The following is a 56,084-nucleotide window of genomic DNA, read 5'->3' on the forward strand; positions in this document are numbered from 1 at the left end:
TCAGTCCGTCATAGCCCCCACCCGAACGGGGGTCGTACATGACGACCTCGCCGTCGTTCTCGCCGAGGAACCAGGCCACGCACGCGCCGAGCGCGTTCTCGAAGAAGTCGTCGCCGGTGATCTCGGCGGCGGTGGCGCAGGCGTCGGCCAGGTGGGCGACCTCGATGGGCTGCTGGTCGAACAGGCCGCGCGGGGTGCCCTGCCGCCAGCCGGCGACCGGGATCATCGACAGCCGGCCGTCGGCGCGGGTCTGCGCCCCGATGAGCCAGCGCAGCATCCGCAGGCCCGAGCCCAGCAGCAGCGGGTCGCCGAGCAGGTCGCCGGCGGCGACGACGACCTCGGCCAGGGCGGCGTTGGCGTACGTCAGGACGGGGTCGGGCCACTCCCACGACGGGTCGGGCCCGGGCGTGCCGACGGCGGCGGCCGCGTCGGCGAGCAGGGCGGCGGCCGCCGGGTGTCCCGGGTGCGCGCGCAGGATCTCGGCCGCGCCGAGCCCGGCCACGGCCATGGCGCGCGGCCACTCGGAGCGCTGCCCGGCGCCCTGCTCGAACGCGGCCAGCGCCTCCTCGCGGATCCACGACGCCTCGCAGCAGGCCGCGGCGGTGCCGAGTCCCCACAGGGCGCGCCCCCACCAGTCGCCGGTGTCCGGCTCGCCGCTCCACACCCGGCCGTGGCTGAGCCGGTTGCGGAACCGGCCGTCGGGCGCCTGGGCGTGGTTGAGGTAGCCGAGGTAGACGTCGGCGAGGTGCAGCAGGCCGGGGTCGGGGGCGGGCTCGCGGCTGACGACGAGCAGGCCGCGGCCGACGTCGTCGACGCAGTAGCCGTGCTCGCGGCGCACGATGGAGTTGCGGGCGTGCTCGAACAGCCCGGTGTCGTCGCTGAGCCGGTGCAGGTGCGTCCACATCGGCGCCGGCGCGGATTCGATCCGCGCCGGCGCGATGGTGGACAGGCTCGCGGTCACGCCCCGACCGCGGCCACGGCGGGCGCGGAGGCGGCGATCAGGCGCTCCGCGACCGCGGCGTACCGGGCCGCGACGGCGGGCCAGCGCAGGGTCGGGGCGTCGGTGCGGGCGGTGAGCGTCTCGGCGAGCGACCGGTCGGTGAGCACCCGGCGGACGGCGTCGGCGAGCGCCTTCGGGTCGTGGTGCGGCACGAGCAGGCCCGGGCCGTCGGCCAGCAGCTCGACGGCGTGCGGGAACTCGGTCGCCACGACCGGCTTGCCGGCCCCGACGGCCTCGATGAGCACGCCGGAGGTGACCTGCTCGGTCGAGTCGTACGGCAGCACGACCACGTCGGCGGAGCGGATCACCCGGCTGAGGGTGGCCGCGTCCATGTAGGAGTCGAGGTGCACGACGCTGTCCGTGACGCCGAGGTCCGCCGCGAGCTTGTGCAGCGAGTCGCGGTAGACGTCGCCGTGCTGCTCCAGCACCTTCGGGTGGGTGCGCCCGGCGATGGTGTACATCGGCGCCGGGTCGAGGTCCTGCAGGTGCGCGAGGGCCTGCAGCGCCCACTCGATGCCCTTGCCGGGGCCGAGCAGGCCCCAGGTGAGCAGGTGCGGCCGGTCGGTGCGGGCGCTGGGCGCGCTCGTGTGGCTGCCGGCGCCGTGCGGGATGACTGTCACCTTGCGGGCGTCGACCCGGTAGCCCGTGGTGAGGCGGGTGCGGGCGGTGTCCGTCATCGTGACGACCGCGTCGGCGGCGGCCACGATCTGCTCCAGCACGGCCTGCTGGCGCGGGCTCGGCGTGGTGAGCACGGTGTGCAGCACGACGATGGTCGGCACGCTCACGTTGCGCAGGACCGGCAGCACGTCCTGGCCGTCCAGCCCGGGGTAGATGCCGTACTCGTGCTGCACGACGGCCACGTCGAAGCGGTCGAGCGCCGCGACGGCCCGGCGCCAGCCGTTCGGCTGGTCCGTCCGCCAGGTGTGCACCACGGGCGGGGTCGCCGCGGACACGACCGGCGCGGGCGCGCCCGAGTCGTCGCCGTCGGCGAGGCGGACCACTCCGCTGCCCGGGACGCCCGCGGTGAGCTGGGCGGCGAGGGCGGCGTTGAAGGTGGCCAACCCGCACTGCGTGGGCGGGTGGGTGCTCAGAAAACCGAACGTGACTGGCATACCTGGCCTTCCTGTCGGAGGCTGCCTCCCCGCAGCACGGTGTACCGTTAGGACGGATTTGACTGGTTTTCGTCTTTCAAAACTACCAACGAGTGACTCCTCAGCGGAGCAGATCGCCGTAGACCCGCAGGTAGTCGTCGACCATCCGGTCCGCGCCGAAGCGCTCGCGCGCCCGCGCGGAGCACGCCGCGCGGTCCAGCGCGCCGATGGACCGCACGGCCTCGGCCGCCGCGTCCACCCCGGTGACCAGGCGGCCGGTGACGCCCTCGTCGACCACCTCGCGCATCGAGCCCTTCGGGTACGCCACCACGGGCGTCCCGCAGATCATCGACTCGACCACGGACAGCCCGAACGGCTCGGCGAAGCCGATCGGGTGCAGCAGCGCCGCGTGCCGTCCCAGCACCTGCGCCCGCTTGTCCGGTCCCACCGAGCCCAGGTACACCACGGCGTCGCCGTCGATGTGCGGCTCCACCAGCTCGGTGAAGTAGCGCCGGTCCTGCACGATCCCGCAGAGCGTCAGCCGCCGGCCGGCCCGCCGCGCGATCTCGATCGCCTCGTGCGTGCCCTTGTCCGGGTGGATGCGCCCGAAGCAGACGAGGTCCTCGCCGGCGAACCGGGTGAACGGCAGCTGGTCCAGGTCCACGCCGTGGTGGACGGTGGCCAGGTACTCCAGCTCGGGCGCGCGGTCGGCGTCGGAGATGGACACGTACGCCGAGTTGGCCCGCTGGTACGCCGGCAGGATGTTGCGCCCGGAGAAGCCGTGGATGGTGGTGAGCATGGGCGCCGCGCAGTGCCGCGAGAACGCCAGCGGCAGCCAGTCCACGTTGTTGTGCACCAGGTCGAACTCGCCGCTGCGGCGCAGGGCGTGCGCGACGTGCAGCGCCTCGTACACGCGGCCGTCCAGGTCGGGGTCCTCCTCGTACCCGGCCGGCACGACCCCGTCGAGCCGGGCCGTGGTGACCGAGTCGAGCGTCGCGAACAGCGTCACGTCGACGCCGCGCGCGGTGAGCCCCTCGGCGAGCAGGCTGGTCACGAGCTCCCAGGGTCCGTAGTGCCGGGGCGGGGTGCGCCAGGCGACCGGGCCGAGAAGCGCGACCTTCATCGCGAAATCCTCGTCATTGGTTCATTATGAGACTTATGACACTTTCAGGGGCGGAAATGGCGGTCACGGGTCAGGACGCCCCCTGGTGGCGCGACGCGGTCGTCTACCAGATCTACCCGCGCAGCTTCGCCGACTCCGACGGCGACGGCGTCGGCGACCTGCGCGGCATCACCGCCCGCCTCGACCACCTCGCCGACCTGGGCGCCGACGTCCTCTGGCTGTCGCCGGTCTACCCGTCGCCGCAGGACGACAACGGCTACGACATCAGCGACTACCAGGACATCGACCCGGTCTTCGGCACCCTGGCCGACTTCGACGCCCTGCTCGCCGGCGTGCACTCCCGCGGCATGAAGCTCGTCATGGACCTCGTCGTCAACCACACCAGCGACGAGCACCCCTGGTTCGCCACCAGCCGGCTCGGGCCGGACTCACCCATGCGCGACTGGTACTGGTGGCGCCCCGGCCGGCCCGGCGGCGGCCCGCCCAACAACTGGGGCAGCGCCTTCGGCGGCTCCGCCTGGCAGTACGACGACATCAGCGGCGAGTACTACCTGCACCTGTTCTCCCGCAAGCAGCCCGAGCTCAACTGGGAGAACCCGAAGGTCCGCCAGGCCGTGCACGCCGTGATGCGCTGGTGGCTCGACCGGGGCGTCGACGGCTTCCGGATGGACGTCATCAACTACATCTCCAAGGACGTCACGCTGCCCGACGGCGTCACGTTCCCCGGGTCGGTGCACAACGGCGCCGAGCCGCACTTCGTCTCCGGCCCGCGGGTGCACGAGTTCCTCCAGGAGATGCACCGCGAGGTGTTCGCCGGCCGCGACGCGCAGCTGATCACCGTCGGCGAGACGCCCGGCGTCACCGTCGCCGACGCCCGGCTGTTCACCGACCCGGCCCGGCGCGAGGTCGACATGGTGTTCCAGTTCGAGCACATGGACCTCGACGCCGGCGCCGACCGCTGGCAGACGCGCCGGCTCGACCTGCGCGACCTCAAGCGCTGCCTGGGCAAGTGGCAGGACGGCCTCGCCGACGTCGGCTGGAACAGCCTCTACTGGAACAACCATGACCAGCCGCGGGTCGTCTCCCGGTTCGGCGACGACGGCCGGCACCGGGTCGCGTCGGCCACCGCGCTCGGCACGCTGCTGCACCTGCACCGCGGCACGCCGTACATCTACCAGGGCGAGGAACTGGGTATGACCAACGCCCCGTTCGCCGGCATCGAGGACTTCCGCGACATCTCCGCGCTGGGCAACTACGCCCACGCCGTCGAGGTCGAGGGCCGCCCCGCGGACGAGGTGCTGGCCGTGCTGCGGGCGCGCAGCCGCGACAACGCCCGCACCCCGATGCAGTGGGACGCCACGGCGCACGCCGGGTTCACCACCGGCACGCCGTGGATCGCGGTCAACCCCAACCACATCAGCATCAACGCCGCCGCCGCCCGGCACGACCCCGCGTCGGTGTACGGCTACTACCGGCGGCTGATCGCCACCCGGCGCGCCGAGCCCGCCCTGGTGCACGGCGACTTCACGATGCTGCTGCCCGACGACGAGCGGGTGTACGCCTACCTGCGCCGGTACGCGGGCACGGAGGTGCTGGTGGCGGTCAACGTCGGCGGCGCGCCGGCGCCGGCGCTCGTGGGCCCCGGCTGGGCGGGCGCCGAGGTGCTGCTGGCCAACACCGGCGCCCCCCGCTTCGACGGCGCGACGCTGCTGCTGGGCCCGTGGCAGGCGGTCGTGCTCAGGCGACCCTGAGCGCGGCGGCCGGCTCGGCGTCGGCCGCCCGCACGAACGGCGCGGCGGCGCGGGCCGCCAGCCGGGCGGCGCGGGCCGGGTCGATGCGGCCGGTGCGGCTCACCAGCGCGTCGAGCCGGACCACCAGCTCGTCGCGCGGGAACGGCTTGAGCAGGTAGTCGTCGGCGCCCGCCGCCAGCGCCTCGGCGATCCGCTCGTCGCGGGCCTCCGCGCTGACCAGCATGATCGGCAGGTCGGCGGTGCGCGGGTCGGCGCGCAGCTCGGCGCACAGGTCGATGCCGGACTCGCTGGGCATCCGCACGTCGAACAGCGCGGCGTCGATTCCGCCCGCGGCGAGCAGGTCCCGCGCCTCCCGGCCGTCGACGGCCTCCACGACGGTGTAGCCGCGCCGGTCGAGAGTCAGCCGGAGCAGCTCGCGGTGGTCGGCGTCGTCGTCGGTGATCAGAACGACGGGCATGGGGCTCCTCCAGACGGGTGCCGTGCGACGTGCTGGCAGGTCGTCCGTGACCCTTCGGGAGCAGGTTCGGCGTCTGCCGGGCCCGGCTGAGGGGATAGCGCGCGGGATTCGGCGGGTAACACCGGACACACCACCCAGGGAGGCAGCCATGCAACCGTTCGACGACCGTTCCGCGCTCGGCAGCGGCTACGACGCCGTGACCCCCGGCGCGGACCGCTCCGCCGGCCCGTCCGACGGCCCGGGCTTCTCCGCCGCCGAGTCCGACCGCGGCGAGCTCGACCTGTCCGGCTACGCCGCCGAGGCGTCCGACGGCGGCGTCGGCACCGTCGAGGGCGCCGCCCCCGGCGGCGGCTACCTGGTCGACACCGGCCCGTGGATCCTCGGCCGCACCGTGCGGGTGCCCGCCGACGCCGTCGGCCGCGTCGACCACACCGCGCGCGTCGTGCACATCGGCCTCACCCGCGACGAGGTGAAGGATCTCGGCTGAGCTACGGTGCCCGGGTGCGCATCGAGCGGGTGACCGAGCCCGCCGCGGTCGCGGCGGGCGCCGACCTCTACGACGACCTGCCCCGGCCGGACGCCGTCGCGCGCTTCCTCGCCGACCCGCACCACCACCTGCTGTACGCCTACGACGGCGACACCGACGGCGACACCGACGACACCGGCGGCGGCGCCCGCGTCGTCGGCATGATCTCCGGGGTCGAGACGACCCACCCGGACAAGGGCACGGAGATGTTCCTGTACGAGCTGTCGGTCGCCGAGGACGCCCGCCGCCGCGGCGTGGCCACCGCCCTGGTCGGCGCCCTGGCCGCGCTGGCCCGCGAGCGCGGCTGCTACGGCATGTGGGTGGGCACCGAACCGGACAACGTCGCGGCGCTGGCCACCTACCGGCGTGCGGGCGGGCAGGACGAGGCGCCCTTTGTCGCCCTCACCTGGGATCTTTCCGGTCCATAGACCGTCGGCAATGTATGGTGATGCTCCCCACACCGGTTGCCGACGGTCAGGAGTGCCCCATGTCGACGTTCTGGCGCAGGCGAACCGCGACCGGTCTCGGCGCCCTCCTGCTGGCCACCGCCGGGCTGCTCAGCCCCGCGCGGCCCGCCACCGCGGCCGCCGACGTCTGCAACCTGCACTGCGACGGGCGCGCGCCCGCCGCCACGAGCCGGGTCCCGGTGACCGCCGCCCTGTACGGCCGCACGTTCCGGCTGCACATCAGCGACGCCGACACCATGGGCTGGGGCTCCGTCGACGGCGGCCAGGCCGGCGACGAGGTGTGGGTCGACCGCTCCTTCGACGGCGGCCGCAGCTGGTCCACCGGCAGCGCCCTCGGCCGCACCGCCGTCCCCGCCGGCGCCACCGGCACGCGCACCACCATGGCCAACGTCGACGACTGGGTCGCCCGCGGCGTCGGCGTCCTGCGCGCCTGCGGCAAGGCCGGCGACCGGCCCGAGATCGCCTGCACCGCGTGGGCCCGCAGCACCTGGAACGCCGGCGACCGGCGCACCGCCGCCGCCACCGCGCTCATGATGCGCTTCGACCAGGGCAACGCCATGTTCGACAGCAACGGCTGGTGGACCGGCGCCAACGCGGTCACCGCGCTCATCGACAACATGCGCGTCACCGGCATGCGCAGCTACGAGTACGCCGTCACCGCCACCTACGACCGGCTCATCAACGAGCGGCAGGGCCAGTTCCGCAACGAGTACAGCGACGACACCGGCTGGTGGGCGCTGGCCTGGATCGCCGCGTACGACCTCACCGGCAACGCCCGCTACCTGAACACCGCGCGCGCCGGCGCCGACCACATGCACACCTTCTGGGACAGCCGGTGCGGCGGCGGCGTCTACTGGCGCACCGACCGCGCCGCCAAGGACGCCATCTCCAACAGCCTCTACATCCAGGTGAACGCCGCCCTCGCCCAGCGCCTGGCCGGCGACACCACCTACCGCGCCCGCGCCCAGGCCGGCTGGACCTGGTTCCAGGGCACCGGCATGATCACCGCCGACAACACGGTCATCAACCACATCGACCTGACCACCTGCCGGGGCGTCAGCGGCCCGCTGACCTACACCCAGGGCGTGCTCGTCAACGGCCTGGTGCAGCTCAACCGCCTGACCGGCGACGCCGGCGCCCTTGCCGCCGCCCGCCGCATCGCCGACGCCGCCACCGTCAACACCCACCTGCACCGCGACGGCATCGTGCGCGAGCCCGGCGAGACCGACTCCTGCTCCGGCGACGCGCCGTCGTGGAAGGGCGCGTACGTGCGCGGCATCGGCGTGCTGAACCAGGCCACCGGCGGCGCCTACACGGCCTACCTGAAGCGCCAGGTCGACACGATGTACGCGGCGAACCGCAACTCCTTCGACGCCTACGGCCCGCACTGGGCCGGGCCGTTCGTCGGCACCAGCCACCTCTGCCAGCAGAGCGCCCTCGACCTGCTGAACGCCGCCGGCTAGTCCAGGCTCCACCCGAGGCGGCCGTCCACGACCTCCGGGACGGCCCCGCGCACCTCGTCGCCCGTCTCGAGGGAGTGCGCCATCTCCTCCAGGAGCCCGGCCACCGAGGTCGGCCACCCGTCGAAGGAGGGGCCGCCGTTCTCCCACACGTAGTCGCCGATGTAGCCCTGGGTGCTCTGGTCGGCGAAGGCGAAGCCGAAGCCGGGGTCGGAGGCGATCGGCACGAAGCGGCGGTCGAGCATCATGTCGGGGTAGAACTCGGCCTCGGACCCGCACACGTCCTCCCACTCGCCGACGATCTCGTCGAGGGACAGCAGCGTGTACAGCGGCGGCACGGTCAGTCCCTGCCGGTTCGGGGCCGACCCGTCGTGCCGGCGCAGGGAGGCGACCAGGTCGGGCGGGAAGTCGACCGACATCCGCCGCTGGGCGTCCGCGATCGCCGACGCCGAGGCGGGCCGGCGCAGCTCCTCGCGGGTGCGGGGCGCGTGCCGGGCCAGCCACCGCTCGATGCGCGCCCAGGCCGCGTTCACCCGGGCGGTGGTGCGGGCGTCCGGTTCGGCGGGCGTCACGCCCGGCTCGTTGCGGGGGCAGACCTGCTCCGGCGTCACCGGCGCCAGGCTGGGCGCCGGCGGCTCCGGGTTGTCGTAGGCGCCCGGGGGCTGCGCCCAGGCGTCGCGGTGGTCGAGTTCGGTGTCCCAGCCGGTGATGAACCGCTGCTGCTCGCGGGCCACCGTGTGGGCGCGGACGAACGGCACCGTCCACAGCACCGCTGCCAGGACCACGAACAGTGACACCAGCGCGATCGCGAAGCGCCGCCCGGTGAGCAGCGGCCGGGCCGGGGCCGGCGCGTCGGCGGGGGGCGGGGCGGGGCGGGGCTGCGGCGGGCGGGAGCCGTCGGCGTGCAGGGCCGGGTCGAGCCAGCCGGCCGCGCCGGCGCGGATGAGGTCGGGTTCGGAGACGGCGCGGCGGGGGATGCGGCCCGCCACGTCGACCGGCAGCGGGTCGTCGCCGACCGCCAGCACGGTGGCGGGCACCTCGCGGCGGGTCAGGGCGTCCAGGACCAGGGCGGCGTGGCCGGCGGCGCCGGGGCTCGACCCGCTGACCACCACGACGGGGGCGCGCAGCGCCTTCGCCACGTCGACCAGGGTCCAGCCGTCGGCGCCCAGCGGCACGAGCAGGCCGTCCGGGGCGCCCACCAGCACCAGGCCGTGGGCGCGTTCCAGGGCCCGGACGATCGTGACGACGCCGTCGACGTGCGGCGGGTGGTGGCCGCCGGTGCGCACGTCGACCCGGGTGGCGAGGCCGCGCAGGCGGCCCAGCACGTCGCCGGCGGCGGTGGGCGGGCCGAGCACGCCGCGGCCGGGGCCGAAGACGCCCTGCCCTGGGGTGAACACGCCGCGCCGCGGGCCGAGCACGCCGTGGCCGGGGCCGCCGCGCACCAGGCGCAGCACCGCCACGGGAACCGCGGACGCAGCGGCCAGGGCCGCCAGCCCGGTCGCCCAGTCCGTCTGCGTCGAGGTGGTCACGACCACCCACGGCCCCCCGCCCGGCCAGGTCATGCCTCAACCCTAGGAGATCAGGTGAGCCGGGTCAGGCGTACCTCCATCCACGGCTCCCAGACGCCGTCCGGGGTGCGGCGTTCCCAGCCCGCCGTGGCGGCCGCGCCGTCCGGCGATACGACCAGGGTGGCGCGGGTGGTGTCGTCGGCGAAGCCGAACACTCCGTCCTCGCCGGCGGTCACCCGCATCTCGGCGACCGTGCCGTCGCCGTCGTACGACACCGCCGCGAACGTGCCCGACGCGTCGTCCCACGAGCCGATCAGCTCGACGGCGTCGACCTGCCGCCCGCCGATCGTCACGTCGACGGTGTGCACGACGAAGCCGGTGCCGACCCATTCGTACGTGTCGGTGCCGGCGATCTCGGCGCCCGGGTCGAGCAGCCGGCCCTCGGTGCGCCAGCGGCCGATGATCGGCGCCAGGGCGGTCAGCTCCACGCGTACCCCCTCAGGTGTTGTCCGCCATCCAGGCCGCGACCTGGGCGCGGGAGGTGAGGCCCAGCTTGCTCAGGATGTTCTCCACGTGGCCCTCGGCGGTGCGCTGCGCGACGACCAGCCGGGCGGCGATGTCCTTGTTGCTGAGGCCCTGGGCGAGCAGCTCGGCGACCTCGCGCTCGCGCCGGGTCAGCGGGTCGGCGGGGGAGCGCTGGGCGGGCGCGCCGGACGCGGGCTCGGCGGTGCGCTCCAGCGCCAGGTCGATCGCCTCGTCCGGGGTGAGCTGGGTGCCGCGCCGCACCGCCGCCTCGAACGCGGCCGGCCCCATCCGGGACCGCAGCTGCTCGACGCTCTGCCGGTGGTACTCCTGGATGCTGCGGAACACGGCCAGCGAGGTGCGCATGGCCCGCCACATGCGCTCGGAGGCCCCCAGCAGCTGGGCGGCCCGCCGGTCGCGGCCCTCGGCGGTGGCGATCCAGGCCATCGCCTCCAGCGTCATGCCGACGCTGAACTGCTCGTCCTCGACCTGCTCGCGCACGGCCAGGCTCTGCCGGGCGCTGGCGGTGGCGGCGCGCAGGTCGCCGGCGCGCCACTGGAGCACGCTCAGCGCCCACTGCGCGAACGAGCGCCACCAGATCTCGCCCGCCGCCTCCGCCGAGGCGATCGCGGCGCGCAGCTCGGGGTACCCGTCGGCCGGGTCGCCGGCCAGGCCGCGGCTGAGGCCCAGCACGACCAGCGACCACATCTCGCCACTGCGGGCGCCCGCCTCCTGGAAGCCCTCGATGGCCTCGCCGAACAGCGCCAGCGCGGCCGGGTGCTCGCCGGCGAACAGCCGGATGTTGCCGCGGATCAGCGGGATGTACGAGTTGCCGACGGACGGCGGCAGCGTCTCGGCCAGCGCCTGCGCCTCGTCCAGCAGCGCCTCGCCCCGGGCGGGCTCGCCGAGCATCGTGTTGATCCACGCGCTGACCCGCAGCGCCTTGACGCGGGTCCAGTGATCCGTGGAGCCCATCGCCAGGGCGCGTTCGAGCCAGTGCCGGCCCTCGGTGAGGTGGCCGCGCACGTACCAGTGGCTCTCCAGGTCGGCGGCGAAACGCTGCGCCGTCTCGGGCGGCCCCTCGGTGACGGCGAACTCCAGCGCCACCCGCAGGTTCGCCTGCTCCTGCTGGAACCGGCGCAGCACCTCGGCCTGGTCGTACACCCAGCGGGCGTCGCCGCGGGCGGCCAGGTGGGCGTAGAACTGGCAGTGCCGGCGGCGCAACGCCGCCTGCTCGCCGGCCGCCCGCAGCCGGTCCGCGCCGTAGTCGCGGATGACCTCCAGCAGCCGGAACCGCACGTGCGGGCCGTCCTCGGTGCGGATCAGCACGGACTTGTCGACCAGCGACGCCACCAGGTCGAGGATCGTCTCGCGGGTCAGCTCGCCGCCGCTGCAGACGTCCTCGGCGGCGTCCAGCTCCAGCCCGCCGGAGAACACCGACAGCCGCGACCACAGGGTGCGCTCGGCGTCCGAGCACAGGTCCCAGCTCCAGTCGATGAGCGCGCGCAGGGTCTGCTGGCGCGGTGGCGCGCTGCGCGGGCCGGTGGTGAGCAGGTGGTACCGGTCGGTCAGCCGGGCCAGGATCTGCTCCAGCGACAGCACCCGCAGCCGCGACGCCGCCAGCTCGATCGCCAGCGGCATGCCCTCCAGCGCCCGGCACAGCTCGGCCAGGGCGGGCGTGTTGGCCTCGGTGACCGTGAAGCCGGGCAGCACGGCGGCGGCCCGGTCGACGAACAGGCCGGCCGACTCGTACCGGGTGATGGTCTGCGGGGTGACCACGGCGTCGGGCTCGGGCACGGGCAGCGGCTGCACCGTCAGCAGGGCCTCGCCGGCGATCTGCAGCGGCTGCCGCGTGGTGGTGAGGATCCGCAGGTCGGGGCAGCTGCGCAGGAGCGACTCGGCGAGCCGGCCGACGGCGGGCACGAGCTGCTCGCAGTTGTCGAGCACGAGCAGCGCCTGCCGGTCGGCGAAGAAGCGGGTCAGGGCGCCGCTGCCGGCCCGGGCGGACTCCTCGGGCAGGCCGAGGGCCTCGGCGACGGTGACCTCGAGCAGCGCCGGGTCGGTGAGCTCGGCCAGCTCGGCCAGCCACACGCCGTCGGTGTACGCCCGCCGCAGCTCGGCGCTCACCCGGTACGCCAGCCGGGTCTTGCCGACGCCGCCCGGCCCGGTGAGGGTGACCAGCCGGGCCGTCGACAGCAGGCGGCGCACCCCGCCCACCTCGTGCCGGCGGCCGACGAAGCTCGTGACCTCGGCCGGCAGGTTGCCGGCGGGGCCACGGGCGGCGGTCGTGGCGGGGCTCATGACAGAGACGTTAGTGCGTGTGCGCTCTCCGCGTCCGCACGCGCGGCGCGTCGACCCGCGCCGATGTGCCCGGACGGCCACCCGGGGCACGGCCCCGGGGTCACCCCGGTATCGGCTACCCGGCCACGGCGAGCCGGCGCACGATGCCGGGGGAGTCGTCGCCGCCGAACCGGGCGACGAGCGCGGCGACGTCGAGCCGCACCCGGCGCGGCGCGGGCCGGCCGGGGGTGCGCGGCGGCCGCGGGGCGACGACCCGGCCGTCCGGCAGCAGCTCACCGGTGTCGTCGAAGATCACCACGCCGTTGCAGAGCAGGCTCCAGCCCTGGGCCGGGTGAGCGGCCACCACCTTGGCGGCGTCCCGGTCCGGTGCGTACGCCGGCGGGCAGACCGGCTCGTGATCGCACATGACGGTGTCCTTTCGTCGCCGCCGAGCGTGCGGCCGCGGCGCGGGGCGTCGCCAGGGGAGAACTACCCGGACGGGTACCCGGACGCCGGGAAAGCTACTGACGGGTAGCAAGACGGGTAGTTTCCCCGTGCCCGTGCGGGGCGCCGCCGCCGACCATGGGAACCAGCCCCCCTTGGTGGGCGTGCCCGGCGGACCCCCACCGGCCGGGCACGCCCCCTTCCCCCGACGGAGGGGCTCGCGACGGAAGGGACAGCCATGCGGCGTGACCGGCGCCGGCAGGGCGGGCGGCACGCCACCCGGCGGACGCCCGGCGGCCGGTCGGTACCCCAGCAGCGCGGCCCGGCGAACGCCGGACCGGCATTCGGACCCGCGGACCCCGAGACCGAGTTCGACACCCTCTACGGACAGCACCACGAGGCGGTGCTCGCCCACGTGCTCCGGCTGACCGCCGGCGACGAGGCGGCGGCGCGCGAGATCGTCAAGGAGACGTTCCACCGCGCGTGGCTCGACCCGCAGCGCCGCCGGCGCCGGGCCGGCGCCGTGCGGCCGTGGCTGCTGCTGCTCGCCCGGTCGATCTTCGCCGAGCGGCGCGGCGGCGGCGAGACCCCCGCGCCGGCGGCGGCCACCACCATCCGGGCGGCGATGGCCAGCCTGTCCGCCCCGCACCGGGCGGTCCTGGTCGACCTGTTCTACGGCGGGCTGTCGGTCGAGGAGGTCGCCGACCGGCTGGAGGTCGACCCGGCGACCGTGAAGGCCCGCCTGTTCTACGCGATGCGCGCGCTGCGGATGGTGCTGCAGCAGCAGGACCGGACGTGACGCGGCCGCCGCGACGGGAGCCCCCGCCGCGGCCGCCGGTGCGTCCCGTCAGCTGATCCGGGCGAACCCGTCGGCGATCACCAGCGGCCGGCCCGGCGTCTGCAGCACCGTCATCGCCACGGTGTGCTGCCCCGGCGAGGACCAGTAGCGGGTCCACGCCAGCTGCCGGTGCGCGGTGCGCGCCGACCGCAGGTCCACGATCACCGGCGCGCCGCCGTCGACGGAGATCGCCACCCGCCCGGCGGCCGTGCCGCGCGTCGCGATCAGGCCGATCGACCGGCCGGTGAACGTCCAGCGCAGCTGCGCCCCCGGCGAGCGCGACGCCAGCGCCGTGCCGTTGAGGTAGACCCCGTTCGTCCACGTCGCCCAGCCGGCGGTGCGGGTCGAGGCGGTCTGCGGCAGCAGGGTCACCGTGCGGCTGCTGGAGCGCGCCGTCGCGTTGCCCAGCCGGTCGGCGGCCGTCACCGTCCACGTGCGGGGCGCGCCGGTCGCCGCCCAGATGGGCAGCTTGCTCCCGCCGGGGCTCAGCGCCCTGGCGAACGGGCTGGTCAGCCGCGACGCCCGCACGCCCGCCGGGTCGGTGGTGCGCCAGCCCATCGTCGCCGGGACCGCGCCCGGGGTGACGGTGCCGGCGCGCAGCGCCAGGTCGGGCGCCGCGATCGCCGGGGCGGACCGGTCGCCGACGACGGTCATCGCGGCGGTGGTGGCGGTGCGCCCGGCCAGGTGCACGGCCTGCACCTGCACGGTGTGCCGGCCGGGGGTCACGCTCAGCGCCGCGGCGCGGGCGCCCGGGCCGGCGTAGCCGGCGAGCCGGCCGTCCACGTAGAGCGCGAAGTGCCGCAGCAGCCCGGTCGGGGTCGACACCCGCCACGTCGCGGTCATCGTCCCGGCGGTGTGCCAGGCGCCGCCCGCGGCGACCGAGCCGCCCGGGGCGCCCAGCCGCAGCCCGGCCGGCGCGGCGGCGGCCAGCACCCGGATCGAGCCCAGCTGGCTGTACAGGGCGTTGCCCGGGCACTCGGTGCCGACGGCGTTGCGGTGGCCCGAGACGCGGTTCATGGTGACCCGGGTGCCGGCCTTGAACTTGCCGTTGGACCGGGCGGTGAGCACGACCCGGCCGAGCGGGTCGACGCCGGTGCCGCTGAGCTTCCACGCGGTGATCCGGGCGATGGCGACCTTCACCGCGTTGGTGACGCCGACGCCGCCGTGGTTGCCCATCACCGCGATGCCGGCGGTGTCGCTGTTGAAGCCGAACGTGTGCGCGCCCAGCACCGGCAGCCCGACGCCGCCCGCGCGGCCCTCGTACAGGGTCCCGCACCGGTCGACGAGGAAGTTGTAGCCGATGTCGTTCCAGCCCCGGCTCTTGACGTGGTACGCCTGGATGCCGCGCAGCAGCCGCGGCGAGTCGGCGCACGAGTAGCTGTTGGTGCCGGCGGTGTGGTGCACGAACATGGCCTGCGGCAGCCCGGTGTACTCGGGCGCGTGCGGCATGAGCTTCTCGTTGGCGCCCCACTGGCTGCGCCGCACGATCGGCACGGCCGGCTTGGCGGGCGGGGTGGGGGCGGCGGCGCGCCCGGCCGGCGCCGCGGCCCGGGCGGAGGCGCCGCCCGCGGGCCGGGTCGTCCCGGGGTCCACCAGCTCCAGCCGCAGCCCGGCGGGCAGCGCGGCGGTGGCGCCGGTGACGCGGGCCTCGACGGCGTCGGAGTCGCCGACCCACAGCGGGTCGGTGCTGCCCCGGGAGCGGCGCGCCTCGGCGCCGGACTCGGGGCCGATCTCGCCCTCGGCCTCCAGGCTGCGCCACGGCGACCAGGCGCCGCCGACGGCCCGGGTGCGGACCTGCGCGGTGCCGGTGAGGCTCGCCTTCGGGTCGGTCCAGGTGACGCCGACCAGGCTGAACGGGGCGACGGCGCCCGCCGGCACGGCGGCGGCCGCCGCGGCGCGGGCGGCGGCGCCGGGGGTCGCGCCGGCCGGTCCGGCGACGCCGCCGGTCAGCGGGATCGTGCGCACGGTGGCGGGCTCGGTGAGGATCTGCTCGGGCAGGCCCGGCGCGTCGGTCGCCGCGTCGCCGGGCGGCGCGGCGGCGGGCGGCGCGGTGGCGGGTGTCTGCGCCGGGACCGGGGCGGGCCCGGGTTCGGCGTGGGCTTCGGCAGGGGTGCCGGCCGTCGTCACCGCGAGGAGCGCGATGCCGGCGGCGAGGGGTCGCGATGCCAGCTTCATGACAGGCACCGTGCCAGAGGATGGCGGTGTTTTTGGTGCGTTTCGGGCAAAGGGATGCTGCTGTTGGTCTTGGGATGTGACGGCTGTGACGGGTGGGAAGCAAAGTCCGGATCAATCCGTTGACCTAGGGGTACGTCGCTCGGTCGGGCCACCATAAATCAGCCAAAAGGTGGTCGTACCCGCGCAGTTCCACACGGCATGATGGATGGCGTCGGGGAACACCGAGTTCCCCGATGAGCGAGCTGAGATCCGGCAGGCATATTGGTCGCCCGTGGCCTGCCGGGGAGCGAGAGGCGAATCCACGCGCTCTTTGTCCGAGGTCCCCAGCCGGGGGACGCGGAGTGGGGCGCGCACCCCCCATCCAGGCCCTGCTCGGCCACCAGCCGAGCCGGAGCTCCGCGACCCCGGTCGGACCGAGGCGATCCACGCCCGTCGGCGCCCCCACGCCGGCGAACGCTGAATCGGAGCTCCCAGATGCCCACCTCGGCCGTCCGCGACCAGATCCCGGTGCTCACCGCCACCGGCACCGGCGCGACCACCCTCGCCGCCTTCCACGACGCACTCGTCCAGCTCGACCTGGGCCACTACAACCTGGTCCGGCTCTCCTCCGTCGTCCCGCCGGCCACCAGCGTCGACGCGACCGGCAAGGCCCCCGCGCCGGCCGGCGCCTGGGGCGACCGCCTCTACTGCGTGTACGCCGAGCAGCGCGCCACCGAGATCGGTGAGCAGGCCTGGACCGGCATCGGCTGGGTGCAGCGCCTCGACGGCCTCGGCGGCCTCTTCGTCGAGCACGAGGGCACCAGCGAGCAGTACGTCGCCAACGCGATCCAGGCCAGCCTGCGCGACCTGGTCAAGGGCCAGGAGGACGCGTTCAGCGCGGGCGAGATGGTGCTCAACGGCGCCGTCTGCACCGGCGAGCCGATCTGCTCCATGGTCCTCGCCCCCTACGAGACCGCGGCGTGGAACGGGGTGGCCCGATGAACATCACCATCGTGGACGTCATGGACGCCGAGCTCGTCGAGCTGTTCTACAAGATCTACTCGGGCGCGTTCGACCCGGTGGCGCCGCTGGCCGCCGCCCGCCACGTGCTCACCTACGCCGAGTTCGCCGAGGAGATGGCGGACGAGCGCATCGAGAAGCACATCGTCTGGAACGAGGTCGGCGAGCCGATCGCCCTGGCCACGTACACCCGCGAGCTGGACTCGATCACCTGGGTCAGCCCGGCGTTCTACGCCCGGCGCTTCCCGGAGCACTTCCGCCGCAACGCCATCGTCTACATGGGCTACTCGCTGGTGCACCCCGCGCACCAGGGCAAGGGCGTCATGAGCGTGCTGCTGGAGGACACCATCGCCACCGTGCGCGCCGTCGACGGCGTCGGCGTCTTCGACGTCTGCCAGTACAACGACGAGCGGCACATCGGCTACCTGCACAAGATGATCGAGGAGCGCGGCATGGGCTCGATCATGAAGATCGACGTGCAGACCTTCTACGCCTGCACGTTCAACGACACCGCCTCCTACGTCAACCGCGAGACCGCCGCGGCGGTGCCGGCGTGACCGCCGTGCCGGTGCTGCGCGCGACCTCGCACGCGTGGCAGCCCGCCGTCGGGTACGGCCTGCGCACCGTCACCCTCGCCCAGCGCCCCGACCTGCTGCCGCGCGCCCTCGAGGTGCTCGGCTCCCGCTGGCCGGCGTTCATGCTGGCCGGCCGCCCCGGCCACGGCGTCGACCTGGTGCAGCTGCTGGGCGCCGTCCCGCAGCACCAGGTGGCCCTGCTCGACGAGCGCGACGACCTGCTCGGCGTCGGGCTGAGCGTGCCGCTGCGCTGGGACCGGACCGTCGACGGCCTGCCCGCCGGCTGGGACGGGGCCGTCACCGCCGCCGCCGAGCTGCTCGACTCCGGCGCCGCCGGCAACGCCGTGTCCGCGCTGTCCATCACGATGGCCGCCGGCGCCACCGGCCGGGGCCTCGCCGCCGGCATGGTCCAGGCGCTCAAGGCCGCCGCCGCGGCCGCCGGCTCCGACGCCCTCATCGCGCCGGTCCGCCCGGTGCTCAAGGCGCAGTACCCGCTCACCCCGATGGCGCAGTACCTGTCCTGGCGCACCGACGACGACCGGATGTTCGACCCGTGGGTGCGCCTGCACGCCCGGCTCGGCGCGCTCCAGGTCGGGGTGGCGTACCCGTCCATGACGATCACCGGCACCGTCGCCGAGTGGCAGGACTGGACCGAGCTGTCCCTGCCGGCGAGCGGCGAGTACGTGATCCCCGGCGGCCTGGTGCCGCTGGTGGTCGACAAGCGCGCCGACTCGGCCGTCTACCGGGAGCCGAACGTGTGGATGGTGCACCGCACCGAGCGGTGACGCGGTCCGGCCGGGGCTCTCAGGGCGCCCGGCCGGTTGCCGAACGGGAGTAGGTGACAGGAGCCCCAGCGACCCCGCGTCCCCCTCGGGGCCGCGGGGCCGACCCCGCCCGGCTGTTCTGGCTCGCCGCCGGCCTCGGCTGCCTCGGGATCGCCCTGCTGCTGGTCGTGCCGCCGGCCGCCGCCGTGCCGCTGTTCCTGCTGCTGATGATCGGGTGCGGGGCCGGCCTGTGGACCGGCGTGCGCCGGCACGCGACCGGGGCGGCCGCCCGGCCGTGGCGGCTGCTGTCCGTGGCGATCCTGCTGTTCCTCGGCGGGCTGCTGCTGCGCGCCGTCGTGCCGGGCGCCGCGGAGACGCCCGTCCGGCCCGTCGCCATGATCCCGGACGCCCTGGTGCTGCCCGGCTACCTGCTCATCGGGCACGTCCTGCTCGACCTGCTGCGCCGCCGCCGCCCTCGTTCGGACGAGCCGGCCCGGCTCGACGCGGTGCTCATCGGCCTCGGCGTCGGCCTGCTGGTCTGGTCGTCGCTCATCGCGCCGATGCTGTCCACCAGCACCTCGACGCTGCCCAACCTGGTCAACGCCCTGTTCCCGATCGTCGACGTGGTGCTGCTGACCGTGGGCGCGCACCTGCTGCTCAGCGGCGCCGGCCGCACCCCCGCCGTCTGGCTGCTCACCGGCGCCGTCGCCGCCATGTTCTGCGGCGACCTGATGTTCGCCGTCCGCGAGGACGGCCGCCTGGCCGGGCTGACCGACCTGCACCTGGACGCGCTGTTCGTGCTGGCCTTCCTCTGCGTCGCGCTGGCCGCCCTGCACCCGTCGGCGGCCACGCTGGCCGACCCGCAGCCGGAGCGGCTCGGCGGGCTCAGCGTCACCCGCACCGCCACGCTCGCCGCCGTGCTGGTCACGCCGGCGCTGCTCACCACCCTGTCGCCGCCGACCACCGTGTGGAACGCGGTGGTGCGCACCGCGCTGTCGGTCGCGCTGACCGCCGCCGTCGTGTTCCGCATCGTCCGGTCGAACAACTCCCGCGCCCGCGCCGAGGCCACCGCCCGGCACCAGGCCACCCACGACGCCCTCACCGACCTGCCGAACCGGGAGCTGCTCGCCGCCACCGTCCGCGAGTGGGGCGCCCGCGCCAACGCCGACGGCCAGGAGATCAGCCTGCTGTTCCTCGACATCGACCGGTTCAAGCTGGTCAACGACCACTGGGGGCACCGGGTCGGCGACGAGCTGCTGTGCGCCGTCGCGGGCCGGCTCGCGAGCCTGGTCCGCGACGAGGACCTGGTGTGCCGGGTCGGCGGCGACGAGTTCGTCATCGCCATGGCCACCACCGCCCACCGCGAGCTCGCCGAGTCGCTCGCCGGGCGGCTGGTGCGCGACTTCGAACGGCCGTTCCGGCTGTCCGTCGGCGACGTCGTCGTGACCCCGTCGATCGGCGTGGCCCGCGCGGCCGCCGACGCCGGCGAGGCGCTGGAGCTGATCCGCGACGCCGACACCGCCATGTACGAGGCCAAGGACTCCGGCCGCAACCGCTACGCGCTGTTCGACAGCTCCCTGCGGGAGAAGGTGCAGGCCCGGATGGGCCTGGAGCAGGCGCTGCGCGGCGCCGCCGAGCGCGGCGAGCTGTCCGTGCACTACCAGCCCATCGTCGACGCGGCGACCGACGAGCTGACCGGCTTCGAGGCGCTGATGCGCTGGCAGCACCCCGAGCTGGGCACCGTGTCGCCGCTGCGCTTCATCCCCGTCGCCGAGGACACCGGGCTCATCGTCGCGCACGGCGCCTGGCTGCTGGAGGAGGCCGCCGCCCAGCTGGTGCGCTGGCGCGCCGCCCGGCCCGGCCTGCACGTCTCGGTGAACCTCGCCGTCCGGCAGCTGCGCGAGCCCGGCCTGGCCGACACCGTCCGCGACGTGCTCGCCCGCACCGGCCTGCCCGCCGAGGCGCTCTGGCTGGAGATCACCGAGTCCGGCTTCATGGAGGACCTGGACGCCTGCCTGCGCACCCTCGGCGAGCTGCGCGCCCTCGGCGTCACCCTGTGCATCGACGACTTCGGCACCGGCTACTCGTCGCTGAGCTACCTGGGCCGGCTGCCCGTGGGCGTCGTCAAGGTGGACCGCGCCTTCATCCGCGACGTCGGCGCCGGCGGCCCCGGCGAGCCGATCGTGCGCGCCGTCGTGGCCATGTCGCACGCGCTCGGCCACCAGGTGGTCGCCGAGGGCGTCGAGACCGAGGTGCAGCGGGACTGGCTGCGCGCGCTCGGCTGCGACCTCATCCAGGGCTACCTGTACGGCCCGCCCCGCCCCGCCGAGGTCGCCGAGCGGGACTGGATCGCCGCCGTGCGGCCCGGCGCCGCCGGCTAGGGGGCGCCGGGGTCGCGGCTGCACGCGGGCGGCACGCCGGCTGCACGTGCCGGCGCGCAGCGTGGTTCCCACACCCACGAGGAGGAACCATGACCGACCCCCGCGCAGCCCTCGCCGACCGCCTCTTCGACGGCCTTCTCGGCGCGATGGAGCTGCAGACCGTCCACCTGGGCCTGCAGCTCGGCCTGTACGCCGCGCTGCGCGCCGCGCCCCTGACGGCCGCCGAGCTGGCCAAGGCCGCGGGCGCCGACGAGCGGTACGCGCGCGAGTGGCTGGAGCAGCAGGCCACCGCCGGCCTGCTCGGCGTCGACGACGCGGCCGCCGCGCCCGACGCGCGCCGCTACGCGCTCGACGCCGGCACGGCCGAGGTGCTGCTGGACGAGGCGAGCCCGTTCTACTTCGGCACCCCGGCCGGGCTCGCGCACGGGCTCGCGAGCACGCTGGACGGCGTCCAGGAGGCGTTCCGCAGCGGCGGCGGCGTCCCGTACGCCGACTTCGGCCCGCACATCCGGCACGGCATCGCCGGGTTCAACCGGCCGATGTTCGCCCACCAGCTCGCCACCGAGTGGTTCCCGGCGGTGCCGGGCCTGGTGGAGAAGCTGACCGGCGCGGCCGTGCTCGACCTCGGCTGCGGGCTGGGGCACTCGTCGGTGGCGATGGCGCTGGCGTACCCGTCGGTGACCGTGCGCGGCGTCGACCTGGACGAGGCGTCGGTGGCGGGCGCGCGGCGCACCGCGGCCGCGGCCGGCGTGGCCGACCGGGTGTCGTTCACCCGCGGCGACGCCGCCGAGGTGACCGGCTCCTACGACGTCGTCACGATCTTCGAGGCGCTGCACGACATGAGCGACCCGGTCGGCACGCTGCGCGCGGCCCGGGCGGCGCTGGCCCCGGGCGGCATGGTGGTGGTGGCCGACGACAAGGCGCTGGAGCGGTTCACCCCGGGCGCCGAGCCGGTGGAGCGGCTGATCCTGGCGTTCAGCGTCCTGCACTGCCTGCCGGCCACCCGGGCGGAGAACGGCCCGACGGCGCACGGCACCGCGCTGCGCCCGGACACGCTGCGCGCGTGGGCCGCCGCGGCCGGGTTCACCGAGGCGGACGTGCTGGACGTGCCGAACGACTTCTTCCGCTTCTACCGGCTGGCGCACTGAACGGTCCACACTGTGCTGCAACGGGAGGCGAGCCGGGGGAGGACAGGGTGCGGGTCGGACTGCTCGGGCCGCTGGACGTGCGCACGGAGCGCGGCGCGGTCGAGCTGACGAGCGCGCGGCAGCGCGCCGTCGTGGCCGTGCTCGCGATGGCGGGCGGCGCCCCGGTGCCCGTCGACCGGCTGGTCGACGCGCTCTGGGGCGACGACCCGCCGCCGGCCGCGCTGAACAGCCTGCAGTCGCACGTCGCGCGGGTCCGGCGCGCCCTGGGCGGGCCGGACACCGTGCTGCACGAGCCGGCCGGCTACCGCCTCGCGGTCGGCCCCGACGACGTGGACGCGGTGCGCTTCGAGCGGCTGCTGCGCGCGGGGCGGCTGGACGAGGCGCTCGCGCTGTGGCGGGGCACGCCCGTGTTCGCCGACTCGTTCGCCCGGGGGTGGGCGGTGCGGCTGGCCGGCCTGCGGCGCACCGCCCGGGAGGACCGCGCCGCCGCGCTGCTCGCCGCCGGGCGCCCCGGCGACGCCCTGGCCGACCTGCGCGAGCTGGTCGCGGAGGAGCCCGCGGCGGAGCGGCCGACCGGGCTGCTGCTGCGCGCCCTGGCGGCGTGCGGGCGGCCCGCGGAGGCGATCGACGTGTACGCGGCGTACCGCACGGCCATGACCGACGAGCTGGGCCTGGACCCGGCGCCGTCGGTGGCGGAGCTGCACCGGTCGCTGCTGCGCGGCGACCTCGGGCCGGCCGCCGCGCCACCGGACCCGGCGCCCGCGGCGTCCGCGGTCGCGCCCGCGGTGGCGGCCGGGGTGCCCGTGCGCGGGTCGTCCTTCGTGGGCCGCCGCGACGAGCGCGCCGAGCTGGCCCGGCTGCTGGCCCAGCCCGGCCTGGTGTCGGTGACCGGGCCCGGCGGGGTGGGCAAGACCCGGCTGGTCGCCGAGACCGTCGCCGGCCTCGACCGCGCCGTCTCCTGGGTGGACGTGGCGGACGTGCGCGGCCGCGACGACCTGCTGCACGCCGTGGCCGTCCGGCTCGGCGCCCGTCCCGGGCCCGGCGACGACCTACTCGCCGCGGTCGGCACGGCCGCCGCCCGCGCCGGCACCGTGCTGGTGCTCGACAACTGCGAGCACGTCGTCGACCCGGCCGCCGAGCTGGTCGAGCACGTGCGCGCGGCCGCGCCCGCCGCGGTCGTCGCCGTCACGAGCCAGGAGCGGCTGCGCGCCGACGGCGAGCGGGTGCTGACCCTGGAGCCGCTGCCCGCCCCGGCGGCCGCCCGGCTGTTCCGCGACCGGGCGGGGCTCGGCCCGGCCGACCCGCAGCCGGTCGACGACATCGTGGCGCGGCTGGACGCCCTGCCGCTGGCCATCGAGCTGGCCGCCGTGCAGGCCGGGCCGCTGGGCCTGGACGGGCTGCGCGACCGCCTCGACGACCGGCTCGAACTGCTCAGCCGGGGCCGGCGCACCAGCGAACCCCGGCACCGCACGCTGCGCGCGCTGGTCGACTGGTCGTACGGGCTGCTCGACGACGCCGAGCGGCGCGCGCTGCGGCGGCTGTCGGTGTTCGCGGCCGGGTTCACCCTCGACCTGGCCGAGCGGGTGATCGCGGACGACGAGCTGCCCCGTGCCCGGGTCGCGCCGCTGGTGGCCTGCCTGGTCGACCGGTCGCTGGTGGCGCGGCACGCGCCGGGCCGGTTCCGGCTGCTGGAGACCGTCAAGGCGTACGCGGCGGAGCGGCTGCGCGAGGCGGGGGAGGACCTGGCCGGCCGGCACGCGGCGGCCGTCGTCGCCGTCGCCGAGGAGCTGGACGCCACCCTGGCGGGCCCGGACGAGGCGACCGCGGTGCGGGCCCTGACCGCGCTGCTGCCCGAGCTGCGGCTGGCCCGCCGCGCCGCCGGCCCGGAGCTGCGGGTGCGGCTGGCCGCCGCCATGGCCTGGTACGGCTACCACGGCCAGCGCTACGAGGTGCTGGGCTGGGCGGTCGGCGTGCCGGAGGTGCCGCACCCGCGGCTGCCGGTGGCGCTCGCGGCGGCCGGCACCCACGCGTGGGGCCGCGGTGACCAGGCCGAGGCGCGCGCCCTCGGCGAGCGGGCGCTGGCCCTGGGCGGCGACGTGTCGTGGGCGCACAACGTGCTCGGCGACGCCGCCCTGGTCGAGGGCGACGCGGACGCCGCGCTGCCGCACTACGAGGCGGTGGCCGAGCTGGGCCGCGCCCGGGGGCTGCCGGCGTTCGAGGCGTTCGGGCTGTGCGGGGCGGCGATGGTGCGGGCGTGGTCCGCCGACGTCGCCGGGGGCGTGCGGCTGGCCGAGGAGGCGGTGCGGGTGGCCGCGGCGTCCGGCAACCCGACCGCGAACGCGCTGGCCGCGTACGCCCTCGGCGAGGCGCTGGGCGACCACGAACCCGCCCGCGCGGTGGAGCTGCTGCGCCAGGCGGCGGCGACGGCCCGCACCGTCGACTGCCGGCTGTTCGAGGGGGCGGCGGGCACGGCGGAGATGGCGATCCGCAGCCGGCACGGCGACCCGGCGCCGGTGCTGGCGGGCTTCCGCGACGTGCTCGCGCACTGGCGGCGCACCGGCAACGACACCCTGCACGCGACCGCCCTGCGCAACCTGCTGGTGCTGCTCGCCCGCATCGGCGCCGACGAGCCCGCGGCGCTGGTCGACGGCGCGCTCGGCGAGGACCCCCGGCTGTTCCGGGCGGAGGCCGAGCGCCTGGCCCGGGCGCGGGCGGCGGTGGCCGAGCGGCTCGGCCCCGAGCGGCTGGCGGAGCTGCGGGCGCGGGGGGCGGCCCTGAGCCCGGGTGATCTGCTCGACACCGTCCTCACAATTATTTGAAGAGTCAAGTAACTCGACGTACCGTGAGGTCATGCACCCCTTCGACGCCTTCCTGCCCGCCGCGCTCGCCGCCAGCGGGACCCAGCCGCGGTGGGCCGACGGCGACGCCGCCCTGCCGTCGCTCTACCTCAGCCACGGCGCCCCGCCGCTGTTCGAGGACGCCGGCTGGATGGACCAGCTGTTCGCCTGGGCGCAGCGCATGCCCAAGCCGAAGGCCGTCCTCATCGTCTCCGCGCACTGGGAGTCCGCGCCGCTGAGCCTGTCCGCGCCCGCCGCGGGCACCCCGCTGGTGTACGACTTCGGCGGCTTCGACCCCCGGTACTACCGCATGCAGTACCGCACCCCCGACGCGTCCTGGCTGGCCCGCCGCGTCGCCGCCGCCATGCCCGCCACCGAACCCGTGCACACCCACGCCACCCGCGGCCTCGACCACGGCGCCTGGGTGCCGCTCAAGGTCATGTACCCGCACGGCGACGTGCCCGTCCTGCAGCTGTCGATGCCCACCCACGACCCCGACCGGCTGCTCGCCCTGGGCGCGCGGCTGCGCGACCTGCGGGCCGAGGGCGTCCTCGTCGTCGGCTCCGGCTTCATGACCCACGGCCTGCCGTACCTGCGCCGCGCCGACTTCCTCGGCACCGCCCCCGCCCCCGGCTGGTCCCGCGACTTCGACGCCTGGGCCGCCGAGGCCCTCGCCGCCGGCGACGTCGCCGCCCTCGCCGACTACGCGCGCACCGCGCCCGGCCTGCCGTACGCCCACCCCACCGTCGAGCACTTCACCCCGCTGTTCGTCACCCTCGGCGCCGCGACCGCCCCGGAGACCCCCGCGGCCACCACGATCGAGGGATTCTGGATGGGGCTGTCCCGGCGCTCCTTCCAGGTCGCGTGAGCGCGGCCTGCCGGGACGTCGCTACGGTGGGCTGGTGAATTCCGTCCCCTGGTGGGCCCTCCCCCTGGTCGCCGGCGTGTTCGCGCTGGCCGGCGCCCTGGTCGCCCAGCTCGTCACCGCCCGGCACGTGTCCGCGGCCCGCGCCGTGGAACGCCGCCGCCTCTGGTACGACGAGCGCCGCGATGCGTACGTCGGCCTGCTGTCGGCGTACGAACGCATCATCGCCCGCCTGCGCCGCGACTACGCCGACGGCGTGGTGAAACCCGACCCCCTGCGCTACCAGGACGAGATCGGCCCGACCCTGATGAGCGCCCGGCTGCTGGCGGGCAACGAGGTCCGCAACGCCGCCCTGGCCGTCCACAAGCTCGTCGGCGACCTGCACGACGACCGCCCGGCGGGCGACTTCGTCGAGGTGCTCAACCACGTGCCCCTGGTCCTGCACGACCTGGAACGTGCGGTCCGCGCGGAACTGGACATCCAGCCCGAACCGCCCGCCCTGCCGGACGCCCCACCCCCGTGGCGCGACCGCCTGCGCCTGCGCCACTGACACCGGCGGCGTGACCGACCGGCTAAGCCGGCCGGTCACGCGCGGGATCAGACGCCCGGGGGCGGCGGCGGGGGACCGCCGGGGCCGCCCGGCGGGGGTGCCGGCGGGGCGAAGAAGCTCGCCGTGACCTGGACGGCGTTGCTCGGCGCCGACTCGCTGCCGGCCGCGTCCACCGCCACCACCGACAGCAGGTGGGTGGTGGCGGGCGGGAACTGGCCCGTCCACGCCGTGGCCGTCGTGGTGGCGACCAGGGTGGCGCCCTCGTAGATCCGGTACGCGGCGACGTCGCCGGGCGGGGCCGTCCACTGCACCGCCACGATGCCCTGCTCGGCGGGCCAGCCGCCCACCGGGCGCAGGTCCGCCGGGGCGGCAGGGCGGTCGGCGGGGCCGGCGGCGGTGCGCACGCGGGCGGTGCGGCTGGGGGCCGAGTCGGGGCAGCCGGCCGGGCGGGTCACCACGCGCAGGCGGTGGCGGGTGGCCGGCGGCAGGCCGCTGAGGTGCGCCGACGGGCCGGCGACGGTGGCCAGCTGGCGGTCGCCGTCGGTGACCACGAAGGTCGACGCCTCCACGACCGACGTCCAGGTCAGCGAGACCGACGACGCCGTGACCGCGGTGGCCGCCACGTCGACCGGGGCGGGGGTGGCGGGGGCGCAGCGCTGGGTGCGGGCCTCGACCGGCGGGGTCGCGGCGGACTCGGCGCCGGAGCCGCTCAGCGCGCTCACCGCCACGGTGCGGACGGTGTCGCGCCACAGGCCGGTGAGCCGGACCGACGGGCGGCTCGTGGTGGTCACCAGGCGGGTGCCGGACCACACGGCGTAGCGGGCGGCGCCACCGGCCGGCGGGGTCCAGGCCAGGTCGACGCCGGTGTCGGTGGAGCCGGTGACCGCGAGCCCGGCCGGCGCGGCCGGGGCGTCGCCCGGGCCGGCCGGGGTGGTGACGTGCAGGGTGCCGGGCCACGGCGGGCCGGGGCAGTCGAGGGGCCGGATCGTGGCCGTGTACGCCGTGCCCGGGGTGAGGCCGCCGACGCGCAGCGACGACTCGGCGGTGTCGAGCTGCCGCCCGGCCACCGTCACGCGCACGTGCCGGGGCGTCTCGCCGGCCGGCCAGCTGAGCGAGAACGCGGTCGGGCCGACGTCGGCGACGGTCAGCGGGCCGGGCCCGGGCTGGCACTGCGGCTGCATGCCGGACACCCAGACGTGCCGGGTGACCGGGGCGCTCAGCGCCGACTCGGTGCCGTCGTGGGCGACCGCGGCGACGCGGTAGGTGTGGGTGGTGCCGAAGCCCAGCCCGGTCACGGTGACGTGGGTGGTGGTGTTGCGGGCGACGACCGTGTCGCCCTCGTACACCCGGAAGTGGTGCGGCCGGCGACCGGCGGCCGGTTGCGACCAGGTGAGGGTGATCGAGGAGAACCCGTTCGTGGCGGTGGGCGTGCCCGGTGCGGCCGGCGCGCGGCGGCCCGGGTCGGCGGCGGCGGACGCCGGCGGCGCGACGAGCGCGAGCGACGCGGCCAGCAGGAGGCACGGCAGGAGGCGGCGGGACATGCCCCATCCCACCGCGCCTCCACAGTGGAGGTCAACGTCCGATCGGGCGATCCCGGCGGGGCCTGCGGCGCCGGGTGCGGGGGACGGTACCGTCGATCATGCCCGCGACGTCTTGTGGACCCGATAGGCCGGAGTGAGCTGCATGACCGGACACGCCATCGACCCGGCCACCGAGGCCGTGCTGCACAGCGGAGTCGTCGCCGTGCTGCGCGCCTCCTCCGCCGGGCGCTTCGCCGCGATCGCCGACGTCCTCGTCGCCGAGGGGGTCACCGCCATCGAGGTGACGCTCACCTCGGCCGGCGCGCTCGACGCCATCGCCGGGCTCGCCCGCGACCTGGCCGGCGACGCCGTCGTCGGGGCCGGCACCGTGCTCGACGCGGACGCCGCCCGCGCCTGCGCCGACGCCGGGGCGCGGTTCCTCGTCGCGCCCGCGCTCGTGCCCGAGGTGAGCGCCGCCGGGGCGGCGGCCGGCGTGCCCACGTACCCGGGCGCCCTGACCCCGACCGAGGTGCTGGCCGCGCACCGCGGCGGCGCGCCCGTCGTGAAGCTGTTCCCCGGCTCCGCCGTCGGACCGGGCTACGTCAAGGACCTGCGCGGGCCGCTGCCGGACGTGCGGATCATGCCGACCGGCGGCATCGGCCTCGACGACATCGGCGCCTGGCTGGGCGCCGGCGCGGTCGCCGTCGGCCTCGGCGGGCCGCTGCTCGGCGACGCCGGCTCCGGCGGCGACCTGGCCGCCCTGCGCGAGCGCGCCCGCCGCGCCGTCGCCGCCGTCCGCGCCGCGCGCGCCGCATGACCGGCCGCCCGGCCGGCGGGCTGGTCACCCTCGGCGAGACGATGGGCCTGGTCGCCGCCGACGGCATCGGCCCGCTCGAGTACGCCCGCGGCTTCTCGTTCGGCATCGGCGGGGCCGAGAGCAACGTGGCCGTCGGCGTGGCCCGCCTGGACGGCCGCGCCACCTGGATCGGCCGGGTCGGCGCCGACGCCACCGGCGACCTCGTGGCCCGCCGCCTCGCCGCCGAGGGCGTCGACACGGTCGCCGTGCGCGACCCCGGCTTCACCGGCCTGATGGTCCGGCACCGCCGCTCCGGCGGCGCCCTGCACGTCGACTACCACCGCGCCGGCAGCGCCGGGTCGCGGCTCGCCCCGGCCGACGTGCCGGACGCCGTCGTGGCGGCCGCCGGCGTCCTGCACGTCACCGGCATCACCCCGGCGCTGAGCGACTCGGCCCGCGATGCCGTCCGGCACGCCGTCCGGGTGGCCCGCGCCGCGGGCGTGCCCGTGTCGGTCGACGTCAACCACCGGGCCAAGCTGTGGGACCGGGCCACCGCCGCGCCGGTGCTGCGCGAGCTGGTCGAGCAGGCCGACATCGTCTTCGCCGGGCCCGCCGAGGCGCGGCTCGTGCTGGGCGGCGCCGGTCAGCCCGCCGGGCAGCCCGCCGCGGAGCTGGCCCGCGCGCTGGCCGCCCTCGGCCCGGCCGAGGCCGTGGTCAAGGACGGCGCGAACGGTTGCACCGCCGTCATCGACGGCGACCGCCACGACCTGCCCGCCGTCGCCGTCACCGTGGTCGACCCGGTCGGCGCGGGCGACGCCTTCGTGGCGGGCTACCTCACCGCCCGGCTGGCCGGCGCGTCCCCGGCGGAGCGGCTGCGCACGGCGATCGCGGTGGGCGCGTACGCGGTGACGGTCCCCGGCGACTGCGAGGGCCTGCCCCGCCGCGCCGAGCTGGACGCCTTCCTGTCCACCCCCGACGACGACGTGGCCCGGTAGGCGTGGACACGGGCGCCCGCGGCGAGCTGCTCGACCGGCTGGCGGACGCGGCCGGCGCCGTGGCGGCCGCGCACCCGGTGCGGGTCGCGGTCGACGGGGCGCCCGCCGCGGGCAAGACCACACTGGCCGACGAGCTGGCGGCGGTCCTGCGCGCCCGCGGCCGGGAGGTCGTCCGCGCCTCGATCGACGGCTTCCTGCGGCCCCGCGCCGAGCGCTACCGGCGCGGCCCGTACTCGCCCGAGGGCTGCTACGAGGACTCCTTCGACCTCGGCGCCCTGCACCGGTACCTGCTCGGGCCGCTGAGCCCCGGCGGCGACCGCCGGTACCGGGACGCCTGCTACGACCGCGCCACCGACGCCGTCGTCTCCCCGCCGGCGCGGACCGCGGGCGCGGGCGCGGTGCTGGTGTTCGACGGGGTGTTCCTGCTGCGCCCCGAGCTGGACGACCGCTGGGACCTGCGCATCCACGTGGCCGCGTCGTTCGAGCGGACCCTGGACCGGGCGCGGACCCGGGACCTGGACCGGCTGGGGTCCACCGCCGAGGTCGAGCGGTTCTTCCGCGAGCGGTACCAGCCGTCCCAGCGGCGCTACGCGGCGGAGTGCCGCCCCGCCGGGCGCGCCGACGTCGTGGTGCACAACGACGAGCCCGCGCGGCCGCGCTGGCACGTCCGGCGGCGCTGATCAGCGGGGGCGCCGCCACGCGACCCGCTGCACGAGCAGGGTCAGCACGCCCGCCGCGACGATGGCGGCCACGTTGACGAGCAGCTGCACCGCCGAGCCGGCGGCCTCGTCCGGTACGCCGTAGGCCAGCGCCACCGCCGCGTTCGCGGCCGCCGGGACGGTGGTGACGGAGATGAGGACGCCGACCAGCGTGCCCGCCTTGGCCGAGGTCAGCGACAGCATGCCGGCGACCCCGCCCAGGACGCCGACCACCCAGGACAGGGCGTCGGGGCGCCAGATGAAGTCGGTGAGCGGCCGCGGGTCGGTCAGCATCGACCGCTCGACGAGGCCGGCGGCGTCGAGGCCCCACGTGGCGAGCACGGTGGCGGCCATCGCGATCGGGAAGCCGGCGCCCAGCGCCACCAGCGAGCGGCGCACCAGCGCGCCCCGGCGGCGCACCAGCCCGACGCACAGCGCGGCGAGCGGGCCGAACTCGGGCCCGACGACCATCGCGCCGACGATGAGGATGGGCTGGTCGAGCAGCACGCCGATGCCCGCGAGGATGGTCGCCACGGTGAGGAACGTCAGGTACGCGGCCGACAGCCGGGTCTCCTCGCCGGTGGTGTGCTCGATCTCCTCCCACACCACCGCGTCCACCCCGAAGCCGGGGACCCGGCGGTCGGCCCGCTCGGCGGAGCGCGACAGCACCGTGTCGACGCGCTCCATCATGATCGAGCCGTCGCGGTCGACGCCCAGCTCGCGCAGCGCGGCCAGCAGGTTGCTCGCGCCCTCGCGCACCACGTCGCAGACGACGGCGTCGCCGGCGGGGGAGCGGGCCGCGCCGGGCAGCACGATCACGTTCGTGACGGCCCGGTCGGCCTGGAGCAGGTCGGCGACCCGGGTGGTCTTGTCGCTCGGCACGATGATCCGCAGGTGCAGCACGCGCCGAGCCTAGGGGGCGTGGATGGGCCCCCGGGTGGCGGTCAGGCGATTGCCGGTGCCGCCGCGGCGCAGCGCCACCACCTCGGCCAGGATGCTGACGGCCGTCTCGGCGGGCGTGCGGGCGCCCAGGTCGAGGCCGATGGGGGAGGCGAGCCGGGCCAGCGCGGCGTCGTCGGCGCCCGCCTCGCGCAGCCGGCGCAGCCGGTCGTCGTGGGTGCGGCGGGAGCCCATCGCGCCGACGTACGCCAGGTCGAGGCGCAGGGCGGCGGCCAGCACCGGAACGTCGAACTTGGGGTCGTGGGTGAGCACGCAGACGACGGTGCGGGCGTCGAGCCGGCCGGCGGCGGCCTCGGCGGTCAGGTAGCGGTGCGGCCACGCCACCACGACCTCGTCGGCGCCGGGCAGCCGCTCGGGGGTCGCGAACACCGGCCGGGCGTCGCACACGGTGACCCGGTAGCCGAGCAGGGCGGCGGCGCGGGCCAGCGCGGCGGCGTGCTCGGTGGCGCCGAAGACGAGGAACCGGGGCGGGGGCAGGAACTCCCGCACGAGGTGGCCGGCCGCGCCGGGGGCGGTCAGCCGGTGGGTGCCGTCGGCCGCGGTGACCAGGGCGACCGGGCGGCCGGCCGCGACCGCCTCGGCCAGCTCCGGCAGCTGCGGCAACGTCGCGCGCGACACCGGCTCCACGTACAGCTCGATGGTGCCGCCGCAGGTCAGGCCGACGGCGCCGGCGTCGTCGTCGCTCACCCCGTAGCGCACGGTCGTGGGCCGGCCGGACGCGGCGACCTCGCGGCACACCTCGTAGACGGCTGCCTCGACGCAGCCGCCGGAGACGCTGCCGGCCACGGTGCCGTCCGGCCCGACGGCCATCGCCGCGCCCACCTCGCGGGGCGCGCTGTCCCAGGTGGCGGTGACGGTGGCCAGGGCGGCGGTGCCGCCGTCGCGCCACCAGCCGAGCAGCGGCTCCAGCACGTCACGCATCGGCGGGCACGTCGATGTCGCGGTCGTCGGCCACGTCGGCGCAGTCGACGACGGTCACGGCGTGGGCGCGCAGGTAGTCGCGGGCGCCCGCGTCGCCGGTGGCGGTTGCGGCGACGCCGGCCCAGTGGTCGCGGCCGAGGACGACCGGGTGGCCGCGGCGGCCGCCGTACCCGGCGGTGACCAGGCTGCCCGCCGTGGCGCCGGCGGCGACTCGCCGCACGGCCGCCGGGGTGACGCCCGGCATGTCCACGAGCAGCACCACGGTGGCGTCGACGTCATCGGCGTCGGCGAGGGCGGCCAGGCCCGCGCGCAGCGACGACGCCAGGCCCGTCGCCCAGTCCGGGTTCTCGACGGTGACCGCGCCGCCCAGGTCGGCCCGGGCCCGCACCTCGGCGGCCGCCGCGCCGAGCACCACCACGGTGCGCGCGACCCCGGCCGCGCGCAGGGTGGCGGCGGCGCGCTCCACGAGCAGACCGCCCCGGTACGCGACCAGCGCCTTCGGCCCGCCGAAGCGCCGGCCGCCCCCGGCGGCCAGCACCAGCCCGCTGACGGTCATCACCCGAGCGTAACCGCGCCGGGGCCCCCGTCAGCGCAGGCGGCGCACCACCGCCCGGGCCGTGCCGCGGGCCGCCTTGAAGCCACCGAGCAGGGCGCGCCCGGCGCGGGCCGGCCCGGTGTCGCTCAGCAGCGCGACGAGGCGCCACGCCTGGTCGAGCGCGGTCTCCCGCTCGGTGAGCGCCCGCTCCCGCCAGGCGGCCTGGGCGCGGGCGTCGGCGAGCTCGCGGGCGAGCCGGTCGCGCTCGGCGGTCAGCTCCCGGACGGTGAGCGGGCCGGTGCGGCGCGGCGTGCCGGTGGGCGGGTCGACGTCGCGGCCGGTCATGGCGGCGAGCAGCCGGGTCAGCCCGGCCTCGTCGAGCGGGCCGGGCCAGGGCAGCGGCAGGCCGCCGCCGAGCAGGTCCGCGGCGAGCGCGTGCAGGGCCAGCACCGGGTCGCCCGGCGCGGCCAGGGCGGTCAGCGTCCCGGCCCGGTCGACGACGATCTGGTCGGCGTGCACGCCCGCGGCGGTGCTGTCCTGCCAGGCGCCGAGCGCCTCGCGCACCGCCGGCAGGTCGCGCCGCAGCACGGCCGCGGTGACGACCTCGGTCAGGGTGCGCCCGGCGGGCACCCGCTCGGCGCCGCCCGCCCGGTGCCGCCACCAGTGCCCGTCGCGGCGCCGCACGACCTCGGCGCCGGCCACGGCGGCGACATCGGTGTCGGCGCCGGTGTCGCCCCGCCGGGCGGTCACGATCCAGGCCGGCGCCAGGTGGGCGGCGGCGCCGTGGCGCAGCGCGTCCACCGCCAGCCGGGCCGGGTCGGTCAGGGCCGGCGCGGTGGTGCGGCAGGCGCGGGCCAGCGCCGCGGTGGCCCAGCCGCGCAGGTCGTCGTCGGCGCACGCGGCCTCGCCGAGCAGCACCTCGGGGGCGGCCGGCGACGGCCACGCCGCGTACACCGCGGGTGTGCCGAGGCCCGCGGCCGTGAGGTGGGCGCGGAGCCGGTCGAGCCCGGCGGGCCGGCCGGGGTCGTGGGTGTCGGCGGGGGACCAGCCGGCGGTGGCCGGGTCCGGCGCGAACGCGATCAGGCGGTGGGTGCCGACCATGTTCTCGACGCCGAGCAGCAGGGTGCCGCCGGGGCGCAGCGCGCCGAGCAGCAGCGCGAACGCCTCGGCCCACGGCGGCGGCTCCGCCTCGGCGGACGACAGCCGGCCCAGCCCGTCGAGGGCGACGACCGTGTCGAAGGGCGGCTCGGCGGCCAGCTTGGCGAGGTCGCCGCAGCACACCGTGGCGTCCGGGTAGCGCTCGGCCAGCCGCCGGGCGTCCGGCAGGCCGCGCACCAGCAGCGTCAGGTCGGCCGGGGGCAGCGCGTCGAGCAGGGCGGGGTCGTGCGGGCCCGCGACCAGCACCCGGCCGCGCGCGGCGGCGGCCAGCAGCGGGACGAGGGCGGCGCCGCGCACCGGGTCGCGGTCGGTCCACACCGGCATCTCGCCGCCGATCAGCCGGGGGTTCACCGGCGGATCCCGGGCAGCGCGGCGTCGTCCACGTAGGTCTCCTGGTACTCGTCGGGCCAGCCGAGGATGCGGCGCAGTTCGGCGGGCGGCAGCAGGCGGTCGGCGCCCAGCTCGGCGGCGGCGACGGCCCGGGCGGCCGCCGGGTCGGGGCGCGGCCCGTGCAGCTCCGGCCACTCGCGGCGGATGCGGTCCTGGCCGCCCAGCGACGGGTCCTCGTTCTCCAGCACCATCGGGTCGCCGTAGACGGCGGGCTCGCAGCCGGCCAGCGCGCCGTACAGGACGGCGCTGCTGAGCCGGTTCGACGCGACGCGGGCGTGCCGGCGCTGCTCGGCGAGCTGCCGGTCGAGGAAGTCCGGGTCGAGGTCGCGGTAGCGGCCGCCGCGGTAGCCGTGGCACACGACGCGGAACCCGGCGCGCTCGTAGCGGCGGCGCAGCCGGGGCGACTGGAACTCCTGCCAGTACAGGCAGACCGTCACCGGGCCCGGCTCGGTGGCGCGGATCTCGTCGACGAGCCGGGCGTGGTCGCCGACGACCCGCTGGCCCTCCCAGCCGTGGAACGGGTACCAGATCGTGCCCTCGCGCGGGGCGTCCGGCTCCGGGCTCATCCGCAGCAGGTACGCCCACGGCGCCCCGACGACGTAGGTGTCGTGGCGGCCCAGCGCCCACGCCCGCCGCCGGGTGCGCTCCGACCAGACGAGCGTGGGCACGCCCGGCACGTAGGAGTGGTCGCCCGCCATGCCGTCGCCGATGTTCCAGCCGTGCTGCAGGTAGCCGCGGATGCGCGGCGGGCGGCGGGGGTCGAGGCCGCACCAGCGGGCCAGCACGTGCGAGTGGCCGTAGTAGTGGTTGGCGTGGTGCATGTCAGCTGACCGCCTCGTACAGCGCTTCCAGGGCCCGGCTCTGCCGCGCGAGGTCGAAGTGCGCCTCGGCGTGCCGGCGGGCCTGCCGGCCGAGGCGGGCGCGCAGCGCGTCGTCGGCGAGCAGCTTGCCGATGTGGACGGCGAGCGCCGCGTGGTCGCCCTCGGCGGACAGCAGCCCGGTCTCGCCGTCCACGACGGCCTCGGGGATGCCGCTGTGGACCGTGGTGACGGCGGGCACGCCCAGCGCGGCGGCCTCCAGGATCGTGGTGGGCAGGCCCTCGGTGTCGCCGTCCGGGGCGGTGCGCGACGGCGCGGCGAGCACCCGGGCGGCGGCCACGTGCCGGCGCACCCCGGCGGGGTCCAGCGCGCCGGTGAACGTGGCGTCGACGCCGAGCGCGGCCGCCCGCTCCCGCGCCGCGGCGAGCAGCGGCCCGTCGCCGATCAGCACGGCCCGCACGCCGGGCAGCGTCCCCAGCGCCTCGATGAGGTCGGCGACGCCCTTCTTGGCGACGAACCGGCCGACGAACGCGACGTCCCACGCCGGCGCGACGGGCTCGGGCGCCGGCGGCAGCGGGACGCCGGTGTGGTGCACCCGGACCCGGGCGGGGTCGGCGCCGAGCGCGACGGCCCGGCCCCGGATCGGCTCGGAGACGGCGAGCACGGCGGCGGCCCGGCGGAACACCGCCCGCAGGTGGCGGCGGTGCCGGCGGCCGCGCCAGCCCGGGGCGGCGGCCTGCGCGGTGACGTCGAGCCCGTGCAGGGTGACGACCAGCGGCACCCCCAGCCGGGCGGCCTCGCCGCTGACCAGCCACGCGTCGCCGCCGAAGTGGGCGTGCACGACCGCGGGGCGCTGCGCGGCGAGGGCGGCGCGCAGCCGCCGGGACCGGCCGGTGAGGCGCAGCCACAGCCAGCCGGCCCGGCGCAGCGCGATGACGTCGTCGTCCGCGGCGAGGTGCGACGGCACCTTCACGGCGCCGACGTACGCGGCCCGCCAGGTCGCCAGCGCGGCCCCGTGGTGGCGCACGAACGTCTCGGACGCGGGCAGCAGCAGGCTGCGCCAGACGACGACGGTCCTACCCATCGGCCCGCTTGCGCCCCAGCAGCAGGTCGCGCACCCGGCCGCGCAGCCCCGGCGGCAGCAGCCAGATCTGCAGGTACGTGAGGTAGTCCAGGGCGCCGGGCCGGCCGTGCCTCCGGGCGTCGCGCAGCAGCTCGCGGAACACTCGCGGGCTGCGGGTCGGCGCGGCCATCGAGCCGATGACGCTGAGCATGACCGCGGCGTACGCGCGCGGCGTGACGAGGTGCCGGATGCCGCGCAGCCAGGCGAGCTGGCCCTCCCACGGCGCGTGCAGGCTGATCCGGTCGCGGTCCTCGTCCTGGTGCCAGACGACGAGCGGCTCGTCGGCGAACAGCAGCTGCACGTCGTCGTGCGCGACCGCGCGCAGCGTCCAGTCCAGCTCCTGCTGCCGGCGCAGGCCCACGGTGAACGGCACGCGGCGCAGCAGCTCGGTCGGCGCCAGGATGGTGGAGGTCTGGATGAACCCGTCGCCGTAGAACAGGCCGCGCCGCACGGTCAGGTACTCGCTGATCGGCTCGCCGTCGGCGGGCAGCCGGCGCGGCAGCACGGAGTCGGCGCGCGGCGTGCGGTTGATGAGCCGGCTGGCCACGACGGGCAGCGCCCGGTCGGCGTCGCGGGCCACCTTGAGCTGGGTCGCCAGCTTCTCGGGCAGGAACTCGTCGTCGTCGTCGAGGAACGCGGTGTACTCGGCGCGGGCGTGCGCGGCGCCCACGTTGCGGGCGTGGGGTGCGCCGCCGCTCTCGGCCAGCGGCACGACGCGCAGCCGGTCGTCGCCGATCGCGGCCAGCGCGGCGACGGTGGCGTCGTCGGGGCCGTCGACCACCACGATCACCTCGACGGCGTCCATCGTCTGGGCGAGCGCGCTGCGCACGGCGCGGGTCACCAGGTCGGGCCGGCCGCGGGTGGGGACGACCACGCTGACCTCGGGTGTCGGGGGCATGAGGACGCACCGTAGGAGCGGCGGGCGGCCCGCCGGTGAATCGCCGGTGTCGATCCGGCGTACGCGGGGCTGCGGGTTGCGTCAGGAGCGGCGGCGGCGCCGGCCCGAGTCCTCGGGCAGGCGGTGGCCCTGCACGGCGCGGGCGGTGAGCTCGAAGGCGTCCAGGGTGCGCTCGAAGGTGCGCTGCGCGACGGCCACGTAGACCAGGTCGAGCACGAGCAGCTGGGAGTGCAGGGCGGACAGGGCGGCCAGCCGGAACGTGGACTCAGGCGCGGCGGTGGTGAGCACGACGTCGGCGATCTGGGTGACGGGGGAGCGGGGGAAGGAGGTGACGGCGACGGTGAGCGCGCCGTGCGCGGACGCCTCGGTCAGCATCTCGATGACCTCGCGGGTGCGGCCGCTGTGCGAGATGCCGATGGCGACGTCCTGCGGGCCGAGCAGGGCGGCGTTGGTGAGGGCGGTGTGCGGGTCGGCGCGGAACCAGCAGGGCACCCGGATGCGTTCGAGCCGGAACGCCATCTCGCGGGCGGCGGTGCCGGAGCTGCCGAAGCCGAACAGCTCGACCCGGCCCGCGGCCCCGACGGCGCCCGCGACGCGTTCCACGGCGGCGAGGTCGACCTGCTCGGCGGTGTCCTGGATGGCCCGGGTGTCGGCGGAGGCGACGACGCCGCGCAGGTGGGCGAGGTCGTCGTCGGGGCCGATCTCGCGGTCGATGTCGGTGTCCCAGCGGGCCTGGGCGGCCCGCCCCGTGGCGGCGGCGACGGCGACGCGCAGCTCCGAGTAGCCGCGGTAGCCGAAGACCCGGCAGAACCGGGTGACGGTGGCGGTGGACGTGCCGGCGCGCTGGGCGAGGTCGACGATGGTGCCGCGGGCGGTGCGGTCGGGCTCGTCGAGGATCCGCTCGGCGACGCGTTGCAGCGCGCTGGGCAGGGTCGGCAGCTCGGTGCGGACCCGGCCGAGGAAGCCGCCCTCCGTCATGGCAATTCCTTTCGCGGGCTTGAGCCGACACCGAAAATTATCTCCACCATCACTGCCCGCACACAAGGCGACCCCTGCGTGACGGTGCGGGACGGCTCTCGCGGGCCCCGCCGGCGGCCCGGAAATCGTCCGGGGAATATTCGCTCCCGAGATGCGCGAAACCCGGCGCCGGGGCAGGATGCCGCACCCCCGCACGGGCCCTGAGCTGGGCGCCGACCGCTGCATCGGTTTATTTCGGGGATGTTTCCCCAGGTCGCGGCGCATTTATCGGCGGCAATCGCGCGAGGTGCGGTTGACATATGACGGCGGTCACAACAAGATCCAGAACGAGCACTCTCGGGTTAGCGGAGAGTGACGGCCCGGGCTGCCCCCCGCCGTGCCCACCTCACCGCAGCCCGGCCGGACGCAGCCCCCCGCGTCCTCACGGGCCGAGCAGGAAGGTGCCTATGCGCCTCAACAAGACCGTCCTCCGCAGCATCGCGGCCGCCGTCATCGCCACCCCCGTGGTCGCCATGGCCATCCCCGACGCCGAGGCCGCCGGACCCGACGTGCTGCCGCTGACCGTCACCAACAACTCGGGCCGCGGCGAGTCCGTCCACCTGTACGTGCTCGGCACGAACATCGACACCGGCAAGCTCGGCTACGTCGATTCCGCCGGCACCTTCACCGCGTGGAGCGGCGGCGCCAACCCGCCCGTGGCGGCCCCGGACGTCTCGATCCCCGGCCCGGCGAACGGCGCCAGCAGCACCCTGAAGATCCCGAAGGGCCTGTCCGCCCGCATCTACATGTCGTTCGGCGACAAGCTCGACTTCAAGCTCAGCCAGGACGGCGGCCTCGTGCAGCCCGCGCCGTGGGCCGACGGCGACGCCAACAGCGACATCCTGTTCGACTGGTCGGAGTTCACCTACAACGACGCCGGCCTGTGGCTCAACAGCTCGCAGGTGGACCACTTCGCCGTGCCGCACGCCGTCGAGGTGACCGGCTCCGACGGTGAGACCCTGCGCACCGGCGAGCTGAAGCCGGGCGGCCGCGACGCCGTCATCGAGGGCCTGAAGGCCGAGGAGGGCTTCGGCGACCTCGTGCAGACCGGCCCCGACGGCGAGGTGCTGCGGGTGCTGGCCCCGGGCAAGGGCGCCGACTCCGGCGACTTCGACCCGAACTACCTCGACCCGTACATCGACGAGGCCTGGGCCGCGTACGGCTCGGAGAAGCTGACGGTCGCGCCGTTCAAGGAGCAGCCGGACACGAAGTTCTACGGCACCACCTCCGGCGACACGATGACGTTCACCGACGGCAGCGGCGCGCAGGTCGCCGAGATCCAGAAGCCGTCCACGGCGGACGTGTGGGGCTGCGACGGCAACCTGGCCGCCCCGAACGACCTGGTCGTCGGCCCGATCGCGCGCAGCCTGTGCGCCGCCCTGCACCGCTCCACGCTGGGCACCGCACCGGTCGAGCCGGTCACCGACGCCGGTGAGTTCTACGACAACGAGCTGACGAACCACTACTCGAAGCTGATCCACGAGCAGATGGTCGACGGCAAGGCGTACGGCTTCGCGTTCGACGACGTGGCCGCGCAGGAGTCGCTGGTGCACAGCGGCGACCCGCAGACCGCGGCGATCGAGCTGACCGCGTTCTGATCCGTCCCGACCCGACCGCGGCGGCCGCCTCCCCTCAGCGGCCGTCGCGGTCGGCGTCCGCGCTCAGGATGAGGACGCCCAGGTAGCCGTCGTACTCGCGGGTGACCTTCAGCAGCATGCTGTCGTCGTAGACCGGGTCGGTGGCGTTCGTCGTCTCCGCGCCGGCCCGCGGCGGGTACGGGGCCCGGGCGAACACGGCGTCGTTGAGCCGTTCGGGGAACATCAGCTGGGTGGTGAGCACCGGGGCGTCGGCGGCGTGCACCATGACGTTGACGTGCGGGGTGCGGCCCCGCTGCCGGCCGGGCCAGACGGTGACGAACTCGACGATGCCGCGGGGGTCGGTGACCTGGGCGCCGCGCAGGTAGCGCCGCGGGCCGACCGGCCGCAGGCTCGCCGTCGCGGCCGGGGCGCCTGACGGGGGCGCGCTCGCGGCGGCGCCGGCCGGCGGCACCGCCTCCGCCCCCGAGTACAGCCCGGCCGCGTCGCAGTGCCAGATCTCCACCACGGCGCCCGGCAGCGGCCCGCAGCTCTCGCTGTCCTGCACCTTCAGCACCAGGCGCAGGCGCACCCCGGCCCGGTCCTCGCGGACGTCGGAGCGGATCCGGCCGGCGTCGTAGTAGTACGGCCCCGCCGGGGTGGCGGTGGTGAGCGCGCACACGCTGGACCCGGCGAACAGCGAACTCAGGTCGTCGTCGTCGCCCGGCGCGGTGGTGGCGGGCGGCGCCACCGAGGGCGGTGCGGTGCCGGCCGGCGCGCCGCCGCCGGAGCACCCGGCGAGCACCCCGCCGAGCACCCCGCTGAGCACCCCGCCCACGCCGGCCGCCCCGAAGCCGGCGATCAGCTGCCTGCGGCTCACCCGCCGTCGCTCGCTCACCGCTCCACGATAAGGGACAAAAGGGGCGTTCGCCCGGGTCGCCGCCAGGCCACCCAGATGTCACCTTCGGTTCGTGCCGCGGCCATGCCCGGCGCATAGCGTGACGGCCTCCCGAACCGAAAGAGGGCAGCCCGTGCTTCGACCCGCGGCCGACGCCGACCGCGACCCGGTCCTCGCCTGGCGCAACCACCCCGAGGTGCGGCAGGCCAGCTTCACCACGCACGAGATCGGCGCCGCCGACCACGCGGCGTGGTGGGCGGGCGGCGGCCGCGACCGCATTCTGATCTTCGAGTACGCGGGCCGGCCGGCCGGCGTCGTGACGATCGAGGCAGACGGGACCTGGGGCTACTACCTCGACGTGGCGGGCCTGACGGAGCGCCGCGAGTTCCTGCCCGCCTGGCTGGAGCTGGAGCGCGAGGCGATCGGGTACGCGTTCGACGTGCTGGGCCTGGAGCGGCTCACCGGCGAGACGCTCGCCTGGAACACCCCGGTGCTGGCCCTGCACCGGCGGTTCGGGTTCCGCGAGACCGACAGACATCAGCGCCCGGTCGACGGGGTGCCGCAGGAGGTCGTCCGGACCGAACTGCGCGCCGCCGACCGGCTCACCGTGAGGCGGTAGCAGTGTTCGAGCAAGGCGGTCGGCCGTACATCGTGGCCGAGCTGTCCGGCAACCACAACGGCGACCTCGACCGGGCCCTGGCCCTGGTCGACGCGGTCGCCGAGGCCGGCGCGCACGCGGTGAAACTGCAGACGTACACGGCGGACACGCTGACGGTGAACGTCGACGACCCGCGGTTCCGGCTGTCCAGCGGCCACGACCTGTGGGGCGGGCAGCACCTGTACGAGCTGTACTCCAAGGCGCACACCCCGTGGGAGTGGCACGAGGTCATCTTCGCCCGGGCGCGGGAGCACGGGCTGACCGCGTTCTCCAGCCCGTTCGACCCGACGGCCGTGGACCTGCTGGAGAAGCTGGACGCGCCGCTGTACAAGATCGCGTCGTCGGAGCTGGTCGACCTGCCGCTGATCCGGCTCGTCGCGTCCACCGGCAAGCCGCTCATCATCTCCACCGGCATGGCCACCCTCACCGAGATCGGCGCGGCCGTCGACGCCGCCCGCGAGGCCGGCTGCACCGACCTGTGCCTGCTGGCCTGCACCGCCTCGTACCCGGCGCCGCCGCAGGAGAGCAACCTGCGCCGCATCCCGGTGCTGGCGCAGGCGTTCGGGGTGCCCGTCGGGCTGAGCGACCACACGCACGGCATCGGCGCCCCGATCGCCGCCGTCGCCCTCGGCGCGAGCGTCGTCGAGAAGCACGTGACCCTGGCGCGCGCCGACGGCGGCGTGGACTCCGCGTTCTCGCTGGAACCGGCCGAGCTGGCCGCGCTCGTGGTCGAGAGCGAGCGCGCCTGGCTGGCGCTCGGCGGCACCCGGGTCGGCCCGACCGAGCACGAGCGCGAGGGGCTGCGGTTCCGCCGCTCGCTGCACGTCGTCGCCGACGTGAAGGCCGGCGACGTCGTCACCGAGGCCAACGTGCGCTCCATCCGCCCCGCGGGCGGGCTCGCCCCGGACGCCATCGGCGTCGTGCTCGGCCGCACGTTCACCCGGGACGCGGCCGTCGGCACGCCGCTCGCCTGGGACCTGGTGTAGCGCCCATGTGGCTCAAGGCCGACAAGAGCGAGCTGAACCTCTTCCTCGACGCCGCCGAGGTGTACTGGGAGAAGAACCTGCCGCGCCCCGCCGACGACGCCTACGTCGTGGTCGAGGCGTTCCACCAGGACATCCGGGTCACCCTGCGCAACCTGGTGTTCGCCAACGCGCTGCGCCGGCTGCGCCCCGCCCGCCTGGTCGTCGTCACCGGCGTGCAGGCGGACTGGAAGCGCACCCTGTGGAGCGGCTTCGACACCGCGCTGATGACCCGGTTCTGCCGGGCGTTCGGCGCCGAGGACGTCATCGACGTCTACGACCTCGTCGCCCGCGGCGCCCGGCCGGTGGTCGCGGGCCGCGAGCTGCCGCCGGGTGCGCCGATCGATGCGCAGACCCTGCGCGCGTACGCCGACGCCACCTACTGCCGCCTGGCGAAGGTGCCCAGGATGCCGGCCGACCCGCCGGGGTACGCCGAGCGCGCCGCGCTGGGCGCCGGCCTCGCCGAGGTGTACGCCGCCCTGCTCGGCGGCGCCGTCACCGCGCTGGTCACCAGCCACGTCGACTACGACCAGTGGGGGCTCGCCGTCGAGGCGGCCCGCCGCGCCCGGGTGCCCGTCATCCACACCCAGCAGACCGGCTGCCTCAAGGCGTACGGGCTGTACCCGGAGACCGACTCCGGCACCGGCACGTTCCGCCAGGAGCTGACCCGGCACATCGGCGCGGCGTTCGAGGCGGGCGTCTGGTCGCGCCGCGACGAGCTGCGCGACGCCGCCGAGCTGGTGGCGTGGCGGTCCAAGGTGAACCTGGGGCGGCCCAGCTGGTGGCGCGGCGGCGTCACCGCGTCGGTCGACCTGGCCGACCCGGCCGAGCGGGCGCGGCTGCGCTCGCACACCGCCGCCCGGCTGGGCCTGGACCCGGCGAAGCCCATCGTGGCGGTGTTCAACCACGCCGTGTCGGACGCCCTGGGCACCAACGTCGAGCTGTTCGACGACCTCGCCGACTGGTTCTCCCGGACCGCGGACTACGCCGCCGAGCGCACCGACGCGCAGTGGCTGTTCCTCGACCACCCCAGCCAGGCCCTGTACGACGGCACGAAGTTCTTCGCCTCCGTCGCCGCCCGGCACGCGCGGTCGCGGCACCTGGTGTTCCGGCCCAGCGCGTCGCTGAGCAAGAACGCCCTGTGGAGCCTCGCCGACCTGGGTGTCACGGTGCGCGGCAGCGTCAGCAACGAGCTGCCCGCGTACGGCATCCCGGTCATCCAGGCCGGCTGGTCGGAGTGGAGCGCGTGCGGGCTGTCCACCGTGGCGTCCGACGCCGAGGACTACTGGCGGCTGCTCGACGCCGGCATCGCGACCGCCCGCGACGGCGGCGAGCCCGTCACGGAGGAGCAGGTGCGCCGCGCACGGCTGTGGCTGTGGCTGTACCGCAGCGGCACCGACGTGGTGACGCCGCTGGTGCCGCAGTGGGAGGTGTGGCCCGCGAACCACCTGCTGCGCGCCATGCGGGCCACGTTCCGGCACATCGAGAGCGACGCCGACCCGCTGTACGCCGCGGTCGAGCGCATGTGGACCCGCCGCGAGCCGATGCTGACCCGGGTCGACCTGGCCAAGGACCTGGCGATGGATCCCGTGCCGTGATCGGCTCCTGGTTCGGCACCGCCCACGACGTGGCGCCGCAGCACCTCGACCTGCCCGCCGCCGTGACGGGCGGGCAGCACCCGGCCGTGGCGGTCGTCGACAACGTGGTGCGCGGCAGCGGCATCGTCGGCCGGGTCACCGGCGACGCCGGGGCGGTCGCGGTGCGGCTGCGCCCCGGCCCGGAACCGGTGCGGGTCACCGTCGCCGTCTCGCTCGACGAGATCTCCACCCGGTGGTGGGCCGACCGGGTCCGGCCGCCGCGCACCCGCGGCGAGCGGCCCCGGCTGGTGCTGGTGCACTCGCAGGGCGCGCTGCGCGGCGCGCTGGTGCTGGCCCGCGGGCAGGGCTGGCTGCGCGGCGTGCCCGCCGCCGGCACGGTCACGTTCGACCTGGACCCGGCCGAGCTGGCCGACGGCCTGCTGGTGGTCGAGCTGACCCCGGCCGGCGCGCTGCCCGCCGCCGTCGCCGGCCGGTTCTCCGGCAACGACGCCATCGGGCTGCGCATCGACCGCATCGACGCCCGCCCCGCGGCCGGACCGGCGCCGGTGTTCCGGTCGGCGGGAGCCGGCTTCGCCGTCGCCGCGCCCGGCGCGCGCGAGGTGCGCCTGCCGCGCGCCGCCGGGCCGGCCGCACCGCCGCCCGCCCGCGCCCCCGGCAACCGGTGGACCCGGCAGAAGCCCGCCCGCGCCGCCTGGAAGGTGCTGCGCACCGGGCGGCGGGTCGCGTACCGGGGCGCCGCCGTCGTCGCCCGCCCGGCGCTGCCCGCCGCGCCGCACGCGGTGGACCTGGCGACCGGCGCCGACGTGCCGGTCACGGTGGCCGGGCGCGACGCCGGCGGCCTGCACCTGACCCTCGGCCCCGCCACCGGCCCCGTGCTGGTCGGCTGATGCTCACCGGCGACCCGGAGCACAACCGGCGCACCCTGCAGGACCGGCTCGACGGCCCGCCCGGCGTGCTGGAACTGCCGCCCGGCGCCTGGCCCCTCGCGGGCGGCCTGCGGGTGCCGGCCGGCTGGACCGTGCGCGGCCCGGGCGCGTGGCTCGACGCCGCCGGGCCCGGCGACGAGCCGGTACTGCACGTGCTGGGCTCGGACGTCGTCGTCGAGGACGTCGGCGTGCGCCCGGCGCCCAGCGAGCCCGGCGAGCACGGCGGCGACCGGGGCACCGGCGTCACCGTCGGCGAGTACCTGTACGCCGCCCCGCCCACCTGGATCGCGGGGGTCACGCTGCGCCGGGTGCGCGTCGAGGCACCCACCCGGTCCGCCAACGCCGTCGCGGTCATGGGCGCCGTCCGCGGCGTCACCGTCGACGGCGCCGACATCACGGGCGGCCACACCGGCGTGGCCGTGCACTGGGGCGCCGTCGGCGGCGACGTGCACACCGTGCGGGGCCCGACGTACCACCCGCACGACCTGACGATCACCGGTCTGCGGGTGCGCGACGCGGTCGAGGGGTTCTACCTGTCGTCGGTGCACGACGCGGCGGTGCGCGGGGCGTGCCTGTCCGGCGTGGACATGGGGTTCCGGCTGCTGCCCGGCGACAACACCGCCCGGTTCGCGGGGCCCGAGGTGGGCCGCCGGATCACCGTGGAGGACGTGTGCGTGCGCTGGCGCGGCCCCCGGTACGCGGTGCGCGTCGCCGGGTGGGGCCGCAGCGAGATCGACGGCGCGGTCAGCGTCCTGCGCTACGCCGACACGGCCGTGCGCCGCTGCACCCTGCGCCGCGACGCCGGGGACGACGACGTCTCCTCGTGGTCGCCGCTGGTGCTGGAGAGCGTGGCCGGCGTGACGCTGGACGGCGTCGTGGTCGAGAGCCCGTCCGGCGGCCCGTGCTGCCCGCTCGCCGGGTCGTCCGGCTGAGCGGGCGGCTGAGCGGGCGGCACGGCCTCACACCTGCAGGGTGGTCAGCCGGGTGAACTCGCGCGGCAGGTCGTAGCCGTCCCACGCGGCGCTGAACGTGAGCGCCGAGCCGAACGGCACGATCCGGTCGACGCCGCGCCCGCCGAGGGCGGCGGCGAACGCGGCCAGCTCGCCGGCGGCGAAGCCGAAGTGGCTGAACGTCTGGTCCTGCCGGGTGATGACCGGCACGATCTCGGCGAGCGAGCCGACGGTGGCGAACGGGAACGCGCCCGCCCCGAGCCAGCGCCGCGGCAGCACGGCGGTGCCGGTCAGGGTGGCGGCGGTGACGGCGTTGCCGGCGAACGTCAGGGTGTCGGCCGCCCCCGTGGCGGCGAGGCCCAGCGCGTTCACCCGCTTCTCGACGGCCATCGCGGCCTCGATCTGCCAGCCGCGCTCGGCGACGACGTCCACGAGCAGGTCGAGGAACTCGGCGCGCACGGCGTCGGCGGCCGCGGCGTCGCCGACGAGGAAGACGGTGCGCGGCGACGAGCAGGCGGCCTGGTCGAACCAGTACGCGTCGTTGCTGAACCCGACGACGGCGGCGCGCCGCGCGGCCGGGTCCGCCGCCTGCCACCCGGGCACCGACACGGCGGCCCACGAGGTGCGGTCGGGGAACGTCAGGTCGCGCGCGCTCGGCGGCAGCGGGTGCCGGCGGATCGCGGCGACGGCGGCGTCGCCGCCCCAGATGACCCGCAGGTCGCACCACGCGCTGAGCGCCGCGGTGACGGCGTCGTCGCGGCCGTAGGACACCATCCGCTGGGTGCGGGCGATCGCCGGGTCGGCGTCGATGTCGCCCAGCGCCTCCAGGATGACCTGCGCCGCCCCGGCGGCCCGCTCGGAGATGCGCACGACGTTGGCGTTGCCGGCCAGCGCCGACAGCGCCCACGAGTAGACGAAGATGGTGTCCACGTTGGCCGGTGGCACGTGGAAGACGTTGCCGCGCGGGAAGACCAGCGCGCCGTCCACGGCGGCCGACAGCCGGGTCACGGTGCGGGTCAGCTCGGCCGGGCGCAGGAAGTAGCCGAGCGAGCCCAGTTCCGGGTGCGCCCGCGACGCCTTGAGCAGCCGCCGGGAGAACGCCCCCAGGAAGTCGAGGACGCGGGGGTCGCCGACGGTGAGCCGCTCGTGCGGCCAGTCGCCGGTGTCGCCGAACAGGTGCTTCACGCCGCCTCCCGGTAGGTGTCGGAGCAGCCCCGCGCCTCGGCCCGGGGCAGCCGCCCCAGCACCGAGAAGCGCTTGCCGGGCCAGTCGCCGTCGTCGACGCCGTGCACGACGCCCAGGTCCTCGGTGAGCAGCACGTGCCCGGGGTACGAGGTGGGCAGCGTGCTGACCACCTCCAGCAGCCCCGGCTCGCCGGGCGGCAGCTCGCGCCAGGTCACCGGGTCGCGCACGACGACGTCGGCGAAGTCGGGGCAGTACAGCGACCCGCCGGACGGGCCCTCCAGGAAGATGGTGCCGATCTGCTCGACCATGCCGTAGAAGTTGTGCACCCGGCTCAGGCCGGTGTCGCCGGCGAGCCGGCGGCGGAACTCGGCGGGCTCGACGGCCTGGTCCACGAGCTTCTTCCAGCCGCCGGAGTGGATCAGGATGCCGTTGCTCAGGTCGAGTCCGTGGGAGCGGGCCACCTCGTACAGGTGCAGCCACACCAGGTAGGTGAAGCCGAAGACGAGGAACGGCGCGCCGCCGTGCCGGGCCAGGAACTCGCGCAGCGCGGGCAGGTCGGGGTGGCCCGCCTCGTCCAGCGCCCACACGTGCGACCGGCCGAAGGTGGCCATGCCGAGCACCCCGGCGCCGCGGGCGCTGAACGACCGCCGGTCCTTCAGGATGCCCTTGGAGTCGACCAGCAGCATGGGCAGCCGCTGCGGCCCGAGCACGGTCTGCAGGGTGGCGCCGAGCTGCCGGGTCTGCGTGGCGGCGGCGGCCTTGTCGAGGTGGATGCGGCTGACGTCGCCCGTGGTGCCGGACGAGGTGAGCACCTTGAACACCTCGTCGTCGCCGATGCTCTTGAGCTCGTGCTGCTTGAACAGCCGCACGGGCAGCCACGGCAGGTCCGCCACCGACCCGAAGGTCTCGGGCGTGCCGGTGGCGGCGAGCATCCGCGCGTACGGCGGGCAGTGCGCCCGGTGGTGCGCCGTCAGCTCGGTCAGCTGCTTCGTCAGCAGCCGCTCCTTCTCCGCCTGCGGCAACGTGAACACGGTCATGCGGTGGACTCCAGGGCGCGGTAATCGATCTTGCCGGTGGGCAGCAGCGGCAGCCGGTCGACGGCGCGCACGTCCAGGCCGCTGACGTGGGTGCCCAGCCGCGCGGCCAGCTCGCTGCGCACGGCGCGCGGGTCGCCGTCCTCCAGGAACACGCGCAGCCGGTCGTCGCCCGCCACGGCGGCCACCGGCCCGTGCGCCGCGAGGGAGCGCTCGACGTCGTCGAGGTTGACCCGCACGCCGAACACCTTGCCGATGCGCTTGGCCCGGCCGGTCAGGAACAGGAAGCCCTCGTCGTCGAGGTGGCCGAGGTCGCCGGTGCGCAGCACGCCGCCCAGCTCGTCGCCGCGGGCCAGGTCGGCGGCGCTCTCGGCGTACCCCATCATGACGTTGGGGCCGGTGTAGACGATCTCGCCGCCGTCGACGGCGAGCGACCCGCCGGGCACCGGCAGGCCGGCCGAGCCGGGCTTGTCGGCGAGGCGGGCCGGGGGCAGCACGGTCATCCGGGCGGTCGCCTCGGTCTGGCCGTACATGACGTACAGGTTGCCGCCCATCCGGCGGGCGAAGTCGGCCACCAGGTCGGGGTGCAGCCGCCCGCCGGCCTGGGTCAGCGTGGTCAGCGACGGGTGCTGCGCGGGGTCGAAGCGCAGCCGGCGCAGCATCTCGTACTGGTACGGCACGGCGGCGAGCGACGTGGCGCGGTGCGTGTCGACGGCCCGCCAGAACCCGGCCCGCAGCAGGCCCTCGCGCTCCAGCAGCACCGTCGCGCCGCGCAGCAGGTGGCTGTTCAGCACGCTGAGCCCGTAGGTGTAGAACAGCGGCAGCGTGGTCGGGGCGACGGCGGCGCCGTCGATGCCGAGGCTGTCGGCGATCTGCGCGGCGTTGGCGCGCACGGCGGCGCGCGACAGCCGCACCAGCTTCGGGTTGCCGGTGGAGCCGCTCGTGGTGAGCAGCAGCCCCAGGTCGGGGTGCGGCGCGACGCCGTCGCGCCCGGTGCGCAGCCACACCGGCCCGAGGCCGGGCAGGTTCGCGTCGCGGTAGCCGGCGGGGGCGGCGCCGCGCACGCCGGTGACCACGGCGGGCGCGAAGCGCTCCACCAGGCCGGGCAGCGCGGGCAGCGCCGGGTCGAGCAGGGCGACGGCCCGCCGGGCGGCGAACGCGCCCAGGTAGCGCACGACGCCGTCGACGTCGGTCGGGGTCAGCGCGAACACCGGGCCGGGGGCGCGCACCGCGCCGAGGGTGTCGGCGGCCGCGGCGACCAGGCCGGACAGCTCGCCGCCGGCGACGACCCGGCCGGTCTCGGCGTCGACGAGCCGGGCGGACGGGTGGATCACAGGACCACGCCCCCGTCGACGCCGAGGACCTGCCCCGTCACGAACCGCGCCTGCGGCGACAGCAGGAACGCCACCGCGTCGGCGACCTCGGCGGCCTCGCCCAGGCGGCCCAGCGGGGTGGCGGCCACGACCCGCTCTCGCCCGGCGTCGTCCAGGCTGGACAGCATGTCGGTGGCGATGTAGCCGGGCGCGACCGCGTTGACCCGGATGCCGCGCGGCCCCAGCTCCTTCGCCGCGGACCGGGCCAGGCCCGCCACGGCCGCCTTCGAGGCCGCGTACACGGCCTGGCCGGGGGCGCCGGCGACGCCGGTGACCGACGCGAGCAGCACCACCGCCGGGTCGGCGCCGCGGGCGAGCAGCCGCACCGCCGCCTGCAGCGTGTGCGCCGCGCCGGCCGCGTTGACCGCGAACAGCCGCTGCACCGTCGCCGCGTCGGTCATGCCGAGCATCCCGGCGGCGTGCGTGCCCGCGTTGACGACCAGCGCGTCGAGCCGGCGGAAGTGCTCGAACGCCGTGCGCACGGCCGCCGTGGCGGTGGCCGGGTCGGCGATGTCGCCACCCACCGCGACGGCGGTGACGCCGTACGTCTCGGCCAGCGCGGCGGCGGGCTTGTCCGGCGGCTCGGAGGCGTGCAGGACGAGGTCCGTGCCGTCCGCCGCCAGCCGCGTCGCGACCGCCAGGCCGATGCCGCGGGAGGCGCCGGTGACCAGCGCGGCCCGCGCCTCAGTCACGGAATTCAATCCCGTGTTCACCGAGAATTCGCACGGCTTCCTTGAAGCTGGACAAAGCGATGACGTCATCGGTGTCGATCATCACCGAGAATTCATCTTCGATGGCGGCCACGAGCGACATGTGCGCCAGCGAATCCCATTTCTCGTTGTCCTGGTAGCGCAGGTCGTCGACCTCGGCGTCGGGCGGCAGGTCCAGGGACGTGCGGAACGCCTCGCGCAGTCTGCGCAGCTCAGTCATGGTGTGCTCTCCGAACGGGTGGTCAGGGGTGTCCACCTTCCCGCAGCGATGCCGACGCGGGGGTCAATCGAAGCTGAACGAAACGTGAATTGCGGCGAACGCTTTTCCGGAAGGCGTGAAACCGTCTCGCCCGTGACTATGCTCCGATTCCGTTGTTGACTGCCGGACGTGGGGAGCGTCGAAGTCGTGAGTGTTCTATCCGGATCGTCCATCCTGGTCACCGGCGCGACCGGGTCCTTCGGCCGCGCGTTCCTGCGGCACGCGCTCGCCGAGCTGGACCCGCAGCGCGTCGTCGTCTTCAGCCGCGACGAGCTGAAGCAGTACGAGGTGCGCCAGCAGTTCGGCGACGACCCGCGGCTGCGCTTCTTCATCGGCGACATCCGCGACCGGGTGCGCCTGGCCCGCGCCATGCACGGCATCGACCACGTCGTGCACGCGGCCGCGCTCAAGCAGGTCGACACCGCCGAGTACAACCCGAGCGAGTACGTGGCCACCAACGTCGACGGCTCGCAGAACGTCATCGACGCCGCCATCGACGCCGGGGTGCAGCGGGTCGTCGCCCTGTCCACCGACAAGGCGTCCAGCCCGATCAACCTGTACGGCGCCACGAAGCTGGTCGCCGACAAGCTGTTCGTGGCCGGCAACCACTACGCCGCCCACCACCCGACCCGGCTGGCCGTCGTGCGCTACGGCAACGTGATGGGCAGCCGCGGCTCGGTGGTCCCGCTGTTCCGCCGCCTGAACGCCGAGGGCAAGAGCCTGCCGATCACCGACAAGCGGATGACCCGGTTCTGGATCACGCTCGACGCGGCGGTGCGCTTCGTCGTCGACTCGTTCGACGTCATGCAGGGCGGCGAGCTGTTCGTGCCGCGCATCCCCAGCATGCGCATCCTCGACCTGGTCGAGGCGGTCGCGCCGGACGCGCCCACGCACGAGGTCGGCATGCGCCCGGGCGAGAAGCTGCACGAGGAGATGATCGCCGGCGACGACAGCCGCCGCACCCTGCGCTTCCCGGACCGCTACGTGGTGCAGCCGGTCGTGGCGAGCTGGGGCTACCAGACCCCGCCCGGCGGCACCCCCGTCGAGGACGGCTTCAACTACCGCTCCGACAACAACGACCTGTGGCTGGGCGTCGAGGAGATGCGGGAGCTGCTGCGGTGATCCCGTACGGACGGCAGAGCGTCGACGACTCCGACGTCGAGGCGGTCGTCGCCGCGCTGCGCAGCGACTGGCTGACCACCGGCCCGCGCGTGGACGCGTTCGAGGCGGAGCTGGCCGCGGTCGCGGGGGCGCCCTGCGCGGCGGTCAGCAACGGCACGGCGGCGCTGCACACCGCGTACGCCGCCGCCCGGGTCGGCCCCGGCGACGAGGTGGTCACCACGCCGATGACGTTCGTGGCGACCGCCTCCACGGCGGCCATGCTCGGCGCGACCGTCGTGTTCGCCGACGTCGAGGAGGACACGGCGAACCTCGACCCGGCCGCCGCGTCGGCCGCCACGACCGCCCGCACCCGGGCGATCACGGCGGTGGACTACGCCGGCCACCCCGCCGAGTACGACGACCTGCGCAAGGTCGCCGACAGCGCGGGCGCGGTGCTCATCGCCGACGCCGCGCACGCCATCGGCTCGGCGTACCGGGGCCGCCCGGTGGGTTCGCTGGCCGACCTCACCACGTTCTCGTTCTTCCCCACGAAGAACCTGACCACCGGCGAGGGCGGCGCGGTCGCCACCGCGGACCCGGCGCTGATGGCGCGGGTGCGCCGGTTCCGCACGGTCGGCATCGAGCGCCGCGAGCTGCGGTACCCCGACGAGGGCGGCTGGCACCAGGAGGTGCCGGAGTTCGGCCTCAACTACCGGCTGCCCGACGTGCTGTGCGCGCTCGGCAGCTCCCAGCTGCGCCGGCTCGCCGCGTTCAAGGCGCGCCGCGCCGCGCTCAGCGCCCGCTACGACGAGCTGCTCGCCGGGGTGCCCGGGCTGCGCCTGCCCGCCCGCCGCGCCTGGGCCGACCCGCTGCGCCACCTGTACCCGGTGCGGGTGCTGGGCGGCCGCCGCCGCGAGGTGTACGACCGGCTGCGCGCCGCCGGCATCGGCGTGCAGGTCAACTACATCCCGGCGTACTGGCACCCGGTCTTCGCCGACCTGGGCTACCGCCGCGGGATGTGCCCCGTCGCCGAGGCGTTCTACGCCGAGCAGCTGTCCCTGCCCCTGTACGCCGACCTCACCGACGCCGAGCAGGACCGCGTCGTGGCCGAACTCCGAAGGATCCTGTCGTGACCCGCACCCTCGGCATCGTGCAGGCCCGCACCGGCTCCCACCGGCTGCCCGGCAAGGTGCTGCGCCGCCTCGGCGGCCGGACCGTGCTGGAGCGGGTGGTGCGCGCGGCGGACGCGTCCGGCGCCGTCGACGAGCTGGTGGTCGCCACCACCGTCGAGGCCGCCGACGACGCGGTCGCGGCGGAGTGCGCCCGGCTCGGCGTGACCTGCGCCCGCGGGCCCGTCGACGACGTGCTGACCCGCTTCCTGGACGTGCTCGACGCGCACCCCGCCGACGCGGTGCTGCGCTTCACCGCGGACTGCCCGCTGCTCGACCCGGCGATCGTGGCGCGCGCGGCGGCCGTCTTCCACGCGGTGCCCGGCCTGGACTACCTCACCACGTCGCTGGCCCGCACCCTGCCGCGCGGCCTGGACGCCGAGATCGCCCGCGCCGACGCCCTGTACGCCCTGGACGAGCGGGCCACCGGCTACCACCGCACCCACGTCACCTCGTACCTGTACACCCACCCGGACGAGTTCGACGTGCTCGGCCTGACGCTCCAGCCGGACCTGTCGCACCTGCGGCTGACCCTGGACACCGCCGACGACTGGCGGCTCATCGAGGGCGTCGTCGCGGCGCTCGGCGACGACCCCGTCCCGCTGGGCAAGGTGGCGGCGTGGCTGGCCGACCGGCCGGAGCTGGCGGCGGCGAACGCGCACGTGCGGCAGAAGGAGCTGGCGCAGGCGTGAGGGTCGGCATCCGCTGCGACGCCGGCGGCCTGCGCGGCGTCGGTCACCTGGTGCGCTGCGTCGCGCTGGCCGAGGAGCTCGCGGCGCGCGGCGCCGCGGTCACCTTCTTCGGTGAGGTGGACCTGCCGTGGGCCGCCGGCCAGCTGACGGCGCGCGGGCTGCCGCTGCGGCCGCCGGGGGAGCTGGCCGGCGACGCGGTGGTGCTGGACTCGTACACCCTCGACCCGGCGGTCGGCGCGGGCCTGCGGGCGGCCGGGGTGCGCACCTGCGCGATCGTCGACGGCGACCTGCGCGGCCAGGTCGCCGACCTGTACGTGGACCAGAACCTCGACGCTGAGCTGCTCGCCCCGGCGCTGCCGCCCGGCGCGACCCGCCTGGCCGGGCTGCGCTACGCGTTGCTGCGCACGGCCGTGCGCGAGCGGCGCCCGGCCGCGCCGCGGGCCGCCCGGCCGGGGCCGCCGCGCGTGGTGTGCTTCTTCGGCGGCACCGACGCCTACCGGGCCGCGCCGGTGCTGGCCCGGCTGCTGGCGGCCACCGGCGCGCCGTGCGACGCGACGATCGTGGCGGCAGACGCCTCGCTGCGCGCCGAGCTGGCCGCCGTGCCGCCCGCGCCCGGCCAGGCGTTCACCGTGGTGGACCCGACCGACGAGCTGCCGGCGCTGCTGGCGGCGGCCGACCTGGCGGTCAGCGCCAGCGGCACGTCGACGTGGGAGCTGCTGTGCCTCGGTGTGCCGGCCGCGCTGGTCTGGGTCGTCGACAACCAGGAGCTCGGGTACGACCGCACGGTCGCGGCGGGCCTGGCGGCGGGCCTGGGCCGGCTCGGCGCCCTGGAACCGTCGGCGGTGGCGACGCTGCGGGCCCTGCTCACCGACCCGGCCGCCCGGGCCGCACTCGCCGCGAAGGCGTTCGGGGCCGTCGACGGCCGGGGGGTCGAGCGGGTCGCCGACGCGCTACTGCAGGGGTAGGCCGCGGCGGCGGGCGATGGCCTCCACCGCCTCCTTGGCGTCGCGCAGGCCAGCGCCCGTCCGGTCGCGGTAGGCCTTCACCGCGTGGATGAACTTGCCCTCGGCGAGCAGCCGCTCGACGTCGTCGTGCCGCTCCTCCGGCACGGCGACGCCCAGGTGCGCCAGCACGAGGTCCAGCTTGCGGTCGATGTCGGCCTGCCGGCGGGCGACCCGGCGCAGCTCCTCGTCGCGGCCGCCGCGCCAGGTCGACGCGATGAGCCCGATCAGCAGCAGCACCAGGGCGATGCCGGTGAGGTTGTCCCACATGGCCGCGTCCAAGCACAGCGGCGCTACCAGGCGCGGGCCGCCGCGTACTTCTCCACCAGGGCCGGGGCGTCGGCCAGCTCGGCCTCGGTGACGGCGAGCGGGGGCGCCACGTCGGCGCCCAGCTCCCGCAGCAGCTGCGCCAGCAGCGCCGCCGCCGCGTCGGCCTGCGGCCGCACCCCGGCGGTGACGACGGGCACCGCGGTGACGCCCGCCAGGCCGGCCTGCGGCAGCTGGTCGAGCAGGACCTTCAGCACGCCGGTGTAGTTGCCCTTGTACGTCGGCGTCGCCACGACGAGCACCGCGGCGGCGCGCACGGCGGCCACGGCGGCCGCGGTGGCCGCGTCGCCGGGGGTGAGCAGGCCCGGCCCGAGCGCGCCGACCTCCACGACGGCCGGCCGGTCGCCGCCGCGCCGGTCGGCGACCGCGTCCCCGACGGCCGCGGCCAGGCCGCTCGTGCGCGACCCGGCCCGCGGGTTGCCCGACACCACCACGACGTCGCTCACGCGTTCTCCTCCTTCAGCAGGCCCCGGTCGCGCAGCAGGGGCAGCACGCCCTCGCCGCAGTGGTACGCCTCCTCCAGGTGGGGCTGGCCCGAGAGGATGACGTGGTCGATGCCGAGCGCGTGGTACTCGGCGAGCCGGTCGGCGACCTCGGCGTGGCTGCCGACCAGGGCGGTGCCGGCGCCGGGGCGCACGAGGCCGTACCCGGCCCACAGGTTCGGCGCGATCTCCAGGTCCTCGCCGGTGGTCAGGGCGGCCATCCGGCGCTGCCCCTCCGACTCCGAGGCGGCGAACCCGGCCCGGTCGGCTGCGACGGCGGCGGGCGGCACCCGGCCGAGCAGCGCCCGCGCCGCCGCCCACGCCTCGGCGGCGGTGTCCCGCGACAGCACGTGCAGCCGGATGCCGAAGGTGAGGTCGCGGCCGCCGGCCAGCTCGCGCACCGCCGCCAGCTTGGCCGCCACCGCGTCCGGCGGCTCGCCCCACGTCAGGTACGTGTCGGCGTGTGCGCCCGCCACGGCGAGGGCGGCCGGCGACGAGCCGCCGAAGAACACCGGCGGCGCCGGCGACGGCGCGGCCCGCACGGTCGCGTCCTCGACGGCGTAGTGCGCGCCGGTGAACGTGAACGGGGTGCCCGACCACGCCCCGCGCAGCACGGTGAGGAACTCGGCGGTGCGGGCGTAGCGCTCGTCGTGGCCGAGGTGGTCGCCGAAGCGGCGCTGCTCGGCCGAGTCGCCGCCGGTCACCACGTTGAGCAGCAGCCGCCCGCCGGACAGCCGCTGGTACGTGGCCGCCATCTGCGCGGCGAGCGTCGGGCTGAGCAGCCCCGGCCGGAACGCCACCAGGAACCGCAGCCGGCGGGTCGCGCCGATCAGCGCGGCCGTGGTGAGCCAGGCGTCCTCGCAGAACGTGCCGGTCGGCGTGAGCACCCCGGCGAAGCCGAGCCGCTCGACGGCCGTGGCCAGCACCGTCAGGTACGCCAGGTCGGGCGGCCGCCGGGCGTCGACGGCCGAGGCGGCCTGCCCGCCGCCGACGATGTCGCGCGAGTCGCCGGCGGTGGGCAGGAACCAGTGGACCTGCATCAGGCGGTCCGGCGCAGGTGCGCGTACGCCCCCGAGTGGTAAACCAGCGGCGTCAGCTCCGGGTCGGCGTGGTGCTCGCCCAGCTCGGGGGTGGCCAGCACGATGGTGTGGTCGCCGGCCTCGACCCGCTGCGCGACCCGGCACACCAGGCGGGCCAGCACCCCGTCGAGCAGCGGCACGCCGCCGGGGCCCGCGGTCCACGCGCCGTGCGCGGCGAACCGGTCGATGCCGCGCGTGGCGAACGTGCGCGCCACCTGCTCCTGCTCCCGGCCCAGCACGTGCACGGCGACGACGTCGGCGGTGCTGACCGCGGGCCAGGCGGACGCGCTGCGGGCGAGGCAGAACGACACCAGCGGCGGGTCGAGCGACACGGAGGTGAACGAGGTGGCGGTGAAGCCGGCGGGCGGCGTGCCGGGCGCGCCGGGCGCCGTCACGACGACGACGGCGGCGGCGTGCCGGCGCAGCAGCGCGCGGAACAGGTCGGGGTCCACGGAT

53 protein-coding genes and 1 pseudogene (2 of these 54 cut by a window edge) are annotated in these 56,084 nt (G+C 76.3%); 26 read left to right on the forward strand and 28 right to left on the reverse strand.

From position 1 onward, the window contains the following. The 3 genes from Sya03_RS06525 to Sya03_RS06535 form a co-directional block, all read right to left on the reverse strand. Positions 1-961, reverse strand: the 5' portion of a protein-coding gene (locus Sya03_RS06525; protein ID WP_203937274.1) for a glycosyltransferase. The gene continues 122 nt to the left of window position 1, outside the view; the window shows 961 of its 1,083 coding nt (coding positions 1-961); its start codon is at positions 959-961; the stop codon falls past the left edge of the window. Then, the gene (locus Sya03_RS06530) at positions 958-2,112 is read right to left on the reverse strand and encodes a glycosyltransferase (protein WP_203937275.1); all 1,155 of its coding nucleotides are present in this window, start codon (positions 2,110-2,112) and stop codon (positions 958-960) included. Before Sya03_RS06530 ends, Sya03_RS06525 begins: the two co-directional genes overlap by 4 nt. Before the next feature lie 100 nt (positions 2,113-2,212). Further along, positions 2,213-3,214 (reverse strand): glycosyltransferase family 4 protein, encoded by a 1,002-nt coding sequence (locus Sya03_RS06535; protein ID WP_203937276.1) that lies wholly within the window; start codon positions 3,212-3,214, stop codon positions 2,213-2,215. 56 nt (positions 3,215-3,270) lie between these two features. Between Sya03_RS06535 and Sya03_RS06540 the strand changes: the two genes are divergently transcribed. Then, the gene (locus tag Sya03_RS06540; protein ID WP_203937277.1) at positions 3,271-4,965 is read left to right on the forward strand and encodes an alpha-glucosidase; all 1,695 of its coding nucleotides are present in this window, start codon (positions 3,271-3,273) and stop codon (positions 4,963-4,965) included. On the opposite strand, the gene Sya03_RS06545 is transcribed toward Sya03_RS06540, so the two are convergent. Beyond that, complete coding sequence (locus Sya03_RS06545) at positions 4,952-5,422, reverse strand: response regulator (RefSeq protein WP_203937278.1); 471 nt, start codon at positions 5,420-5,422, stop codon at positions 4,952-4,954. The two genes, Sya03_RS06540 and Sya03_RS06545, sit on opposite strands and share 14 nt — an antisense overlap. Before the next feature lie 148 nt (positions 5,423-5,570). Here Sya03_RS06545 and Sya03_RS06550 point away from each other — a divergent pair, with 148 nt between their 5' ends. The 3 genes from Sya03_RS06550 to Sya03_RS06560 are packed head-to-tail and all read left to right on the forward strand — an operon-like array spanning position 5,571 to position 7,878. Continuing rightward, a complete protein-coding gene (locus Sya03_RS06550; protein ID WP_203937279.1) occupies positions 5,571-5,909 on the forward strand; it encodes a PRC-barrel domain containing protein in 339 nt (112 codons plus the stop codon). 14 nt (positions 5,910-5,923) lie between these two features. Further along, positions 5,924-6,376, forward strand: coding sequence for a GNAT family N-acetyltransferase (locus Sya03_RS06555; RefSeq protein ID WP_203937280.1), 453 nt, complete (start codon positions 5,924-5,926; stop codon positions 6,374-6,376). 59 nt (positions 6,377-6,435) lie between these two features. Further along, positions 6,436-7,878, forward strand: coding sequence for a glycoside hydrolase family 76 protein (locus Sya03_RS06560; RefSeq protein WP_203937281.1), 1,443 nt, complete (start codon positions 6,436-6,438; stop codon positions 7,876-7,878). Here the strand turns inward: Sya03_RS06560 and Sya03_RS06565 are convergent. From Sya03_RS06565 to Sya03_RS30810, 4 genes and pseudogenes are all read right to left on the reverse strand, one after another. Beyond that, the gene (locus tag Sya03_RS06565; RefSeq protein WP_203937282.1) at positions 7,875-9,437 is read right to left on the reverse strand and encodes an SMI1/KNR4 family protein; all 1,563 of its coding nucleotides are present in this window, start codon (positions 9,435-9,437) and stop codon (positions 7,875-7,877) included. The two genes, Sya03_RS06560 and Sya03_RS06565, sit on opposite strands and share 4 nt — an antisense overlap. 17 nt (positions 9,438-9,454) lie before the next feature. Then, the gene (locus Sya03_RS06570; RefSeq protein ID WP_203937283.1) at positions 9,455-9,871 is read right to left on the reverse strand and encodes a hypothetical protein; all 417 of its coding nucleotides are present in this window, start codon (positions 9,869-9,871) and stop codon (positions 9,455-9,457) included. 10 nt (positions 9,872-9,881) lie between these two features. Continuing rightward, complete coding sequence (locus Sya03_RS06575) at positions 9,882-12,206, reverse strand: ATP-binding protein (RefSeq protein ID WP_203937284.1); 2,325 nt, start codon at positions 12,204-12,206, stop codon at positions 9,882-9,884. A 211-nt stretch (positions 12,207-12,417) separates the two neighbouring features. Next, positions 12,418-12,612, reverse strand: a pseudogene (locus Sya03_RS30810) (DUF5999 family protein); the annotation flags it as partial. Between the two features lie 255 nt (positions 12,613-12,867). Between Sya03_RS30810 and Sya03_RS06585 the strand changes: the two are divergent. Continuing rightward, positions 12,868-13,428 carry a sigma factor-like helix-turn-helix DNA-binding protein gene (locus tag Sya03_RS06585; RefSeq protein WP_203937285.1) on the forward strand — a complete coding sequence of 187 codons (561 nt, stop codon included), beginning with the start codon at positions 12,868-12,870 and terminating at the stop codon, positions 13,426-13,428. A gap of 48 nt (positions 13,429-13,476) precedes the next feature. Here the strand turns inward: Sya03_RS06585 and Sya03_RS06590 are convergent, their stop codons facing one another. After that, complete coding sequence (locus tag Sya03_RS06590; RefSeq protein WP_203937286.1) at positions 13,477-15,642, reverse strand: peptidoglycan recognition protein family protein; 2,166 nt, start codon at positions 15,640-15,642, stop codon at positions 13,477-13,479. Between the two features lie 474 nt (positions 15,643-16,116). On the opposite strand from Sya03_RS06590, the gene Sya03_RS06595 reads away from it, so the two are divergent. The 8 genes from Sya03_RS06595 (at position 16,117) to Sya03_RS06630 (ending at position 25,761) form a co-directional block, all read left to right on the forward strand. Further along, positions 16,117-16,623: a pyruvoyl-dependent arginine decarboxylase gene (locus tag Sya03_RS06595; RefSeq protein WP_203937287.1), complete on the forward strand. Its 507-nt coding sequence runs from the start codon at positions 16,117-16,119 to the stop codon at positions 16,621-16,623. Then, on the forward strand, positions 16,620-17,198 hold the full coding sequence (locus Sya03_RS06600) for a GNAT family N-acetyltransferase (protein ID WP_203937288.1): 579 nt from the start codon (positions 16,620-16,622) through the stop codon (positions 17,196-17,198). Before Sya03_RS06595 ends, Sya03_RS06600 begins: the two co-directional genes overlap by 4 nt. Next, positions 17,195-18,001, forward strand: a complete 807-nt coding sequence (locus tag Sya03_RS06605; RefSeq protein ID WP_203937289.1) for an N-acetyltransferase — start codon at positions 17,195-17,197, stop codon at positions 17,999-18,001. The genes Sya03_RS06600 and Sya03_RS06605 overlap by 4 nt, the downstream gene beginning before the upstream one ends. A gap of 53 nt (positions 18,002-18,054) precedes the next feature. Beyond that, the gene (locus Sya03_RS06610; protein WP_203937290.1) at positions 18,055-20,361 is read left to right on the forward strand and encodes a putative bifunctional diguanylate cyclase/phosphodiesterase; all 2,307 of its coding nucleotides are present in this window, start codon (positions 18,055-18,057) and stop codon (positions 20,359-20,361) included. A gap of 89 nt (positions 20,362-20,450) precedes the next feature. Further along, a complete protein-coding gene (locus Sya03_RS06615) occupies positions 20,451-21,509 on the forward strand; it encodes a class I SAM-dependent methyltransferase (protein ID WP_203937291.1) in 1,059 nt (352 codons plus the stop codon). A 47-nt stretch (positions 21,510-21,556) separates the two neighbouring features. Continuing rightward, on the forward strand, positions 21,557-24,328 hold the full coding sequence (locus Sya03_RS31475) for an AfsR/SARP family transcriptional regulator (protein WP_203937292.1): 2,772 nt from the start codon (positions 21,557-21,559) through the stop codon (positions 24,326-24,328). Between the two features lie 31 nt (positions 24,329-24,359). Continuing rightward, positions 24,360-25,214, forward strand: a complete 855-nt coding sequence (locus Sya03_RS06625; protein WP_203937293.1) for a dioxygenase family protein — start codon at positions 24,360-24,362, stop codon at positions 25,212-25,214. 34 nt (positions 25,215-25,248) lie between these two features. After that, a complete protein-coding gene (locus tag Sya03_RS06630; RefSeq protein WP_203937294.1) occupies positions 25,249-25,761 on the forward strand; it encodes a hypothetical protein in 513 nt (170 codons plus the stop codon). Positions 25,762-25,808: 47 nt separating this feature from the next. Here the strand turns inward: Sya03_RS06630 and Sya03_RS06635 are convergent, their stop codons facing one another. Continuing rightward, positions 25,809-27,302 (reverse strand): fibronectin type III domain-containing protein, encoded by a 1,494-nt coding sequence (locus Sya03_RS06635; RefSeq protein ID WP_203937295.1) that lies wholly within the window; start codon positions 27,300-27,302, stop codon positions 25,809-25,811. Positions 27,303-27,444: 142 nt separating this feature from the next. On the opposite strand from Sya03_RS06635, the gene Sya03_RS06640 reads away from it, so the two are divergent. From Sya03_RS06640 to Sya03_RS06650, 3 genes are read left to right on the forward strand one after another with little or no spacing between them, the layout of a single operon-like run. Continuing rightward, a complete protein-coding gene (locus Sya03_RS06640) occupies positions 27,445-28,098 on the forward strand; it encodes a bifunctional 4-hydroxy-2-oxoglutarate aldolase/2-dehydro-3-deoxy-phosphogluconate aldolase (protein ID WP_203937296.1) in 654 nt (217 codons plus the stop codon). Beyond that, positions 28,095-29,072 (forward strand): sugar kinase, encoded by a 978-nt coding sequence (locus Sya03_RS06645; RefSeq protein WP_203937297.1) that lies wholly within the window; start codon positions 28,095-28,097, stop codon positions 29,070-29,072. The genes Sya03_RS06640 and Sya03_RS06645 overlap by 4 nt, the downstream gene beginning before the upstream one ends. 2 nt (positions 29,073-29,074) lie before the next feature. After that, complete coding sequence (locus tag Sya03_RS06650; protein ID WP_203937298.1) at positions 29,075-29,752, forward strand: nucleoside/nucleotide kinase family protein; 678 nt, start codon at positions 29,075-29,077, stop codon at positions 29,750-29,752. Here the strand turns inward: Sya03_RS06650 and Sya03_RS06655 are convergent, their stop codons facing one another. From Sya03_RS06655 to Sya03_RS06690, 8 genes are all read right to left on the reverse strand, one after another. Further along, positions 29,753-30,673 carry a DUF389 domain-containing protein gene (locus tag Sya03_RS06655; RefSeq protein WP_203937299.1) on the reverse strand — a complete coding sequence of 307 codons (921 nt, stop codon included), beginning with the start codon at positions 30,671-30,673 and terminating at the stop codon, positions 29,753-29,755. It lies immediately after the preceding gene. Between the two features lie 9 nt (positions 30,674-30,682). Then, complete coding sequence (locus Sya03_RS06660) at positions 30,683-31,651, reverse strand: XdhC family protein (protein WP_203937300.1); 969 nt, start codon at positions 31,649-31,651, stop codon at positions 30,683-30,685. After that, positions 31,644-32,207, reverse strand: coding sequence for a nucleotidyltransferase family protein (locus tag Sya03_RS06665; protein ID WP_203937301.1), 564 nt, complete (start codon positions 32,205-32,207; stop codon positions 31,644-31,646). The genes Sya03_RS06660 and Sya03_RS06665 overlap by 8 nt, the downstream gene beginning before the upstream one ends. Positions 32,208-32,237: 30 nt before the next feature. After that, a complete protein-coding gene (locus Sya03_RS06670; protein WP_203937302.1) occupies positions 32,238-33,695 on the reverse strand; it encodes a class I SAM-dependent methyltransferase in 1,458 nt (485 codons plus the stop codon). Next, positions 33,692-34,555, reverse strand: coding sequence for a hypothetical protein (locus tag Sya03_RS06675; protein ID WP_203937303.1), 864 nt, complete (start codon positions 34,553-34,555; stop codon positions 33,692-33,694). The genes Sya03_RS06670 and Sya03_RS06675 overlap by 4 nt, the downstream gene beginning before the upstream one ends. Before the next feature lies 1 nt (position 34,556). Further along, entirely contained in the window at positions 34,557-35,636 is a 1,080-nt protein-coding gene (locus tag Sya03_RS06680) for a glycosyltransferase (protein ID WP_203937304.1), read from the reverse strand. Then, on the reverse strand, positions 35,629-36,573 hold the full coding sequence (locus Sya03_RS06685) for a glycosyltransferase family 2 protein (protein ID WP_203937305.1): 945 nt from the start codon (positions 36,571-36,573) through the stop codon (positions 35,629-35,631). Before Sya03_RS06685 ends, Sya03_RS06680 begins: the two co-directional genes overlap by 8 nt. An 81-nt stretch (positions 36,574-36,654) precedes the next feature. After that, on the reverse strand, positions 36,655-37,551 hold the full coding sequence (locus Sya03_RS06690) for a MurR/RpiR family transcriptional regulator (protein WP_203937306.1): 897 nt from the start codon (positions 37,549-37,551) through the stop codon (positions 36,655-36,657). A 446-nt stretch (positions 37,552-37,997) separates the two neighbouring features. Here Sya03_RS06690 and Sya03_RS06695 point away from each other — a divergent pair, with 446 nt between their 5' ends. Further along, complete coding sequence (locus Sya03_RS06695; RefSeq protein WP_203937307.1) at positions 37,998-39,188, forward strand: glycoside hydrolase family 64 protein; 1,191 nt, start codon at positions 37,998-38,000, stop codon at positions 39,186-39,188. Between the two features lie 34 nt (positions 39,189-39,222). On the opposite strand, the gene Sya03_RS06700 is transcribed toward Sya03_RS06695, so the two are convergent. Beyond that, positions 39,223-40,062 (reverse strand): peptidase associated/transthyretin-like domain-containing protein, encoded by an 840-nt coding sequence (locus tag Sya03_RS06700; RefSeq protein ID WP_203937308.1) that lies wholly within the window; start codon positions 40,060-40,062, stop codon positions 39,223-39,225. A gap of 133 nt (positions 40,063-40,195) precedes the next feature. Here Sya03_RS06700 and Sya03_RS06705 point away from each other — a divergent pair, with 133 nt between their 5' ends. Genes Sya03_RS06705 through Sya03_RS06725 form a run of 5 tightly spaced genes read left to right on the forward strand, consistent with a single transcriptional unit; the run spans position 40,196 to position 45,198 of the window. Further along, positions 40,196-40,681, forward strand: coding sequence for a GNAT family N-acetyltransferase (locus Sya03_RS06705; protein ID WP_203937309.1), 486 nt, complete (start codon positions 40,196-40,198; stop codon positions 40,679-40,681). 2 nt (positions 40,682-40,683) lie between these two features. Further along, positions 40,684-41,706, forward strand: a complete 1,023-nt coding sequence (gene pseI / locus Sya03_RS06710; protein ID WP_203937310.1) for a pseudaminic acid synthase — start codon at positions 40,684-40,686, stop codon at positions 41,704-41,706. A 5-nt stretch (positions 41,707-41,711) separates the two neighbouring features. Further along, on the forward strand, positions 41,712-43,340 hold the full coding sequence (locus Sya03_RS06715) for a hypothetical protein (RefSeq protein WP_203937311.1): 1,629 nt from the start codon (positions 41,712-41,714) through the stop codon (positions 43,338-43,340). Continuing rightward, a complete protein-coding gene (locus tag Sya03_RS06720; protein ID WP_203937312.1) occupies positions 43,337-44,227 on the forward strand; it encodes a hypothetical protein in 891 nt (296 codons plus the stop codon). Before Sya03_RS06715 ends, Sya03_RS06720 begins: the two co-directional genes overlap by 4 nt. Beyond that, entirely contained in the window at positions 44,227-45,198 is a 972-nt protein-coding gene (locus tag Sya03_RS06725) for a right-handed parallel beta-helix repeat-containing protein (RefSeq protein WP_203937313.1), read from the forward strand. Before Sya03_RS06720 ends, Sya03_RS06725 begins: the two co-directional genes overlap by 1 nt. A gap of 27 nt (positions 45,199-45,225) precedes the next feature. Here the strand turns inward: Sya03_RS06725 and Sya03_RS06730 are convergent, their stop codons facing one another. The 5 genes from Sya03_RS06730 to Sya03_RS06750 are packed head-to-tail and all read right to left on the reverse strand — an operon-like array spanning position 45,226 to position 49,738. Beyond that, complete coding sequence (locus Sya03_RS06730) at positions 45,226-46,401, reverse strand: acyl-CoA reductase (RefSeq protein WP_239107165.1); 1,176 nt, start codon at positions 46,399-46,401, stop codon at positions 45,226-45,228. Beyond that, a complete protein-coding gene (locus tag Sya03_RS06735) occupies positions 46,398-47,438 on the reverse strand; it encodes a LuxE/PaaK family acyltransferase (protein WP_203937314.1) in 1,041 nt (346 codons plus the stop codon). The genes Sya03_RS06730 and Sya03_RS06735 overlap by 4 nt, the downstream gene beginning before the upstream one ends. Beyond that, a complete protein-coding gene (locus tag Sya03_RS06740) occupies positions 47,435-48,769 on the reverse strand; it encodes an AMP-binding protein (RefSeq protein WP_203937315.1) in 1,335 nt (444 codons plus the stop codon). The genes Sya03_RS06735 and Sya03_RS06740 overlap by 4 nt, the downstream gene beginning before the upstream one ends. Then, positions 48,766-49,521: an SDR family oxidoreductase gene (locus tag Sya03_RS06745; RefSeq protein WP_370872079.1), complete on the reverse strand. Its 756-nt coding sequence runs from the start codon at positions 49,519-49,521 to the stop codon at positions 48,766-48,768. The genes Sya03_RS06740 and Sya03_RS06745 overlap by 4 nt, the downstream gene beginning before the upstream one ends. Next, a complete protein-coding gene (locus Sya03_RS06750) occupies positions 49,493-49,738 on the reverse strand; it encodes an acyl carrier protein (protein WP_203937317.1) in 246 nt (81 codons plus the stop codon). The genes Sya03_RS06745 and Sya03_RS06750 overlap by 29 nt, the downstream gene beginning before the upstream one ends. Positions 49,739-49,924: 186 nt before the next feature. Here Sya03_RS06750 and pseB point away from each other — a divergent pair, with 186 nt between their 5' ends. Genes pseB through Sya03_RS06770 form a run of 4 tightly spaced genes read left to right on the forward strand, consistent with a single transcriptional unit; the run spans position 49,925 to position 53,704 of the window. Continuing rightward, entirely contained in the window at positions 49,925-50,899 is a 975-nt protein-coding gene (pseB, locus tag Sya03_RS06755) for a UDP-N-acetylglucosamine 4,6-dehydratase (inverting) (protein WP_203937318.1), read from the forward strand. Beyond that, positions 50,896-52,011, forward strand: coding sequence for a DegT/DnrJ/EryC1/StrS family aminotransferase (locus tag Sya03_RS06760; RefSeq protein WP_203937319.1), 1,116 nt, complete (start codon positions 50,896-50,898; stop codon positions 52,009-52,011). Before pseB ends, Sya03_RS06760 begins: the two co-directional genes overlap by 4 nt. After that, positions 52,008-52,739 (forward strand): cytidylyltransferase domain-containing protein, encoded by a 732-nt coding sequence (locus tag Sya03_RS06765; RefSeq protein ID WP_203937320.1) that lies wholly within the window; start codon positions 52,008-52,010, stop codon positions 52,737-52,739. Before Sya03_RS06760 ends, Sya03_RS06765 begins: the two co-directional genes overlap by 4 nt. Further along, a complete protein-coding gene (locus tag Sya03_RS06770) occupies positions 52,736-53,704 on the forward strand; it encodes a PseG/SpsG family protein (RefSeq protein WP_203937321.1) in 969 nt (322 codons plus the stop codon). The genes Sya03_RS06765 and Sya03_RS06770 overlap by 4 nt, the downstream gene beginning before the upstream one ends. Here the strand turns inward: Sya03_RS06770 and Sya03_RS06775 are convergent. The 4 genes in view from Sya03_RS06775 to Sya03_RS06790 are tightly spaced (at most 23 nt apart) and all read right to left on the reverse strand, a layout consistent with a single transcriptional unit that may run on beyond the window. Continuing rightward, a complete protein-coding gene (locus tag Sya03_RS06775; RefSeq protein WP_203937322.1) occupies positions 53,690-54,010 on the reverse strand; it encodes a hypothetical protein in 321 nt (106 codons plus the stop codon). The genes Sya03_RS06770 and Sya03_RS06775 overlap by 15 nt on opposite strands. Positions 54,011-54,033: 23 nt before the next feature. Next, positions 54,034-54,513: an NAD(P)H-dependent oxidoreductase gene (locus Sya03_RS06780; protein WP_203937323.1), complete on the reverse strand. Its 480-nt coding sequence runs from the start codon at positions 54,511-54,513 to the stop codon at positions 54,034-54,036. Continuing rightward, the gene (locus Sya03_RS06785) at positions 54,510-55,589 is read right to left on the reverse strand and encodes an LLM class flavin-dependent oxidoreductase (protein ID WP_203937324.1); all 1,080 of its coding nucleotides are present in this window, start codon (positions 55,587-55,589) and stop codon (positions 54,510-54,512) included. Before Sya03_RS06785 ends, Sya03_RS06780 begins: the two co-directional genes overlap by 4 nt. Then, positions 55,589-56,084, reverse strand: the 3' portion of a protein-coding gene (locus Sya03_RS06790; protein WP_203937325.1) for a flavin reductase family protein. It continues 29 nt past the right edge of the window; 496 of the gene's 525 nt are visible here — the last part of the coding sequence; the start codon falls outside the window, past its right edge; its stop codon occupies positions 55,589-55,591. The genes Sya03_RS06785 and Sya03_RS06790 overlap by 1 nt, the downstream gene beginning before the upstream one ends.

Origin of the sequence: Spirilliplanes yamanashiensis, from assembly GCF_016863475.1 — a bacterium.
GTDB lineage: Bacteria > Actinomycetota > Actinomycetes > Mycobacteriales > Micromonosporaceae > Spirilliplanes > Spirilliplanes yamanashiensis.

Bases quoted from the DNA above. Each gene is read 5' to 3' on its own strand.
- Sya03_RS06540 (WP_203937277.1), top strand. From the start codon at position 3,271: ATGGCGGTCACGGGTCAGGACGCCCCCTGGTGGCGCGACGCGGTCGTC.
- Sya03_RS06550 (WP_203937279.1), top strand. From the start codon at position 5,571: ATGCAACCGTTCGACGACCGTTCCGCGCTCGGCAGCGGCTACGACGCC.
- Sya03_RS06680 (WP_203937304.1), bottom strand. From the start codon at position 35,636: ATGGGTAGGACCGTCGTCGTCTGGCGCAGCCTGCTGCTGCCCGCGTCC.
- Sya03_RS06665 (WP_203937301.1), bottom strand. From the start codon at position 32,207: ATGACCGTCAGCGGGCTGGTGCTGGCCGCCGGGGGCGGCCGGCGCTTC.
- Sya03_RS06785 (WP_203937324.1), bottom strand. From the start codon at position 55,589: ATGCAGGTCCACTGGTTCCTGCCCACCGCCGGCGACTCGCGCGACATC.
- Sya03_RS06685 (WP_203937305.1), bottom strand. From the start codon at position 36,573: ATGCCCCCGACACCCGAGGTCAGCGTGGTCGTCCCCACCCGCGGCCGG.
- Sya03_RS06775 (WP_203937322.1), bottom strand. From the start codon at position 54,010: ATGTGGGACAACCTCACCGGCATCGCCCTGGTGCTGCTGCTGATCGGG.
- Sya03_RS06715 (WP_203937311.1), top strand. From the start codon at position 41,712: ATGTGGCTCAAGGCCGACAAGAGCGAGCTGAACCTCTTCCTCGACGCC.
- Sya03_RS06545 (WP_203937278.1), bottom strand. From the start codon at position 5,422: ATGCCCGTCGTTCTGATCACCGACGACGACGCCGACCACCGCGAGCTG.
- Sya03_RS06675 (WP_203937303.1), bottom strand. From the start codon at position 34,555: ATGCACCACGCCAACCACTACTACGGCCACTCGCACGTGCTGGCCCGC.
- Sya03_RS06575 (WP_203937284.1), bottom strand. From the start codon at position 12,206: ATGAGCCCCGCCACGACCGCCGCCCGTGGCCCCGCCGGCAACCTGCCG.
- Sya03_RS06735 (WP_203937314.1), bottom strand. From the start codon at position 47,438: ATGACCGTGTTCACGTTGCCGCAGGCGGAGAAGGAGCGGCTGCTGACG.
- Sya03_RS06625 (WP_203937293.1), top strand. From the start codon at position 24,360: ATGCACCCCTTCGACGCCTTCCTGCCCGCCGCGCTCGCCGCCAGCGGG.
- Sya03_RS06560 (WP_203937281.1), top strand. From the start codon at position 6,436: ATGTCGACGTTCTGGCGCAGGCGAACCGCGACCGGTCTCGGCGCCCTC.
- Sya03_RS06585 (WP_203937285.1), top strand. From the start codon at position 12,868: ATGCGGCGTGACCGGCGCCGGCAGGGCGGGCGGCACGCCACCCGGCGG.
- Sya03_RS06640 (WP_203937296.1), top strand. From the start codon at position 27,445: ATGACCGGACACGCCATCGACCCGGCCACCGAGGCCGTGCTGCACAGC.
- Sya03_RS06530 (WP_203937275.1), bottom strand. From the start codon at position 2,112: ATGCCAGTCACGTTCGGTTTTCTGAGCACCCACCCGCCCACGCAGTGC.
- Sya03_RS06535 (WP_203937276.1), bottom strand. From the start codon at position 3,214: ATGAAGGTCGCGCTTCTCGGCCCGGTCGCCTGGCGCACCCCGCCCCGG.
- Sya03_RS06635 (WP_203937295.1), bottom strand. From the start codon at position 27,302: ATGTCCCGCCGCCTCCTGCCGTGCCTCCTGCTGGCCGCGTCGCTCGCG.
- Sya03_RS06565 (WP_203937282.1), bottom strand. From the start codon at position 9,437: ATGACCTGGCCGGGCGGGGGGCCGTGGGTGGTCGTGACCACCTCGACG.
- Sya03_RS06695 (WP_203937307.1), top strand. From the start codon at position 37,998: ATGCGCCTCAACAAGACCGTCCTCCGCAGCATCGCGGCCGCCGTCATC.
- Sya03_RS06690 (WP_203937306.1), bottom strand. From the start codon at position 37,551: ATGACGGAGGGCGGCTTCCTCGGCCGGGTCCGCACCGAGCTGCCGACC.
- Sya03_RS06590 (WP_203937286.1), bottom strand. From the start codon at position 15,642: ATGAAGCTGGCATCGCGACCCCTCGCCGCCGGCATCGCGCTCCTCGCG.
- Sya03_RS06660 (WP_203937300.1), bottom strand. From the start codon at position 31,651: ATGCGTGACGTGCTGGAGCCGCTGCTCGGCTGGTGGCGCGACGGCGGC.
- Sya03_RS06750 (WP_203937317.1), bottom strand. From the start codon at position 49,738: ATGACTGAGCTGCGCAGACTGCGCGAGGCGTTCCGCACGTCCCTGGAC.
- Sya03_RS06725 (WP_203937313.1), top strand. From the start codon at position 44,227: ATGCTCACCGGCGACCCGGAGCACAACCGGCGCACCCTGCAGGACCGG.
- Sya03_RS06595 (WP_203937287.1), top strand. From the start codon at position 16,117: ATGCCCACCTCGGCCGTCCGCGACCAGATCCCGGTGCTCACCGCCACC.
- Sya03_RS06615 (WP_203937291.1), top strand. From the start codon at position 20,451: ATGACCGACCCCCGCGCAGCCCTCGCCGACCGCCTCTTCGACGGCCTT.
- Sya03_RS06600 (WP_203937288.1), top strand. From the start codon at position 16,620: ATGAACATCACCATCGTGGACGTCATGGACGCCGAGCTCGTCGAGCTG.
- Sya03_RS06645 (WP_203937297.1), top strand. From the start codon at position 28,095: ATGACCGGCCGCCCGGCCGGCGGGCTGGTCACCCTCGGCGAGACGATG.